Here is a 57,671-nt window from a genome sequence, read left to right as displayed (position 1 = left end):
GTAACCCCGCGATTGAACGCATTTGTGGATCAAACGAGAGCTGACGATGGATACCACGGACCAGACGGCGGTTCTCTTCCGGAGAAATCCCACCCCGACCATCACTCTCGATGAGAGCCACGATCCATTCGCGCAGAAAATCGTGTGAGGCTGCTGTGTTTTCTAGGCCACGCAACGGCGCCAACCCGCTGGGTGTGCCTCTGCGAAGTGCCAAATATGTTCCTCCTGTGGCGCGAACCAGCAATTCGCCACCCCGGTCCTTGTCAAAGAACACGACCGTACCTGCACGGTCGACCATGCTCTGTTCGAGCATGGCTAGAACAAACATCATGAGCGTCGTCTTACCCCTCCCGATAGGCCCGAATATTGCCGTCATGCCAACATCGTGCTCATGCGGGATATAGTCGAAAGGCGTTCCGCCATTGGTACGAAATCGGGCAATCGCGTTGCCCCAGTGGCCTGAGCTGGCGCCCTCTGGAAAGTTTTCGAAAGAGACAAACCCTGCGAAATTGCGTGAAGTGATTGCGCCAGGGCGTGTGCGCCACTTAAAATTCCCCGGCAATTGGGACCAATAGGCCGCTTCCATACCAATACCTTCTTGGACAACCACGGCACCTGCATCCGCCATTCGTGTCCGAGCCCGCGCGCCCCTGTCCCCAAGACTATTGAGATCGTCTGCATAGACGCAAAGGCTCAAATGATGTGAGCCCATAACGAATTCGTTGCTCGCAAGTGCGTCCTCAGCCTCGGATAATTTGCCGATTTGAGTCACGGCTTTATCGCCGGAACTCAGCATCTGGCTCGATTTGAGGCTAAGTTTCGCGTGCGCTTGCGGGCGAGTCAGGAACGAAAAACTCTGCGTGAGAACAAGTGGAAAATCGAGGGATAGCAGCGCGTTGAGCATGCCCGGCCGTGTTTTTGCAGGGTATTCGCGAAACGAATAGATGGATCCAACGTAACTGTCTTTTGGCGTTCTGATCTCGAGTCCTCGCTTGCCGCAAATGACTCTGTCGGTATAAATCGAAGCGCCGAGTGAGCCGCTGACGACCGGAACCGGTGTGAACCGACCAGTCATGATCAACCGTAGCGCTTCGCCAATTTCGGTGAAGAGCACACCCTGCTTCTCGCGGATGCCAAGACGATGCAGGCCATACGCTTTAAGAGAGCCAGCGACAACATGCCAAAGATCTTCCATGTTCCTGATCTGGCCCGTGAGATCGTTTTCCCTTTTTCCGCTTAGCTTGGTGAACCTCCTCTTTACCTTCCCTAAAGCCGCCTGTGGGTAGACAATCAACGTAAGGAAGTGTTCATTGCGGAGGAGTTGGCCGGAGAGCACGCGCTGTTCAAAAGCTTCGTTCAGGCTAGCGGCGAAAACACTACGGAAGTGTCGCGGCGCCGATGATGGCACGTCGGCATGACGTACGAGGTGAGCATATATTGACACATGATCATCAGCGATATTGCGCAACAGCGTGTTGAACGCACGACAACGCGCATTGCGCATTTCAGTTTCCTCAAGCTCGAATGCAACGCCATCAATTCTCGCAATGGTCATGATCGATCCGTCTTCAAGAAGGACGATATGGTCGCTGAGGTGGCCAATATAAGGGAGATAGATCTCACCGGATCTTTCGGTCGTTCCACTCGCGCCGAGCATCACACCATTCCTCTCCCTCGTGGGGGAACCCTGATTGGATTTGGGCTAACAGTAGCGCCCCCCCAAACTGCACTATCAATGCTTCTTCCCGCGGTCCGCAAAAATAGCAGGACGACGCTCGCCGCATTGTAGTCTCGCTCCACGATGAGCCGGGCTGCAAACCATAACGGCACGAGAACGACTTCGTAGAGCGGGTTCTGAACGATAACGATGACAAAGCCGGCGAACATCATGAATAACCCTGCCAATGTCAGTGGCACCCCAAGAAACAATGCGGGCCGTGTGGCTGCGAGGTAAAGGGTCGCTTCTTCCAAACGATCAGCCATCAACTACCGCCAGTGAGCGTTTGGCCGAGGAAGCTCGCCCCAAACATGATAACAATGCCGCCAACGACGCCGGCAACCAGCCCAAGCGAAGCCCGCCCGAACATCCAGGAGATCCCGATAGCGACAATGCCGAGAACAGCGAGTGACTGGCCGAACGGACCAAGGATAAACGTGCATATATTGTTAACCATTGTGGCGGGGTCAGTGCCGCCACCCGCAGATTGCGCTGCGGCGGGTCCGGATGAGGAAATGCTCCATGCAATTGCACCGCACAAGCTTGGGGCGCAGCTCGATATCACGCGCATCATCGCATTCGAGAGCGAGAGGCGATTTAGATGTAAACGGTATCTCTCAAAGCATCGCATCAATGCGCACCTCCTTAGTATAAGTCGAATAAGACTTGATTGTCGTCTGCGGATTTGCCGTTGTCCTGGTGTGGCGGTGGCGGAGCGATTAAACCGCCAGCGCCATCCTCCTGTGAGCGGCGCTGATATGACCCCCAAACATCCCACGTCTCTTCGGATTTTAGCGCCTCGTGATCGTCTTTTGGAGGCTCGATTAACGCGGGCACCAGCGATTGAGCAGCTGTTTCAACTTTTCGCACGTAGCCGTTTGCAAAACCGCCGATGAAATTACCGGTGTTGTAAGCGGAGATCGCCCGACGAAGCGCAAATTGCTTCTCGTCAATCGTTTCGCCGCCTGCATAACGACTTTTCAGCATGTTTGCAGCGGCAGATAATGATGTGCACGCCTGGAGCGCACCGTCAGGTGTCAGACCGAGCATAGAAAAATTTCGAGAGTTTATTTGCATGAGGCCAACATCCAGCGAATGCCGTGCATCGAGACGGTGCCTGACGACTTGGGTTGCTTGGCTGTGATCTTGCCAGTGAAGCGTTTCGCCGGTCGTGTTGTCATGAATCGCTAAAGGATCAAAGCGACTCTCCACCTTAGCTATCGCCGCAAGCGTAGATGTCGCAACTGATGGGGCACACTTGCGAGCAACATGGTCAAACTCAGCAGATGAGAGTGGCGTGGCAAGGCTCGACGAACAGAAGGAGACCATCAAGGCAAGAGAAAGCGACCCCGATCTCTTAAGCATACCTTATCTCCTTAGCTCGCAACTAACACCGGCTCTCCCGTTGGAAGAAGTGCGTTGTTTTATGTTGAAGATTATCGGGAGGGTCTGTTACTCGAAAATTTTCAATTGCTTCTTTATGATTTCAATTGAAGCAAGAAACCTCGCCCGGCGTCTTGGAACGCAACATGGACCGAGAACCGCGCATCCATGACTAAGCAACCGGATCGACCTATTCAGGCCGCAGTTGGTCTGGTCAGGCTCAGAACGAAAATGCTCGGCGAGGTTACGCTGTCTGTAAACCCATTCGATGAACGGGAAGCTTCCTTCTGATTGCTCTTGGCAGGAATATTGGCTCATGCCTGCTTGCGCTTTGCAAATGCTCTTATCGCGTTGGTATCATATGCCTTGTCCGCCAGCAGAAACGCACTCTTAGCGATTATTTGTAAAAATGTTTCGGTCATGCGGCGGTCATGGGCTTGACCCGCTGTCAGCGCAAGACGGATCGGTCAACCGTCGGCATCGACAACAGCGTGAATCTTGGTGGTCAAACCGCCACGGGAACGTCCCATACAGCCATCGTCTTGATCCCGCTGTTTCCCGTCGCCGCATGTTGGTGGACGCGGACACAGGAACTGTCAATCATGACGACATTCTATCGAAAGCCTTGGAAATCACACTCAGAATATGATCCCAGACGTCTGCCTCACGCCATCGTACAAAGCGATTGAAGCAGGTTGTACAGGAACCATATCGATCAGGAACGTCTGCCCAGGGCGGGCCCGTCCGGAAGCGCCACAAGATGACATTGACCACCCGCGTCAACGCGCGGCACGCCACGCGGCTTATTTGGGAACAAAGGATGAACAACAGTCCATTCGAAGTCGGTGACATCAAAGCGGAGACGGGTTATCAGTGGCCTCCAAGTCAAGCCTCAATGAATCAAAATCAGACCGATTTGCAAACCTGATTTATGAGTGTGCGGCCTAAATGATGAAATCGTCCTTCTAGATCGCCTCCGTGGTGTAGCAACACCTCGCAGTATCGCCGTGCTGACCTTGGCCGGGGAATTGACTGGCAAGGGTGCTTTCACATGACCGCTCTCTTGGCCGCGATAGATGATTTCGTTGCTGCTTTGGGCACGTAGAAGGAGAGAAGTCATATCGGAGAAATTCCGCCTGGCGCGAGAGCCTGCTCTATCGCGACGGCATCCCACCGTCGGGAACAGACCGGATCATTCACGAGGCGAAAGTCGTCAACACATGCGTTATAGGCATATTCCCTTGAAGGATGATCTTGTTGCTAACAATCTGGATGTGCGGCAGCCGCAGGCAGATGCGATCTCAGCGCAACTTGCGGCAAAACATCTCACTCACCTGAAAACCACTAGCGAATCTCGCGATCAGACGAAGGCCTTTTACTTAACGACACAATTTCCGATGTCTGCATCACAGGCGTCGCTATCCCAGTCAATATTAAAGCGGTGCAGGAACTAAAGATTACTGATGACTTAGGCGTGCCACGAGGCCTGAGACGACGCGCGTAGACAGTTTTTTGAAATCATTATCAAAGTGATGGCCTCCGCTGAAGCCTATTACCTCTGCGCCGGTCTGTCGGAGAGATGGGCAAGCATTATTACGGTCTTCGCGCCCGTACATGCATTGGACGATTGCAGGGTCAATGGATCTAAGATCATCCAGAGGATTGCCGCCCTTACCTTCGGTTTCGAGTTGGAGCCAGCCCCTAAATGAGACGACATAGTCGACTTGATGTGACAATGCCAAGAGAGAGATTTGCTTAACCCGATTTTTTTGCTCAAGCGTAAGCCTATTGAAGCTTGCCGGCATGACGTCCGCGCCGAAAGAATATCCTACAAGTAGAACATTCTGCACACCGAAATGCTTGGTGTAGACATCGATTATGTGACCAAGATCCTTAGCAGTTTCGCTTGGAGACCGCTCCGACCAGAAGTACCGAAGTGAACTGACGCCAATGACAGGAATCCCTTCCTTCTGCAGATAGGTACCAATCGCCTCATCGATATTTTGCCATCCAGCGTCTCCGGAATAAATGACCGCCACCGTGTTCTTGGCTGGCTTGGCATTGAACACCCGAAGAGGAAGCCTCACTCCAGTTTCGCCCCCGTTTGACCACATGAAACCGTTGGCGCGGTCATTCGCATATGCAGCGTCTGCCGCGGGAAAGAGTGTGAATACGAGTATCAATACCAATTTTATCGCCATTTCGATACCTTATCAGCGGAGATCTCGATAATTTCGGACTTATGTTTCAAGTGGATATCAACTGCGTCGCAATTTGTTACAAAAGACACGTAAGCCCGCGGTGAAGGTTTGCGGAGAACTTTTGCTGAGATCTGGAATCGAAAGAAGCACTTAAAGTTCTGCAACAAGCGCGCCTAATGCACGTCACCACACTGATGACGGAATGGGCAATATTCCTGATGGCGTGGCTCTGTTTACCACTGCGCTGTCGTTGGTTGGATTATCAGGAGAGTTCCCATCCTGGCAGTTGCCGACCACAATGGAAGTAGCCTTCTGCATTGAGGGAGGCGCGAACGCCTGCCCTTTCTGGCGAACTCATCTTATAGGCTGACCAACGCTCGAAGTTTACTTCTTGGGACTTCATGCTCGTGCTGAAGAAGACGAGGAAATCTCTGTCCACGCTTACGACACCGTGCCCAATTCCCGCGTCGGCATTTGGCAGCAATCTGACCTGTACAATAGCCGACGTCCACACCGATTTTTGACCGCACCTGTTCAGGCCTACTTCAATCTGCTGGCACCAATGATGGTGGTGTCATAGTTGGTGCGCAAATCCTTTCAACTAAACGACCGGACCTGATCGGACAAATCAAGCCGCCTCGCCCGGCTTGATCCATTGAACCTATGCCGTTCGATCTTTCATGTAGTTCCCCCGTCGCGCTCCACCGAACCGAAATCTGATTGCCCAGTCCTGATACGTCGCAACTCTACGTCTTGATTTTGGTTAGGATTGCATGCGCCATAGTTCTGGACGATATCGGCTTCGGCAGATAAAGGTCCCTGGTCGCATTCTCCCTTGAAAGGGGCATTTTGAGATCATTCCCGCCAATGATGATGGAGGCGGTCTTGAGCACTAAATCCACGGAATTAGGACTTTGATCTTCAGGAAGAGACGCTTGGTCGACCATGACCAGATCGGCTTCATTGCCTTTTGAAATCCAATCGCGAACTTCATTAAAGGTACGAAAACCGACCGGCTCATATCCCAGAGCGGCGATCTTGTCTTCATACGCCTCCCGCAGGAGGTCATCGGGCTCAACAAGTGCCACAATCTCCCCGTTTCCACGCGGTGCCTTATTGCGGCCGAAAAAGCTGTCGGGATTGACGGGCTCCTTAGAAGACGGAGGGAGATAAATGTCAAAGCGCGTCCCATGCCCAACAGTTGAACTAACGTCGATGTAACCTGCAAACGCGCTGATATGACCATGCACAGAAGCAAGGCCGAGACCCGTTCCACCGTTGCGAGCACGTGTCGTAAAGAAGGGTTCAAAAATGTGGGGTAGCACAGCCTCTGAAATGCCTCCACCATTGTCGCTGACAGATAGTAGAACATAGTCGCCAGGTGGCATAACACCATGCGCCAGAATTTTCTTAGCTGGTAAATAAGCTTGGCCGACGAAGATGTCGATTTGACCATTTGCAGTCATGGCTTGGGAAGCATTCTTGCAGAGGTTAATTAGTACCTGTTGAAGTTCAAGCGGGCTTCCTTCGATCACGCTCTGCATTTGATCAAATCTGAAACTAAGCTCGATGGTTGGGGGAAGAGCCATACGTAGCAAGGGAGCGATTTCGGTCACAAGCTCTGAGACACTAAATGGCTTGATCACGCGCTCTTGTTTTCGGCTCAGCGTCAAGATCTGATCGATAATGAGCATGGCTCTGTCGCCTGACGAAATGATATAGTCAATGTATCTTCGGGTGACAGATGTTCGAGACACCGAGTTTTGCGCCAATTCTGCGTGCCCGAGGATTGACCCCAAAATGTTATTAAATTCATGTGCTATGCCGCCGGCAAGTGTACCAACTGCCTCAAGGCGTTGCGCATGCTCCAATCGTCTGGCCAAAACGTCGCATTCGGTCTGCTTACGCCGAACATCGATATAGTGACAGAGGCAGGCGGTGGCGAGTTCAAGAAGCTGAATTTCGCCTTGGCAAGGTCGAGGGCGATAGCTTTGGTAACCCAGTGAACAAACCGCAATTAGTTTATCTGTGGATTTGTGAGCCAGTAGTATCGAAAGACCTGGAATTTCGGGAGGCAAATGTACGATTTTTTGCGTCGATACGATGCGGAATACCGTCGCCCGTTCGTTCGCTTTGGTACGAGAGACTATTTCGCGTAGCACCCTGTCGTCCCACACGGGTTTTGGGTGCTTCGCACCGAATGTTTCGACAGCCCACCTACGGTCATGGTCCACTAGAGCTAACGCGCACGTATCGGCATCAAAGAAGCGCTGAATAATACCAAGTGCAGCTTGCGCGGACGACGTGGTGGCCGCCTCACCTTCAAAACATACTCCGATCTCTTTGATTAGCTCTTCGTAATCTAAACGCCGCGCTAACCAATCGGTTTTTTTGCGTAGCCTATAGACTAAGGTGATGATGTACAGGCAAAGACCCACTGAAGCGGACCCAAGAAAGATACGTGCGCTCCGCTCCTCCACATTTTTCAAGCTATAGACCTCCAAACACTCACGCTGCAACATTTCCGCAATTTCTGCGGTGTCAGACGTCTGAATCATGTTCACCAGATCGTTCACCTGTGGCAAAAGCGATAAGATAACGGGACCTTCACGCGAAAGTATGCGCACGGGAGCTTCATCAAGACCGCGTTGTTTTTGGAGCCTCTCTAGTTCAAGGCTGATCTCGAATGAAATAGCCGGGCTTGGTTGCCGAAGAAATTGGAGCATCATGCTAGCCAATTCTGTTGGTTTTTCTAAAGTCTGATCGCTTGAGGCCTTTCCTGGAAGATTGCTTAAAGCACGAGTGAAACTGGCCAGCGAATCTTGCAGGCGGACATTTTGCGCACCAAAGGCGGCGACCGCCGCGTCAGCCGAATTTAGAGACACTTCTAGCCGGCGCAGCAGTTGAGTAGCATTGCTCTCACTTACAATATGAGATTGTCTAAATAATTGCTTCAAATCTTCCAGATTCTTCCGCAGAGCTCCCAGCCTGGAGATAATGGGGCGGTAGTTCGCCACGGTGCCCGTGTGAGCGCGGAGTACATCGCGCTGCAGTGAGGCGCTGTCAGCGTTAATCGATCGTATTTGGCTAAGGATTGCCTGGGTAGTCCCATTGTCCTGCCAGGACGCAACCGCCATGAACGCGAAAATCATTGCAGCAACGATAAGGGCTAATATAGACCAAGGCTTCGCGCCTGTCTTAAAATCCTGCCGCGTCGGTGAATACCTTCCGTTCATCGCACTTGCTTCCTCGTGCCAACGCTTGTTCCACGCCAATGGCGTTAGGCTGCACGAGAGGATTTGTAAATGGCTTTGAAAGCGGGAATATCTATTCAGTTTGTTTCAAGTGAAACAGAGAAGAATTGAACACACAAGCGGCTGATGGGACGTCGATGAAACGCGACGTTGTTATCTGTGCCGTAAGGCGATGGAGTCGACTTTGCCAGGTCAGGCAAAGATCCGGCCGTAAATGGGGCGCTCAGAGGTGCGGCTAAAGAACTATCGCGCGTGCGCTTTTTCACGAACGCGATACTTGTCTGTGGCTGAAAAACCGGGCTCATAACGCATTTTGCAGAGGTTGCCGCCGCCAAATCGTCGGATGACTTCCAGGGTCTCGGAAACATCCTCGCCAAGCTATGACAGTTTGGCGGATTCGCAGCAGGCACAGTTCGTAGGGGTGGCGATAACGACACGCTCACGCGGCAGATGTACCGGGAAGAGTTTGCGTGATGGGCGCTTGCGCTCGAAAGCTTTGACGGCTGTAGGAGATCGTCGCGAAACGATATTTGTATGCAGTATGTCGGTCGTTGGCCGCCACGACCGTATAATACGAACAGTGCTCACACATCGGGTCAGCTTCAGTGCTTTCTGCAAGATCAACGACAGACCGGGGAAGCCTTTGCGCATGTCGGTGTAGCCCGTTGCCTGCCAGACCTTCACACCAGCAGGGACCATGATCATCGCAGCCCCAGCACGCAATCGAGAATACGGCCAAGTGCTTCCGTGTCGATGTTGCTATCCACGCGGACACGTCGGTCCCGACCCAGCTTGATTATTACATCGCTGTGCTTCCGACTGACTGACATTGATACCGTCCGCGCAGGCAATCTCAGAGATAACCGCGCCCGGCTCAAAGCAGGCAGCGACGAGGCGCTCTTTGTCTTCGCGTGGCCAGCGCCGGCGGCATTTAACAGACGTGATGACTTAAATCCTATGCTTCGTCGTAGGACTATCCCTGATGCTACCACCAGGACGAATCGACATTCATCGCAGCCAGATCACTGCAGGAACGAGATATACGAAGCCTTCGAAGTAAGTGGTTCTGCGGTCGTGCTTCGTTGCGAATCGCTAAACTTCTATCTCACCAAACTCGCTCGTTTGGGTGGCGACCTTGCTAGAACTTCAGATCCTCCTCCGGGACATACGGTCGTCTGGCGTGGACTCAGCCGGCTGACAGATATTCGCCTCAGAACCGAAATGGCAGCGACGCTCAAATGTGGGTAATTGCAAGCGTCACCTTGGGCTTACATCGGATCAGATTGGACGCAAAAATCACTGTGGAGTACGAAAACTCAACCCGTGGTCGATCGCGCACTTGTAGGCCAAGCTGGTACCTTTTCGCTCATACGTTGGCATGTTGAATGTAACCATCGTGAAATCGGCGTCACCGTTCGACCGAATCTGATAACGAATAAATTGAGTTATGGGTTTACCATCACGGTCAATGGTGAAGTGCTGATCTGCAAACGCAAGGGTGCCGTCGGTTGTTATTCGATACGCATCTATGCGCATGCCTCCTTGCGTTTTCGTCGCCGGAGTATCGGCCACCCCGGGAGCACACAAACTTAAATCAACCGTGACGTTCACCGGCTTTCCGGCAGTGAGCGCTAGTTCAATTTCAGACAACGTCCCCAATGTATGAATATTGTCGGCTGCATGAACCGGCGCAGCCAAAAATACGCCGACAAGGATTGTACTGATACGTTTCATAAGCGACTCCTTTTTTGAGTGAATCCGAAAGCACCACATTCCGCAACTATTGAACCGCAGCGGTATCGGTCGGCAGCAAAAGCAAAATACGGGAGATATACGCGCGACGTAGACAATGGGCTTCAACCGAGGTTCGACAATTGATTTGAGATATAGGAAGAGTGCGCATCAAGTAATTGGTGACGCATTTTTATGAGTTGCGCCTTAACGTGATAACTCCCAAGCGAATCGAAGCACTGGCATGCGGACACCTAAGCGAAAGTGGCTTCGATCATCTTAGTGTCACAGGTAGATTAATGGGCCCGCGGAAGCCGAAGCCGCGCCACTGCACTAATTCAGGGTGGGGCAATATCATATCCGGAAATCGATCGAACAGTATGGGCAGCATGATCGCGCCGACGGTTTGCCGCGAGATTTGCGCGCCTGGGCAGTGATGCGGGCCGGAGCCAAAGGACTGATGCGCATTCTTCGGGCGAAAGACATTGAAGCTTTCTCCATCCTCAAAGACATCTTCATCACGATTGGCGGAGGCCTGAATAGTCATCACAATGTCGCCCTTCGGAACGATAAAGCCCCGAATTTCGGTGTCCTCCCGCACGAGACGCGAACTCGCTTGAATCGGAGCAACCCAGCGCAGCCCTTCCTCGAAGGCCTGCCCCCAGCATTGCTGTCTCTTGACCTCCTCGAGTTGCTCCGGATTGGTCAGCAATCCATAGAGGATCGTGCCGAGAGCGTCACGAGGCTCGTTGACCCCTCCGCCGATGGCGATCTTGATGTTGGCATAGATCTGGCTCAAGGGTATAGGATCAGGTGCATTCAACATGGTCGCAAAAGCCGAGGGGTTCGGCGCGGATCGGTGTTTTTCGACCAAGTCGTTGAAGAGGCAGTTCATCTCCGTATTGGCCTCGTCCGATCGCTCAAAGAGCTCGGGTCGCCATCCGAAGTTGCCGGCTCCGTCAATAAGCCGTTGCGACCAGCGGATCATCTCGACATCTGATGCCTCACAAATTCCTAGAATATGTGCCAGTATGCGAGCAGCAACCGGACCACAGATCTCTGCAAAAAGATCCACGGTGTCTCCGCGCGGAAGGCGATCTAGATACTCGTTCACGATGTCACGATAGATCGGCACCCAATGCTCCGCGATCGCTTTGGGTGCGAATGCTCTGGTCATGGCCATTCGTTCCCGAGCGTGTTCAGCTCCATCCTTACGCATCAAAGTATGAGCCTGAAGCGCCGGCTTCATCGGCGTGTTGGGATCATCAGAACTAAAGCGTGAAGGATCATCCTTCACCATCTTAGTATCGCAGGCCTTCGTTAGAAACGTCCGTCTGACCGAGGCGACGTGTACCACCGGGCTTTGCACGCGCATTCTGCGATAAATCGGATAGGGATCGAGTGTTAGGTCATCGATGGTCGTCACGTCGTCCACTGGCGCACGTAGCATTGGAAATCTCCAAGTGATGCTTGATATTGATACGCGCCTCTCTTCCACCCGAGCGGCGCGGATTGACTTCACCGGTCGACGCTCAATTTGACCGTCATGTCGGTGACGCGCCGGATGCCTCCGTGACCCATCATCCGTGGCCAGTCACCCACCACTGCAAGATTCGGCGCGCGGCGCAAAAGTGTTCCAAGTCCTTCTTGCAATTCAATCCGCGCCAACGTCTCGCCGAGGCATCGATGAACACCCGCGCCAAACCCGAGGTGCCAACGCATTTGTTGACGCCCAACATCAAAAAGCTGAGGATGCTCGTAGTGTTTCTCGTCTCGCAGGCCAGACATGACACTGAGAGCGAGGAGGCTTCCCTTTGGCAACACGTATCCATCCAGATCGATATCCTCGAGGGCCAACCGCGGAAAAGAGCCAACTGGCGGCTCGAATCGGAGCCCTTCCTCCACGGCGGCTGCGACATAGGATTGATTGCCAGTTAAAGAAGACCAGAGCGCGGGATTTTGGAGCACAAGAGCCGTCACCATAACCATTGCAGTGCGCGTTGTATCGCTCCCAGCGAGTATGATAAGCATGAGTTGCATGATCTCCTCAATGGGCGAAAGCGTTCCGGCTTCCCGTACCGCCCTCAAGTAGCGCGAGAGAAAATCATCCCTCATCCGACGGCCACTATCCGCGATCACGCCCCGAACGTAATCCTGAAGCTCGATAGCGGAAGCTTCAATCTCCTCGAATTCCTCATCTCGCCACGACGGGCTCAAGCAGCGGGAAACCTTATAAACAAGTCGTGTGAAAAACGGCGTGTCCTCAGACGGCAAGCCAAGGACACTTGCGATCGTCAGCGCAGGCAATTGCGACGCGTACATTTCAGTAAAATTGAAATCGTCAACTTTTTGTAGTTCGTCCCACAAACGCTCCGTTATCTTCGCAATCTCCGGGCGTAACGCTTCAACCATGCGGAATGAGAACGCCTTTGAAAGGCCTGAGCGCCGCTTCCCATGCGTTTCACCGTTCGAAAACAACATGCTGTGACCTATAAAGTCAAAAACGGCACCAGCTTTGACGCCTCGATTCAGCATGAGCTCAGTTTCTATTTGCCGGGTGCGTGGATCGGTGCCCAGCAGAAAGATATGGTCTGCGCGGAGAACGAGAAAGACGCCATCTTCTCTCCGAAGAAACGGGCGCTTCGGTCGCCATTCTGCAAAAATACTGTGACCTTCAGAATCAAGTCTGCTTATAGGAACGGCGTCGGGATCGATTTCATTTGACTTCGCGACATTTAGAAACTTCTGGTCGGCCATAGAGACATCGGAAGAGCTGTTCGCAATCATTGCAATATACCTTCACCAAAGACGACGCGAGAGACGACGTAAATGGCAATAAGACTTAAAGGCTTAGCCTATGCGACTGCTCTCGCCCCATGGTAGCAACAAAAAATAGTCTTACACATTAGAATCGGGTTTCATCTGTAACGAACGAATCAAATCGTCATTGCCGAGCTATCGGTGACGCGTCACCATCGCGCACCTCATTGGCGGTATTTACTATGGCGATCAAAAATTTTCTGCGACGGGCATAGATCGGCGGAAGCACGATGTCGACTTGTCGGACGTATCGCACTGAACACTGATAGCTTTCATGATCGGCGTCCCGAATCCGGAGTTTCATCCGACAAAACCGGCCGGTGCACTTTTGATCAAACTCTTCCAGAGGAATGTTCGCGAGTTCGTTGCTCCAACTCCGATGCTTCTCTGGCACGAGCTCGATTGACAGCTTGTTGACGCTGCAGTCCCAGTTGAACTATCGCTTCTGGTGGAAGCAATAGTTCGGTGTTTCCAGCCAAACGCTGACAAAGCTCGCTGAAAGTCCCATTTTCATTTCTGACTAAAATTCTATCGGCAGAAATAGTCGTTGGTATCCGGCGTCCGTTGTCCAACAAAGGGAATTTCTCGCCGGCGATAAACGTTGCACCATTTCCCGCGTCAACCAAAACTATAGGCAGTTTACCAGTCTTCGTGGACGCGAGACTATGGGGTAGCTGACCCTCGTTCATTGTCTTGGTGAAGAGATTATGCTGCTCCGATCCCAGGCGCGTTTTTAACGAGCTAGGTGTTTCGTAGCCAGTGCCGTCTTCCGTGCGGATCAATACATTCAACTTACGCCGGTCACGAGTGATGTTTGGAAATCTGACTCGATCGAAGACCATCCGATTATACTGTTCGATTGGTCTATAGACGTGCTTTGAGACCTCAACGAGAAACTTAGGACGCCGATACTTGACAGACTGTGCCTGCTGTTCAGAGATATTGACGACGTCAGCACTCGGCACCACGCCTCGTGGGTTTGTGCTGATGTTCAATCGCTTGGTTGTAGAACTCTCCCCAGCAGTGCGAGCGTAAAATGTCGAAACATCGCGAGAACGTAGATCGCCTTCGTCATTCGATTTTCCGACGGCGGATTCAAACCGTGCCGTGATCGCCTCCTGAAGAGAATGATGGACAGACGTTATCCTTTCGCAAAACAGCTCTTCAAACGCATCTTCTCGGAATTCACCGTTCTTACTCTTGCGATTAACCACAAAAGAAATGTCGCGCTTTAAATTCCATGAAAACTTGTTCGAAAACTCTCGCATATATTCGGGACGTGTTTCGAACGAACTGAGATCACTGTGCTCTCTCAGCCTTGTTGCGATGTCACTTTGATATGAAGCGATTGGCAGGCGGGCGGAATCTGGATGTTGGGCGAATGCGACGCTTCGACAGAGCCTCTCCCAAACGCTGTTAACCCAGTGCTGCTGTCTCTCGTCCAGCGGGCGATTTCGATGATCCATCAATGCCCTTAACGCGCCTGGCTCCCGGCCCCAAATCGATTCTCCGTTATTTGCTAGAGCTTGTTCATTGTCGTAACACGTTTCACCGTCCCTGCGTACAATTGCAATTCTATCAAATGTTTTGTAATTTTCGACCTCGAGCGCTACACGTGGCCAAATTGAATAATAATGATCGTGAGTTTCGACATCTGGCAATACGGTTGAGGCAATAAACGAGTTCGCCAGTGCCCTTTCAAAGCGATCGTGAATAGCTGTAAAGCTCGTTATCCTGTCCGTCGCGATAATATTTAGTTCTGTTTTGTATCCATTGGAGCGCGCCTTATCTAAGAGCGACGCGTAATGATTTGGCGGATAGCAAGACTCCAGTATAATATTATATCTGTTAGTGATACTGCGATCAAATAATTGATGATACCATTCTGTCACTGCCGTCGAATTCGCTCGCTCTAACGCATGCGAGCCCTGCAGAAGGGCTGCATTGTTACCAGGAATGTATGCATTAAGATCATCAGCTATTATTCGCTGGGTGCTTTCACCGCCCGTTCTACTCTTGATTTGGCGAACTAAGGTGCTCTTTCCGGCACCCTGCTGGCCGCATACAACGGTGAAAGTTGGCTTTGCAACAGACGGCCCCCGCGCACCGATTGCCGGAATGATCTGGGTCTCGAAAATGTCGTGCTTATCTTGTAACGAGAGGGAAAGCGCTCGAGCAACTCCTGGATCATCTCTCATTGACGCGTAAATCCTCAAATTTGACGAGCCACGGATCAACGAACATTCTTACGAAGTGATTTAGCTCATCGATCAGGTTCACTGCCTTTATTGCGTTACCATCAAGTCGTTCCAATCGCTGTGAAAATTCGATGCGTTTAGTATCCGCTAAGGTGTATTGTGCCCCGAGCTCCTCAAAATGCTCATAGCCGCTATATCTGAAGGTGATCAGCCGTGAAGTGAGTGCCCCCACGAGATCATGAGCGTCGTTTATGATCTCAAACGCTGGCTTATCCCGGTAGTGTTTTGGAAGCCCCAGTTCTACGCCTAGTCGGCAGTCAAGATCCGGAAACATGATTTCTTCCTCGTTAAAAGTCGATCGGCGAAAGATACGGCCGCAATGAGAACCTTTGATTGCGACCAAGATTTTTACGTTACATTTGCAGTATACGCGGCTATATTCTGCACCATACTGCAGGCTATTCCCAGTACGACGGCGATCTCGCGGGTGCTCGCCCCGTTTCCGGCAAACCGAAGCATTTGTCTTAATTGTCTCATGGTCAGCCTTCTCATTGCACGCATCAAAATGTCCTCATTCGTCCGGAGGTAATTGATGCCAAGTTGCTGACCAAGGGGTATCATCGGTGCCGGAAATTGGTCGGCCTCAAATCGGAATGGTGGCCGGTCTTCGGTCGGATTGAGGGCCGGTTTCACGCCGGAATCCGCAGTCCAGCGGATTTGATGGCGAGGTTGTTCACTATCCTATGCCGTGACTGCTTTTCCATGGTCAGCGATAAAACGCTGGAGACCGGATTTTTCCCGCCGGCCGATAACCAGACCGTGTGATGGATAGGGCTGTCCGAAATCATCGCGCCATAGCCATTCAGGATGTGCGTTCATCAAATTACGGATGGTGGGATTGATCCGTCGAAGCGGCCATTCTGTTTTCTCGGCCAAACTGGGTGAATCATGCTCCGGATTTTATAACATCAGCTTTGCAAGCTTGACGGCATCTGCATCCGTACTCCACCCCATCACCTGAGCATCGAATGTCTCAAAGAGAAGCTGCGTCGCTCGAATATTTCTTGATCCAATAATATCACGTTCATTTATGAAGCCGTTGATCACTAGATCGGAAGTGGTGGCATCCATTTCCTCAACAGACATAACAGGTATGTATTCTGCAGGGTCTTCAATATCGAGGAATTTATCACCAAGCCCCTCTTGGTCGGCATACGCAATCGCCACGAGAACATGCATCTCTGCATCTGTCAGAGTTTTCGGTCGAGGAGCTAAGATCGCGTGATGCTCGTCCAAACGTACAAACACCTCAAGTCATCTGAGCGCGCCAACGAGCGATGTGAGGCCATCAATCGCATCGCCGAGCTGATTGAGGATTGCCGTACTTGCGATAACCTTTTTATACGCCTTATTCAGCGTCCCCGCCTGGGCGCGAAGTTGTGCGGTAATTGTGTAGCGTGAAGCCGTCTCCTCCATCGCTTTTTTCCTCGCCAGGAAGTAGTGAGACTGCAAGACGCGGATTGAATTGGCAAACTCTGCTTTCTCGCTGTCATTGGACAATGACTTAGTCGCAATCAGAACTTTGATTGAGTCGGCAATAAGGATCGCAAGCCTCGCGGCGTTGACGCCGGCATCAGCCTTCCAGAGCGACGGTTTTAGTTTATCGAACCACTCCTGAATCGCACTTGGCTGTTTAATATCGTCGAGCGGAAACTTCGAGAACATCTCCTGTGCCTCTTGCGCTGCGGCGTCAAACTCTTCACTGGGCGTCATTCTACAGCATCCTTTTTCGTGACTTCGATAAGTGCCGCACTGTCCTTTGCCAATGCGCTGAGGCGCTTTATCGTCAGTCCGATATCGCCCGAACCGGTCGTTAGCGCGTGGTGCGTGTCGTGGATTGACTGAAGGAGATCAGAAATCGGAGTGGCGGCATCGCCTAAAGCGTATCGCGCCTTAACATCTGAGCGTGCATTCATGTAGGCTTCGTAGAGGGCTGCTCTGTTGACACGCGGATCCCGTCGCAGGACCGCAAGTTGCTGGTCGCGAAGCCCGGCATAGGCTGTAGCTTGAACCCACAGATCCGTTTGAAGGGGGCCAAGGTCATTTTTGAGAAGATCGACTAGGTTTTTTACCACAGGATCCGTCTTACGAACGACATCCAGCACCTGCCTAACGTAAGTATCTGAGACCGCAGACGCGGCCGCGCGGCCCACAACTTTGATCGCTGGCGCGACCATCGGAGAGCCGCCCATCGCGGTGGCCAAAGCCGCCACCGAATTCGTCAGCTTTTCAGCCGACGCCTCAAGTTGATCGACAGTTCCCTGATCGGCGGCTTTGCCGACCGCGTTGGCATAGTTTTGCAGATCGCTAATCGCCGCAAGGCGTATTTGGAGCTGATCCGCATCCAGTCTGTTAGTCAGCTTTGACTGTGGCAACTCTACAAGAGCATATCTGCCGCCGCGAATATATTGTATCGCCTGCAGTTGCTCGTCCTGGTCTGTGGCCACCTGATTGCTTGCTGAGACGGCGGCAGCAACCGTTTTCGCACTGCTCGATGTGGCGGCGGCAAAACCATCCAGGTCGCTTTTGCTTGGTAGAACAGCGCAACCAGCGCAAATTGACGTCAGCGTAACAAGTAGTATTCGCATTTTTATTTCCCCCTGGCACCATAATGAAGTGTTAATCAAATAACTCTCGGTTGCAAGGAAGAATTTTACGTTTCTTATTCTTATACGCGTCGATAAAGGAATGCTTGTCCGCGTCAACCACCGAAGCGGTATGGTCAGTACAAGTCTTGATGGGAGCCCGAACCCGTAATATTTCGATCAAGCACTTTGGCTTCACCGGTGTCGATTATCGCACGAATTTGACCCACTTTTTCGTTTCAGACGGATCCGCCCACACTGCAAGAAGATGTTTTCGATCAACACCATAAATGCAACTAGGTGGTACAACGCAAAAAGAAAAAATGGCGCAAATCTAGCTGAAACTCAGCAGACAGACGGTTATGCGGATTCGCGACGAGGGTTCACGGTCCGTTCGATCTTAGCGTGTCGCCAGGAACAGATCTTGTTCCGACCCCTATTTGCCGGGACTCATTTTTTCAGTCGCTAAGGGCGATCGCCGCGGCGCGCAGTACCACCCGTACTCCGATTTCCGTCGTTCGCGGGATTTGGCGGACGTTCTTGCTTCTCTGAGCTCGTCGAGTGTCGGGTTCCACCATCCCCGAAGCCTTTCGTATTCCCCAGGCTCTGACCTTGCTGGCCAGGTATGGACGAGTTCATCAAGAATAGAGGGGCGCCATCCGGCCCACACATGCTCTTCAGTCGCGGCCGGATGATGTTCCGCGACCTGTTCCGGGTCGACGATCTCGCCCGACACATCGGTGATGAATAGGATCCCATACGCTGCTGTGGCCACCGGTCTCCCAAGTGGCGGGAGGTCGTCGCTTGACACCGGCAGTCTGCGTTTCCTTCGTTCGGTCGTTCGTCGTTTGGCTCTGGCTTCCTCCTCTGTCCCCCTGCGGGCCTCGGCACGCTTCCGGCGTTCCTCGGGCTCCGACCGTTTCGCAGCTTCCTCGACCGTCTCCCAACGGTGGTGAAGATCATCATATGAAGCGAACGGGATTTCCCAGACTTTGTAGTCACCGTTCCATCGCGCGAATGGCACCTGCCAGAACTTGATTTGCCAGTAGCGATTCAGGAGTAACGGGTATGGCGAGTAGACACAGGGCCCGAGTGGAAGGGCTTCATCAAGTTCGGGGAAGTCTCTTGCGGGGCAGCTCTTTACACAGCAGCGAGTACCTCCGACCGGTTCGAATTCAACACGATCAACAAGGCCACCGGCAACCGCGTCAACCGCGTCTTCATCGACGGTGAGACCGAAGAGCCGGTCCCGAAGAAGCTGCAGACCAAGGGCTTCGAAATCGAAAATGGTCAATACATCATCATCGATCCGGACGAGGTCGCCGCTACCATCCCGGAATCGAACAAAACTCTGGAGATCGAGGCCTTTATCCCCAGCTCCGATGTCGATGACGTCTACTTCGACAAGCCCTACTACCTGACGCCCGACAAGATGGGCGGCGACGCCTTCGTTGTCCTACGGGACGGGATGCGGAAGTCGAAGGTCGCCGCCATCTCCCGCACCGTTCTGTTCCGGCGCATGCGCACGGTCCTCATCCGGCCTCACGGCAAAGGCCTGATCGCAACGACCTTGAACTATGACTACGAAGTCCACTCGTCGAAGAAGGCGTTCGAGGAAATGCCGAAGCTGAATCTCGAGGGCGAGCAACACGCCGGCCCACGATCACCCCGCGAACCGGATATCGCTCAGATCGTTGATGCGCCTTTCGGCAGGCAAACGCGCCTCGTCATCCCCGGCGAGCGGATCCAGCGCGGCAAGCTTGCTGAAGCTGATATGGCTCTTCGCCTCGATGCTCGCGATACGGGTCTGCACGACCCCGTTGACGTGACTTGAGTTGAATGAGCCGAAGACAAATTCCTCTTCAGGACGCAAGGCCGCCTCCTGACCCATCTCATAACCCGTAGCGCAGAGCCTGCCGGTTTCGTCGTGGATGAAGGCGATGATTTTCCAGAACCGCAATGGGATCTTCACGCCATAAAGCGTCGGATCCTTGTCGGTAAAATATGGCCCCGTGAACACTGAAATCCGCATCCTGTCCTGGCGGGCGTGACCGAGAGCGTAGTCCTCCAGTTCAAGCCAGACAGGGGAATTGAACGATTGCATCTGCGGCGTGGCATTGGTGACATGCATGGAATCGGCATTGCCGCGTGCAGCCGTCACCGGGTCGCCCCAGGCCGGGTCTTCCCGCCTCGTCATGTGACCACGGCTAAACCTCGGCGGATCTCCATAACAATCGTTCATAATCTGCTGAATTCGGGGGATGCGCGGGTCCCATCGCCAGCTCGGCCGTTTCGTCTTCTTTGCAAGGGCGCCATCGATATTGACAGCGCTGAAAAAGCACATCCGCCGGCTCTCGCTCATCACCACCGAAAAATGCTGGTAGCGAAGCACGGTCTCGTCCTTTCCATTCCACTTGTGGGAAAGCACATCCCGGGCCGGGTCGCCGACAACGTGGGGAAGGGGGACAAACGCTTCTGCGCTCTGGCCGTCGCTATTGTCATCTGCCTGCGGGATCAGAAAACCGGCGCTATAACCCTGGCGATCGCGATAGTCTTCAATCGCCGCTTCTTCACCCGCAAGGTCTGTAGCCGGCGCGGCCGCGTCCGGCGCGGCATTTGCGGCGCGCGCCCGGTTTTCGACCGGCTGGCCGATGCTGATCGAGATCGTCAGCGGGATCGTTACGGACGTCGTCGCGAGCGTTGGCGCGGAACGGCTTGATCCTTGTGGAATATCCGGTACCGCAGTCGACACAGCTATATTGGTATCACGCCGTGTCGCCGGCGCCGCTGACGATCCGGTCGACAGCGCCTTGTCGAGAAGCGCACGCACGGTGTTGGCCGGGACAGCGTAATTGGTCGTCATGAACCGACCGCTGAAGTGAAGTCCGAACGCCTCGCCGCTTGCAAGGTCGAGGACGCAGGACCCGGAATTACCGCCAAGCGTGGTGCAGTTGTGGAGAAGTTTTCCGTCATCGATGGCCGTAATCGCGCCCGGGGCCAGCCGCTTCTTGTTGTAGACCTTGCCATAGAGATCTTCCATCAGGTCGATATCCGGGATCCTGCTGTCAAACGCCGGGTAGCCGATGACCGCCACCGCCTGGCTCGTCGAGGGCCTGGTTGCCAGCGGGATCGGGTGCGCCAGCCTGGCCTCGCCGCTTGCCAGTTCGATTTCGAAGAAGGCGACGTCAGGGCCTGGCTCGTCCTCAATGTAAAGCGGCCTGACGAGGCGAAAAACCAGTTCGTCAGGGTTGTCGATTTCCTCCAGGAAATCGACGCTTGCCGTGATCGGACCACCACTGCCCTGCTTGAACACCAATCCGTTTGCTTTTCGTTCCGCAAATTCCCGCGCCACGTGCCGGTTGGTGACTACCACGTCGGGGCGCACTAGCCAGCCCGTGCCAATCCAGTCAAACTCGCTTCCGGCAAGCTCGATGCGTCCAGCAGCGCGAATGGCGATGTCCAGCGCGCCAGCGGCGTCGGTCAGGCGCTGTTTCCAGATTGCACTGTCGGCCAGGTCCTTGAAGACCAGTTCGGGCTTGTTGTCGCGTATGGCCAGGACTGGCCTTTCGCGACGCAAGATGATGCTTTCCTTCTGGATCTCGGCCAAGAAGCCGCGGTCCTTCTTCGGTCTCGCTTCGGCACCTGCATCGCGCTCGACCGCAAGCTTGGCGGATGCGATCGCCTTGGGTGCGAGGTCCGCCGTTTCCTCGGCGAGCGCAGGATCCTGCGCGATGATCGTCCTGTTAAGAGAACGAAGCCGTTGCAATCTCATCTCCAGATCAGTCATCAAGATCCCCCATCGTCAGGCGAACCAGGATAATATACTTCTGCGACAGAAGTATAGCTGCTCCAACTATAAATTGAGGTTTCGGATGATCGCCCCTTCTCGGACCGTCGGGCGCACAAGGACACGGAAATGAACCATGGGTTCGTCTCCACGGCCATTCTATAAGGGGGCTGGACCTAAGCGAAGTCGGCTGAACTGATCAGCCGACCTTCTTTCGTGTACTGGGAACAGAATATTGCTTCATCGGGAACGTAATCCAGCCGCTCAGACCTTTTGTCACGTTGCGGATGGTCTCGACATCGCCTTCGATCAACAGCGACGACGCCTTTCGATCGACCACGACGGCCCCCGCCCGCCCGAGTTTCTCGGCAGCTTCGCTGGAAGACGACCCGTTCGGGTTCTGCTTCCTCAAGATCACCTGTTGCATAACCATGTCGCTCATGATCATCCTATCCCGGAAGTCCGAAGCCCTCGAAATCCCGACCAAAACCGAGAGGCGTGGCCGAGCCGAAGAGCCTGTCTCTAAGGGCGGTGCACTTCTCAGCACCGTTCAGGCCTAATATAGTCACTTCCTGCGCCAAAAGATAGGCCGCGTATCCAGCCAATGCCGGACTGGCCATGGAGGTTCCACTCATGGCCCCGAATTCGCCTCCCGGCAAGGTCGATACAACCCCGACCCCCGGGCCCGTCAGGTCGATTTGCGGGCCAAAATTCGAAAACGCCCCGACGAAGGAGCCGTTGGCGCCGCGTGGTTTGGCGACGTCGCCGCTCTCGGAAGAGCCTTCCGGGAAGCTGTTTTCCCATCCCATCGCGGTCGCCGCGATGCAAAACGGCAAGGCAGCGGGATGGCTGACGGGCTTGCGACCGTCATTGCCGGCGGCGGCGATCACGAGCACGCCATTGTCGAGCGCCGAGCCGATCGCGGCCCTGATTGCCTCGTCTTCATCGCCTCCGCCAAGGCTGAGGTTGATGATGTCGCAACCATCCTGGACCGCCCGGTCGATCGCATTCATGATGTCGTAATTCGTCGCATTCGCCCCATTGTGAGGGAACACACGATAGCTTCTGAGGGTCACACCCGGCGCAACGCCCGAAAGGTTGATGTCGTCGGTGGGGCGGGCCGCAACGATCCCGGCAACATGAGTTCCATGTTCCCCATCGATTGCCGCCGGGCCCCAGTCGGCGACCTCGCCCGGATCATCCTTGATTTCTTCAAGAACCATGTTTGCGCCGCCGGAAACGTTGGGCAAGAGCGGGTGGTTCGGATCAATGCCGGTGTCGACGATCCCGACCACCACACCCTGGCCTGCCGTGGCGGGCAAATGGCTGCGAAACCGCGCCAGAGCAAGGTTGGGCTGTGCGAGGTCGATCGGCTGCAGTTGCAGGCTTGCGCCCGCGTCGAGCACGAAATTGCGCTCGAACCGTCCCCAATAGCGGGCCGGTCCATAGACGTAGATCCGCTCAAGGGTCGCGCCTGGCGTGATGCGAAGATCGATATTGCCGTTGGCGTCTGTCAGACCGTCATCGCCCGCCCTGTTGCGGAAGTTGGTAAAAGCAACGACCTGGGCACCCGCCAGGGCATTCCCTTGGCTATCTTCCACACGAAGCCTCGCTCCTTGGCCCGCCGGCGCCAGAACGCCTGCCGCCGCCGCTCGCTTGACCGTGTAGATCGCCCGCAGTTTTTCATAAGTCACGAGCGGCACGATCTTGAGGTCCGGCTCCTCCAGCCGCAGCTCCAGCTCTCCCTCCGGGGTCATCTCCACCAGCTTCGGCCCATCGGCGCTGACAGCGTCGATCACCTGGACCCTGCTTGACGCGTCTCTGGTGTGCGGTTGCGCCGAGCCGGCCGTCGCCGCCAGCGGAACGGTTGCTTTGAGAGCCGCGGCCTCCGCGAGGACAGGCGAGCGAAACCCGTGCGCAGGAAGAACAACATATTGTCTGAGCATATGACCCCCAAAGGACTGATAGACTTGCGATCGAAATAAAGGTGTTCACGCCACCGGTAAAATGGAAATCCCGCCGGCAGACGCTGAACAACAACAACCGTGCCCGCGCAGTCCGATCTGCTCTCGATACCGACAGCGCGCTGCAATTCTTAAATGTTCTTTAGAGGAATACAACTTGCTGAGCGGCTAGTTTGCGGCTAGCCTCCCTTGAGGGTTGAGGCGTAGCGGGGGCGGCGTCATGGGCATGCCGGGTTGGATAAGGCTCGCAATGGCGGTGCCCGCATTGTTGGGGGTACGACTGTCGCTGGCGTCAGAGCTCCCGCCGCCATTGCCCGCCGATCTTGCCCTGAAAAGCGTGACCGGTGTCTGGCAATTCATCCCCGTCCCGCTTCCCGAGCAGAACATCACGCATCTGGCGCTGTCGCGCAAGAACGATCGGCTTTTCCTCGGCACGAGGGACGGTGTCGCCTCCTATGACGGGGTCGCGGTGCAGGTACCGGATTTTGTGCCGTCCGGATCCCGCCAGTCCATCATCGTCAAGTCGATGGTCGAGGTCGGCGACGGCGCCGTTATCGTCGGCTCTGCCAATGACAGCCTGTGGCGTTGGAAAGACAAACAACTCTCGCCGCTTTACGGAGCCTGCCCAAGGGGAAGCGGTGGCTGCCCGACCGGAGACTGGGCGCTGGCCAGGTCACAAGCCGGCACGCTTTATGTTGCCTCCAGTCGTTTTGCCTTGCAGCAAACAGAAGCACTTTCAGCCCTTCGGGCGGCGGTCTCGGACGTCGTCATCCCGGTCGCAACATCGGCGTCATTTCTCGGTTTTGCCGGCGAGGCGCTCGTCGCCGTCAGTCAAGGCGGCGAGGTCTCAATCATTGACAAGACCTCCGGCAAACCATCGTCCGCCAGACGTTTCGATGTCCGCCCCAACGCCTTTGTCCGCTCTGTCAGCTTCTCCGCCGATTATATTTTCGCGGGCACCGATAGCAAATGCGTGGCCGTGCCCCTCGATCCGGCAGAGGCACCAACCGACCTTGCGGCGGGAAATTGTCGCGCGGCCTATCGCCAGACCGACGGTACTACTTGGCTTTCGACCAATGCCCTTTACAGAAACGAGGCCCACGGCTGGAATGAGTGGTCTCCCGGCAGTGTCGGATCGATCAGTGCCAATTCGCTTCTCGATGATGGCATGTCGAACATATGGGTCGCAAGCACCAGCGGACTGTGGCGATATCTCGATCTGTCGCGCGAGTACCGGTTTGCCCCCGATGACAAGATCGCCTCCGTTCTTGCCGATAGCGGGGGTGGCGCGATCGTCGGCATGATGTCCGGCAGGGTCTGGCACGTCGATCAAAAGCTCCGCGCCTTGCCGCTTTTTTCGCCGAAGCAGGCAATTTTGCCCGCGTCCGCCTATTATCAGGGTGCGTTGCTCGCCAAGGGTAATGACGGGGTGACCTGGTCGCTGAGTGCCGACGGGCTTTTTAAAATCGCTGCGGATGCGCCAGAACGGGTGGCCGATTATCCGCTGCCGATCAGCGAAGGTTCCCGCGCTGTTGCGTCTTTTGCGGTCTCCTCGTCTGGCGAGATCTGCGCCGGCCTGAGTTGGTCGACGGACGTTCTTTGTCTCCGGGGCGGGCGGTGGGAGAACGTACTTGAGGCACCCTCCTATATCGGTGGGTCCGCAATCGGCGCGCTCGTCTTCGACGATCAGGGGACACTTCTGTCCGTCGGCCCGCTCACGGTTTCGCTCAAGGGTCGACACGAGCTGACGCTCGGGCCTTTCGAGCCATCGCCCTTTGGCAATGTCAACCTGTTTGGTGCAGTCGCCTTGCCCGCGAATGTGGCGGGCGCCGATGCGGTCGTCTCGGGCGGCTGGGGACGAACGATCTTCCTGAAGAGGGCCGATGACACATGGTCGATCGTCGAGCGCCCGGCGGGCGACGGCCAGGAGCAGCCCTATCTGATCCGCTCCTTTGCCGCCCATCCGCGATACGGTTTGCTGGCTGCGACCGACGCCGGCATCTATCGTTGGGAGGGAAGCGCCAGGGACGGCCAGTGGCGCTCCCTGCGGAATATCGACCCGCGGCTTGGATTGGGGGTCGATCACATCATCCCGGGCACAGATAACAGCCTCTGGATCGCCAGCGGACCCTCTCTTACGCGCATCACATTGCCCATTTCCGAACCAAAGATCGATATCAGCGGGCCTGCCGAAGGCGGTGTGATCGATAGGACCGCGATCGCCTACACGATTAATTTTCCGGGTCTCGTTGGACTGCCGAGCAGAAAAACCGCAACGGTCAGCTACGACCCGCCGATACCGAATGCAGCAAGAAGCGTGAGCGGGCCAACGGCTCGCATCGACCTGACCGACCTGGGTGACCAGGAAACCTACAAGGTCCAGCCCATCGTCACGGATGGTTTTCTGAATAGCGCCACACCTGTCGGTTCCAAATTTTCCGTGCGATTGCCGTTTTACCAAAATCCCTACAAACTTTCCCTGGCGATCCTGGCACTTGTCGCTCTCCCGCTCATCATCGTGACGCGTCGCGGTCCGACCGGCTTCCTGCTGCGCCGCGTCGGGGGACTGCGCTGGTCGACTGCAAAGGATGATCCGCAACTTGCCCTGGAAATCGACGAGGTCGGCGAGGACGCCGTTCGTTTCGAAGTGGAGGCGCCAGCCGCAATCAACCTGATCAGACTTGCGGTGGATGCCCCCAAGGCGCGGATCGAAGGTCTTCCCAAGGAAGCCCTGCCCTTTCTCGTGTCGATCGCAGAGGGTCAGGCGTTCGGGGACCGCGAGGAGTTCGACACCGCACTCCAGCGCGTGTCGGAGGTGCTGTATGACGAGGCGCTGCCCGAAAGCGTCCGTTTTACCACCAGCCAGTTCGAAAGCGGCGCGATGAGCCTCGACCTGTCAAAGTCATTGCTCTGGTTTCCGCTTGAATTGGCAAGCGACGGACAAAGAGACCCGCTGCTTTTACGCTATGCGATTGGAAGGACCGTCTCGGGCGACACGCTTGCCGATGCGGATGGGTTGCGCACGAGCCGGTTGAAGGTCGCCATCGTCGCGCCACAACTCGAACCTGACCAAGAACAACTGCCCCATGTCAAGGCAGAGGCGCAGAACGTGGCGGATGCGGTACGTGCCTGGGGCGCCGAGATCATCGTTGTCAGTCCGGCCGCGACCAAGGCACAGGTTCTCGAAGCGCTTTGCGGCTCGCATCTCTTCCATTACGCCGGCCATGCCGAGTTCGATCCGCTTGACGCCGGCGAGAGCTTCTTGCCATTGTTGAACGACAGATTGACGGCGAAAGAGGTTGCCGAGGCGTTGTCTACGCGGCCCAATCAGTTGCTCCTTGCCTTCATCAACGGTTGCGGCACATCGCGTGAAGCCAGCTGGGAGCGGGCCGAGGACGTCTACGGTTTTGCATCGGCATTTCTCAACAATGCAAGCTTCTTCATCGGCAGTCAGTGGCCGATCCAGGACGAGTTTGCGGCCCCCTTCGCCACCGCCTTCTATCGCCAGATCTTCCCGACATCATATGGATTGTGGTGGCGCCTGATCCGACGTGACGAACTTTCCGGGTTGTCATTTGCTGAATCGCTTCGCCAGGCCCGCCATGCCGTGAGAGAGATGAGTTTTACGTCCGACCAGACCTGGTCTTCCTACGTCTTCTACGGCGATCCGACGCGAAGGCTTGTGCTTGGCTGACACCAGCATTCTTTACAAACGAGGGACACGAAAATGGTGCGCAGATATGCGATCCTGGAAATCAAGAAAGCCAACCGGAGCTACCGCTCGGGACCACGTGTTGCCGGCGCAAAGTCGCTCGACGGCGAAATAAAGGTCCACGATGCCGAACTTTCCGAAAAGGAACTGCGTGAGGCGCGACGCAATCCGGCTGTCAGGGACGTCAGCCTGATCATGCCGGTCCGCCTGATTGCTCCGGTGGAAAAAGCGCCGTTGGCGGCCGGCAACGCGCCCGCCTCCTCCTGGGGTATCAGGGCGATCGGCGCCGATCGCACCGATCTTGATGGATCAAATGTCGTCGTTGCGGTCCTCGATACGGGGATCGACAGGAAACAACCTGCTTTCGCCGGTGTCGATATCGTCGAGGAAGATTTCGGCGGTTCCGGCAATGGCGACGTAGACGGTCACGGAACCCATTGCGCCGGCACCATCTTCGGCAAGGACGTCGACGGCGTGCGCATCGGGATCGCGCGCAATATCAAGCAGGCCCTGATCGGAAAGGTCTTCAAGGATGGCGGCGGCGGCGATTCTCTTGCCGTCTACCGCGCCATGCAATGGGCCGCCGACAAGGGCGCGAACGTGATTTCGATGTCGCTGGGCTACGATTTTCCGGGCATGGTCCGGGAGCTTGAGGAGGACGGCTATCCCGTTGCGCTCGCCACGTCGATCGCACTGGAGCATTTCAAGGACAATCTGCGGATGTTCGATTCGGTCATGAACGTGCTTGAAGCCGGGCGCGCCTTCGGCCGAGGTCCGATCGTGGTGGCCGCCTCCGGCAATGAGAGCGAACGTGATCGCGATCCTCGCTTCCGCATCTCCGCCTCGCTCCCTTCCTCGGCGAAAGGTGTCATTTCCGTCGCTGCGGTGCGCGAGAACGGCGCCGGGTTCGAGATCGCCAATTTTTCGAACGGCCGCGCCAAGGTCTGTGCTCCCGGCCAGGATATCGTCTCGGCCGCCCTGAAAAACGGCCTCGCGTTGATGAGCGGGACCAGCATGGCCTGCCCCCATGTTGCGGGACTTGCGGCACTGTGGTGGCAGGGTCTCGTCAGGTCGGGCGCCCTCGCCAATGCCGAGAAAGTCACCCAGCGCATGCTTTCGGCGACGACGATCGAAAACATGGCAGGCCTCGATCCGGAAGACGTCGAAAACGGATTTACCGTAGCGCCATCATGAATAAGCACGCGCCGGCCATCGAGCCCTCGCAAGGTCGCGTTTAGCTCCGAAATCCTTGTGGCTTACGCGCAGCAGCGAGAGCGCGATGTTCGGCTGATTAACCCAAATGACAGGACGATAGGGAAAATTTGATGCCCAGAAAAGTCTTTGTATCCCATAAGAAAGAGGATAGCGGCACCGCCTCAAAGGTGGCGGACCGGATCAAGGCTAACGGAATTGCGGTCTATTTGGATGTCATTGACGATGCACTCGCATCGGATGGGCCGGATCTGGCGGATCATATCCGTAAGCGCATGAGCGAATGCGACCAACTCGTTGCCGTCCTTTCAACGGCAACGAAGGACTCATGGTGGGTCCCGTGGGAGATTGGCGTGGCATCCGAAAAGGACTTCCGCATCGCAAGCTACGCCGAGCAGTACATCTCGCTGCCGACCTATCTTCAGAAGTGGCCAGTGTTGCAGACCATGAGTGAGGTGGACCTGTATTGCGAGTATTCCAAGCGCAACGAGCAGGTTACGGTTCGAAAGATGGATGAAGCCTATTCTACGGATAGAAAGAGCACAATCTTCAAGTCCGGAATCGGGGAGTTCCATAAAGACCTTGCACGCGCTCTGGTGACAAAACGGCGCGGGTATTAGGCCGTGCAAGCTGGATGCTGTGCGGGTTGACCAGGTTCAACCGTCAGATCGTGTCCAATCGCATTCACGTCGACCCTACTCGCATCGCTGGTGGTGAGATGGCGCCAATGCAGCAGGGGAACGCGACTGCCAGCCGGCGTGCGAGTTCCCTGCTAACGTGGTGCAGCGTATGTAGAACGCCAACCTGAACTCATTTGCCCGAGGAGGTGGTGAGCGCCACATCGTGCATCATTGCTGCATCACCAAAAAGTATCGCCACAGGCTGTCCGGGGGCAGTGTGCAGAGGCCCTCGGTTTGAGGGTGGCATAAACTGTTCGCGGACAGTTTTCGGTCAACGTCGTCTCGGTCGACACACTCTCGACGCCCTATCGGGTTAAAATCCGGCCCGATTGTCCATTCGAGTCGCTGCCGTAGATTAGTAAAACTGCTGTATTTGCCCCGATCTCCGAAATTCTACCCGCCTATTGGAAATCCGACCGCTAGACATTGCTGCTCGTCTCGAGGGTCGTGTGGCCGGCTAGAGGTCAAACCCTAGATCGCGCGGGCTCAGAGTGAGTGATGAGGCCGTCGTGAAAGGCTTTCGCAACAGTCTGTGGTTGCGTCTCCCCAGCTGATACCCAAACCAGCTTTCTCTTCGTGCGTCGCCTGCCGGTCGGGCTGTCGGCTGAGCTTCAGCCCGGCTCCGCCAGTCTTCACCCTGACGGGCGTCCATCCCTGACGCGCTAGCGCTGGCGGCTCTCCGACCGAAAGGGAGGCTGCGCCGCGCCCATTCTCTTGTCCTTGTCAGATGCGCGATCGCGCCCTTGCGCTCGCAGGCCTTCGCGCCCGCCAGATTGGTGGAGCTTTCCGGCACTTATCCCCATTACTGGCCCATTTCGACTGGTGTTCTGATCGGCGCTTGCGATAGTGTCGCTTCAATTCGCCTTCGGCCTGACATCCTTGTGGTTGCCATCGCTGCTCGCCAACCGCCATATTCCGGTCAATGCGTTTGAGGCGTTGCAGCGCTCTGCCACGCCGGTGGTTCATAAGATCGAGCGCATTGTACTCCCGGATCGAATGCCACGACTAGCGGGGCGGCGTATGCCCTACCTCCTTGCACTGCCGGTCTTTTGCCTGGCTGTCGCGATCGCTCTACCGATCCCCTTTGGAAACCCGGCACCTGTCGTGGCGCTCTGTGTTATTGCGATCGGGCTGGTCGAGCGCGACGGATTGCTTGTTCTCATAGGGCCTGGGATGACCCTTATCGCGCTGGCCGTGACCGGCGCCCTCGTCTAAACGGCCACGGTCTCATTTCACAGATTTGAACCTTTCGCTTTTCGTGTGATGTGTTCCGATGCAATCGGCACTGGCGTCCATTGAACGGAGCGACACGAAGTAGCCTCACAAGATGGGATCAGTAGTAGCCTTGCCCAGAGGGCAAGTCGCGTTCTGGCCGCGGCCCTTTTTATATTGGCACGGCCGACCGGTAACGAGACGCCCTCATTCGCGCGTCGGGTGACGTCGTCCTCGCGGCGCTGTGGATCAATGGACCAGGATCGCGCATCAGACTTGCAGATAAGCGTTCAACGGCCACATTCGCAATACTCATAGATATGTGGATCGATCCTGGGTTGCGATGTTGTTCCAACCCAAAGCAGATAGAACAGTCGCCGCCCGCTCTTGCGCGATACCTCCTCGTCCAGGTGCCGCTTGTTAGCGACATAGGTGTCGTGGGCTTGCTTAGACACCTCCGCGTACACGTCAGATATGAGCCAATTGCGTGGTACGCCCATAGGCGTTTTGCAATCGACCCGGCAAGAGCGGTGTCGGCCTGCTGGTACGAAATGGAAATCTTCACGTCATGGACCCTTCCCTGTGAATCTCGGCTTTGAACGGGTCCAACCAAATAAGGCGCCGACCCCGGCTGCGCGAATAAGTGACGATGTCGGCCGTTCCACCAAATCCTTCGGCCGGTCTGCCATCCCATACCGCTATCAACAACTGGCATTCGTCGACGATGAATTTTCCCGCTTCGAAGAAAGCTCTCTCAGGTGAGAAGTGTAGATTAAGGTCTACCCGCCGCGCCTGGCCAAGCAGCCGTCGATAGTTCAACAAGACATGCGCGTCTTGGAAGAACGCCTCGTAGGAGTTGAATGGCACGACGGCCCGTAAAGGAATGCTGAGGTCCAGCGCGACCTCGGCGAAGACCTGGTCGCTTCCCTCTGCAAGTGAGCTCAACGCCTCCGTCGCGCCGCAACTCACGAGCGCGCTGCGGACGCTTCTGCGCACCCAGGACCAGTCCATGCCAACGCGATCTTGATGGCCTGTTACTCCGACGCGGGTCAAATCAGTCCCTCGTCGACAAGCCGCCAATAAAATTGCCCAAGCGCTGTCAAAACGACCGAACCGGACCGCTCTGCGGTCCAGTAGAGGTCAGAGCCGGAGCGAGGCATCAAAAGGCCCGCTAGTTGCAGGGTTTTGAACTTTTTGAAGGTTTCAACATTTGCGGCGATCGCTGCCCCATTTGTTTCTTCGTAGCTCATATCAAGGCGATAATCTGCATCCGCGGAACTGAAAAAATGAGGAAGCTGACGAAGGAGCATGTCCGTTGCTTTGGGCAGGCAAAGCCTGACGGGATCGAGCCTGGCAGCATGAGACTTATAAAGCGGCCGCTGCGCCCAAGAGCCGAATGCAGATTCAACATAGCCGTAGATACCGGCCGCAGAGACATGGCCTCTGACGTCGGCTGCCCCGCCACGCAGTGCGCCCAACACCAGGTCGGTAAAGACGCCATGCCCATCGATTTCGCCAGCAAGTTCGGTTGGGCGGGACGCTGCCAGGATGGTGACCCCCTCCCGCAACGTCGCCTGATAAAGACCTGGGGTTTGCAAACTTGCCGAATTGCCGGCAGCACCGCTGAAACAGCAGTCCAGGATAATGAGCACGGAGCGCGTTGGCGAGTCATTGGCCAATTGAACGATTTCGTTCATGGGAAGCCCGAGATCGTCGTCTTCGCCATCCTGAGTAACAAGGAAGCCGCCCGATCCGCTCGGACCGCCATGGCCTGCGAAATAAAAGACGGCGTCGCCCGTGAACGAGCCGAACAATTCTTTCCACCTTGCCCGTAAAAAGGGACGAGTAATGCGATCGACTCCGACACTCGTAAAGATACGACAATCGTAGTTCTTGGAGCCATCTTCATGACGCGCGAGCACTGGCAGCATCGCGTCCGCGTCTGCAACGCAGCCTGACAGCGGCGGGAAACTGTCGTACTGGTCGATCCCGACGATCAGCGCTCGCCGATCCATATTACAGTCTCACAATAAACGAAGTGATGTTGGCCCAAGTCCAGTCGACTACCCGCACCTGCCGGAAGTCGGCAGGTAGCGAATATGGTCGATTATCCTGGGTAGCGTAAACGCCCAAGACCGGCACGCCCTCTTGAAGTGCAGCCCGCACTTCCCAAAGCTGCCCTTCTGCTTTGGCGGTGTTGGTCGTAACCATCGCGATCATGCCGTCGCAACCTTTGATACGGATGCGGCACTGCGTTTTCCAAGCTTCATCCCAAGGACGCTTGACCGACATGTCGACAAATTCGAATGGCGTTCTCTCGTTCCTGGCTTGCCCTACCATTCGCGTACGAGCCCATTCGTCTTCAATCGCGAATGAAATAAAAATGCGGTGATTTTTGGCCATGTCAACTTTCCAACAGTCGCTTGATTGGGCGCTCGAATTGCTCGTCCATCGATATTACTGTGATTCTACATCAGAGTCTTCGGCGTTCAACGCAAACGCAACTATAAGAACTAACGCTGCCTTCGGTCGAAAAAGGTGGCGCGTCCTCCGGATTGCTCGCGAGCAGGGAGATCAATGACGTTGCGCACTGTTCTTGTAACAGTCGTCTGAACGCAAGGGCGTCGGTTGCCGAATGGTCTGCACCTGTTTGTGGGGGAACGGCATGCATTGTCTGACAAATCTCTGGTTCGTTTAAAGTCGAGGCAGAACAAATGCAGGGCTTGTGACACTCAGTTTGGGCAGCTACAATCTCGCAACCTCGAATTGCTGTACCAATGGATTCTTATCTCGAACTCGCCAGACAGGTTTTGAAAGCATCTCGCCGTCCGATGACAGCGAAGAAGATGCTTGACGCCGCTTATCGAGCAGGCATTGTTCCGTCGCACTTGTTTGGAAGAACACAAGAGAAAACACTGCAGGCGCGCTTGAGCGAGGACATCCTCGAGCACCGCGACACATCGCTGTTTTTTCGAACGGAACCTGGCGTATTTTTCCTTTCCGAGCTCATACCGGACCCAGAAGTTCCAGATAAATTCAAGGAAAGGTTCCCGGCGCGCAGAAGAACGCGCGATCTCCTAACTGAGCCGTTTCTTGCAATTGATGCCGATTTTGTGAGAGATCTCGGCAGAAATCTGCCGAAGGAATGGTCCTCCCTCGTCCGAACAGCCGAAGACAGGGGCGCCATCCATTATTTTGAAGCCAACGAGAAGCCGGCTGCAGCCTTGGCAGTGTGGACCTTCTCACTGGTACGGCGTGGCAATCTTGTCCTGAGCTATCGATCTGGTCGATACCGCGAAGATCGTGATTCATTTGCGAATCGCCGAACAATCGGGTTTCCTGGCGTTGTGCGATTTTCTGACTACACGCTGTTTTCCAATGGAGACTACGGAGCGTCGGAAAATTCGCTTGCTGCGATTTCTTCGGACCTGGATATCTCGCCCACCGTCTTCCACACCGAGAGTATCGAGCCGCCACGGCCGATATCGGCCTTCATTGTCGATCGCGAACCCGGCCAAAGTGTCCTGATGATCGTCATGGACTGGACATGCCCGCGTTGGTTTGAGCCCACGACACGACGACTTTCTTTAAATGATCCGCTCTGGATGGACGCCACCCTTCCATTAAACAATGTCGACGACTTCGAACCTTGGAGCGTAAGTGCCCTTGGCGCTGTTCGAGAAACGTTAGATGAGCAGACGTGAAATCGAGCATTATTTCGCACGAAAAATCGGCATTCTTGAAGTTCGAGCTCGAAAACGGAGACGCTCGCCGACGCAAACTTGCGCTCCAGGATTTATGCGGTCTCTATCGGGGCGGCTTTCAGCTAAACGCTGAGAACAGGAATTCTTTCGAAAAAACGATCAATGGGATGGTGTTGTCACATCCCGATTTGAAGGTTGTCAGGTGGTGCCTGAACGCACTTGCTCGACTGGCGCGGCGCGAAGAGTCAGGCAGGTATATTGAACTTTCAATCGCGCAGTACGAAACGTTTCCTGAGATTGTCGCGGCAGCCGTGGCCGCATTGTCCCGGATTTACGGAGGCGATTTGGCATCTGCGCCTTCATTGAAAAATGTCGATCCCGCGATTCGAACCCTTGCGGCCCTACAGAACACCGATCCTAAGCTACTGGACCTAAACGGTTTTTCGATAAATATTGACAAAGCAGATCTTGAAGTTCTCAAGCTTGCGTTGATCACGGTTGGCTTAAACAGGGATATTGAGAACCTTTTTGATCCTCGGCACAACAACGGCACCTTTGTCAAAGCGCTGGCGCAGCACGACGATCCGATCGTCCGCCAATACTCGGCGTGGTCAGTTCTGGAAAATGTGCGCCTGACTATGGCTGACCTCGGTTTCGATCTTCAGCGCATCGAGTCTCAACCGTTTAACGTCCAGGCAAAGCTGTTCCAGCTTGCTGCGCAGCGACTTGACGACGATAAGAGACGTCACGAGATCATCCTTCAAGGTTCCTACAGCAAGAGCCCGATTGCGCGCGAAGGTCTTGCGAAAGGTGTGCAGCGGATTTTTTACGACGGGTTGCCTGATATCACGGTCAACTGGTTTGATCTCGAGACTGACAGGCATGTCAGGTCGCTGATCGCCGAGCATCTTGCCCGATATGCCGATCAGATGCCTGTCTATGAGGCGAAAGTTTTCGCAGTTTTGGAAGTTGAACCAAACCTCAAGCGTAATATTCTTCTGGGGGCCGAGGGGCACGGCCTGTACGGGAAGATCAAGGCGACTGAGCTCGATCAGGGAAACCTCAGTCTCTTCCCGGCCGACATGGATTTCAAACAACGGATCCACGAAATAAATATCGGGCAAACCGCAATCCCCGAAATGAAGGTGCTTTTTCTGGCAGCCTCGCCTTATTCCTCAGAACGTCTTCGCCCTGACGAGGAAGCACGTGAAATCGAGGACGAGCTCAAGCGCGTCTATCATAAAAAAGTTGAGATTGTATCTGAGCGCCGCTGGGCGGTGCGGAATGATCAAATTCAGGGCGCCGTCCTCGACTTCAATCCCAAGGTCCTGCATTTTAGCGGCCACGGAACCGACAAAGCCCTGGTTTTTGAGAACCGCAACGGCGATCCCGTTCCCGTTTCTTCAAAAGCGATTGCGGAATTGGTAGCATTGAGCGGCGCAGTCGAGTGTCTGGTCTTAAACGCCTGCTTCTCCTCGGCCGTAGGGCAGCATTGTCTCGCTCACGTCAAATGGGTGATCGGTTGCGATGCAAGCGTGCTTGACGAAGCAGCCATTTCATTTAGCAAAGCCTTTTACCGCGCCTTGGCACACGGCAGGTCCTTCGACATCGCGTTCAGGCTTGCGAAAAATGAAGTTCGGATTGCGTTCGATGATGAGGCAGATCTTTATGTCTTGCTTGCTGCTGATTAGCGGGACCATGCGAAGCCATGGAGGCTTCTTGAGATGGCGATGGGGAAAGCAAATTGAACTCGGACTATTATCGCGGTCAGTTGGTAAAACTGCAAAAAGACCTCTCCAGCCTGCAAGCAAATCTCTCAAAGGAGGAAAGCGCGGCGGGAAAAGCCAGGCAGGATGCGGCGTCAAAGCGAAGTGCTGCCGCCGCGACGAAGAACATCTCAACTGCGAAATCACACGTTCGCGCGGCTGAAAGCGCGGAAAAAAAGATCACCACCGCTCAAAAGAGTATAGCAGCGATCAGCAAAAAGCTGGCAGACATTTCCAATAACATCAGGCAAACGCAGGCCTCGCTCGACGCCGCGATCAAGCGTGAGCGCGCCCAAGACGATCGGGAAAACGATCGAAGGGCAAGAAAGGCCAAATCTGAACGCGACGCATTCGCGAGAGACACCTTGAAAAGACGACGAGACGAGATCGATCATGCCCGCAAGCTGGCCGAACTTTCTACGATCACCATCCGGCACATCCTTGAGCGCCCACCTGAACCGGAAAAGCTCAGAGTTCTCTACCTTACATCCAGTCCCCGTCTGGATGATCCATTGCGCGTTGATGCAGAGGTCAACCAGGTTCTCAGGGTGTTGCGTGGGGTCAGACATCGAGAGCTGATCGACCTGCAGCACCGTCCGGCCGCCACACGTCAAGATCTGGTCGATGGGATCAATGACGTTCGTCCTAATGTGGTCCACTTCTCCGGGCATGGAAATGCAAGTTTCCTGCTGCTGGACGATGGCGACTTCGAGAACCCAACCGGATCAGCCTTGAGCTTCGAAGAACTTGCCAACATTCTTTTGTCGACGGACTACCCACCCACGTTGGTCATCATAAATGCATGCCAGTCGGCGGTAGGCGCCCACGCGCTTCTTGAGACCGTTCCCATAGTGATCGGCACGGCCGACGGTGTTCTGGACATAACGGCAGGTCTGTTTGCAAGCACATTTTATGGTGCCATCGGTGCGGGACAATCCGTTGGCAGCGCGGTGGATCAGGCACGCGCCGTGATTTCGTCCGCATTGCCCGACGAGCCTGACAGTGTAGTCGTTATGACGGCAGGTGCCGTCAATATCGCGGAGATTGTTTTGGTTGATGGATAATACGCGCTGATCATCCAACAGTGGCTAATGGATCGCCGTAGAAGCAGTAAGCTGCGTAGGTGTCGCGTCCTTTATCTGGATCGAAGGCTCTCTCTCGAATTCTTCGGAAGATGTCAGCCAGGGGAAGTTTGGGCTCGTTCTTGACGGCGCCGTAAAACTCCAACGCGATGTCATGAGCAATTTCGTCTTCGACGCTCCAGAGAGGAGCGATGACCGCGCTCGCGCCAAGCTCGATGAAACGTGCCGCGAAACCACCAGGGCCAACCAGCTTTGGATTTCCTCGTCCGACTTCGCAGGCATTCAAGAAGACAATGGGCCGTGTTTTCAGGAACACGTCCTCGACGTCGTCCAAGCCTGCGATAGCGGTCGCGCTGATAGTTTCGTCATTATCAAGCTGCAATCTTTGTCCGGAGGTACCGTCGTCTTCGCCGTGACAGACGAAGTGCAGCAGGCTGCGGCCCGACAGAAGTGTTTTCACCACATCGCGATAGGTTGCCGGCCGGATCTGATCGCCGGGAAAACGGCTGATGACAAAATCAAGCTCCTCCTGGGACTTTGCCAGAACGTTGTCGCCCTCATAGCGGGGTGCCACGACTGCGGCATCACGGAGAGTGACTTTTCGGTCGGCCGCTATTCTCTTTCCTGCCCACCGACCCACAGAAAAATCCACTCCCAACGCTTTGCGCGATTTCTCTCCGTCGCGTTTCGGCACCATGAGCTCCCATGGTATATAGGGCTCCTCGGAAACGATAGCGAAGCTGCGGAGTTGGACCCCGCTGTCGATGAGCTTCCAGAAAGCGTCTTTGAAGTTAGCCGGGGCGGCGTCGAAAAGCTCCCGACCGGCACCCCGAAGCTCTGCGACCAATTGGAAAGCATCGGTCTTTTCGGTGAACGCGTTCATATGCTCCCTGACAATCTCCTCTGTTTTGCGCGGGAGATTCCACGAGGCGGGCTCTCCAGCAGCAAATTCGGAGAGATGAGGGGACTGAACGGTGCAAAAGAACTGCTGGCCGTCGTTGATCGGGTTCGCAACGATGGTGACGGTAAGATCGGGGACCTCTCCCGTGACAGGGTGAAGCACCAGCCGATCGGCGTCGCCTACCTCCTTGTCCGCTGTCTCACCAATTTCAGTGACCAGCTTCGACACGACGCCGCACGAGCGACCTTCGATAGAAAACAACGCTACAATCGCAGGGTCTTTCGCGGCCGGCGTGACATCAGAGCGCTGTTTGAGCGTGTAAGGTGAGATGTCGATGCGCGTTACGTCCTTGACGACGAAGCTTCTAACCGGGGAACCAACAACCTCGAAATGGTCACTTGCCATGAGCAGGACCTGCACTTCAACACCTTCGGACGCAATGATTGCGGTTCCGGTTTCCCCGACGCCGAAAGCATCTTTGTCGAGATACACGGCGACCGTCAGATTGCCGCCCCCCTTGACGGGAGTGATGTCGAGATGAGGGGTAAATTCGAGGTCTTTATTCTTGCCGCCGGACGTAACCTTCGAAATCCGCTCTTCCATCCAGGCGAGATCGGGAGACGCACCTGCAGAGGGACGGTCCTCGGCCGATTCCACGATCATCTCGGCTGATGGCGCGGTCACGGGTGAGGTCGATCTGGGAGACGGACGGCCAAAATCTTCCGGAAGAGATCGACGGCGCCGACCATCGATCTGGGTTTTTACGGCCTGAGATTGTCTCAGTGCGGCCAGCAGGTCTCGGAAGTCCCTCGCTGCGGGACGTTCGTCACGGTTTATCTGGCTGAAAATCTTCAACAGATATCGAAGGACGTTAACCTCACCAGTTGCTGCACGCTTGCGGATCTTCTTGCCTAACAGCGGATAGTTGTGGTCAAGATACCGGATCGCTTGATCGATGAGCGTCTCTCGATTAAACGGCCGCAGGCTCACCGCAACGTCTCCCTTTTATCAATCTGGCCATTTTCGTCAACGTAAAGCACATTGACCTCTGCATCATCGAAATCAAAAACCGCGAAGCCCATCAGTGCCCAATGCTCCAGCGGGTTGGTGGATATGGTCCTCGAGGTCTGAAAGACCGCGGGTGGGGGAGGTTCTCCCTTGTCAGCGTATACCGGCACGCCCCCATGTCCAATAAGACGCGCATATTGAACGTTGTTGTGAGGTGCGAACACCATACAGCGGTGTTCGTGTCCCCAGATAGCTGCGTCTATGGCTCCAGCTTCCAGCGTTCTGGACAGCTTCTGGCGCATTACCTTGCCGACGTCGCCAGGTTCCCTTGCGCTAAACATCTGGTGATGGCTGAGGATCATTGTCCGACGCGCGCCATCCGAATTCATACTCTCAACCCACGCCGCCTGGGGATCCTTCAAGCCGTCGTCATCCCAGGCCGTGTCCAGGCCAAGGATCTGCCACTTTGGTGTTGCGATCCTGAAGAAGCTTGATTTTTCCTGCCTCGCAAACCGAGGATCCGCCAACAGGTAATCGAAATAGCCGTACCCGCCGGAATACATGTCGTGATTGCCATTGAGGCACCAGGATCCGAATCTGTCCTTTTCGGATGGAAGAACCGGCCAGTAAGGCAGAAATCTTTGTTTATATTCGTACTCCCAGCCGGAATAATAAACATCTCCCAGATGAACGACGTGGCAAGCAAGCCCGCTGTCTTTCGCGTCTTCGACGAATTTCCGCATCTCACGGGCCACTGATTGTGCGCGTGGAAGCCCGCTGCCCCAATCGCCCACCATGATGACGCGACACTTCGATGGCAGGGCAACTGTGGCCGCCGGCAGCGGATTGAAGTCGCGGGGCGATCTGAATTTTGTAACGCCCGTGGCGACGAGTGAACTTATCCAACCAATATCTGTGACGGAAAATTTATCGAAGACTCGTCGCGACCGGCGATCCCTGGCAGGCACCTCATTCGTATCCGTTGGTTCGCGGGCCCCTTCTGTCGCAGGTGGCTTGCCACCGGTCTCCGGATTGTCAAGGACCACTTCAAGAGCGCTTTGGACGTTGCTGAGAATGGCATCCCGACTCATAAAAGCTGATGGTGGATGCTCGCCGTCTCCAAGGGGCTGAAAACCGCGACGTTTCGGCGACTTATTTTCGCCATGCGATGCAAGCGAAGCGTCGATCTCATCGACGACAATTTCGATCTCCGCAGTCTCGTCATCGATTGCTCGCCGTCGCCCCTGCCGAGCGGGCAACGAAGCTGCCAGATGTTGCCGTATCTGTCGCGCCGTCTCGAGCACATTTTCCTTGTTAAGAACGTCTGCCCGCATCCGCCACCCTTTAAACAGAAGAAATCAAATTTAGCCGATCGCCCTTAAATTGCAAGGAACCCTGCCGGTCAGATAATATCAGCTCGCCACAAGACGTCGTGCGATTCCTCTATATCAAAAGGTGCTGTCGCTGAGATCTCCCAATGTGCTTGTCTTGCGTGGGAGATCGCGGCCCGAGCAACAATCGCTATGATCGGTTGGACGGACTTTGGTTTGAGCGAGAGCCACCAATCTTGTACCCAGGCGCCCTCGGACAATCGGCCACTGCCAGGCAAGCCAGGCGCGCAAAAGCTAAGCAGTCACAGGGTACGCGAGCCCTTGATAAGGATCAGCATCTCAAGCTTGAGAAAGTCGTGCAACCAGTCTCTCCCACAGATATTGGCCAGCCTCTTCGGGAGTCATCCTCTTAACATCAACGGACACTTGCTGGTAACCCATTGCCATAGTCGCCTTGAGATAGAATTCGCTATCCTCTTCGACAGTCAGCATTTCACTAAAGCTGTTGTCGGAGAAATTTCGCCCCTCCGAGAATGTTATCGAGGTGCTGCCGTGAAAGCCGCCTAACCATACCCGACAAGCATTGACAGACATTGCGTCAACGAAAATTTCGGCGCGAAGGTCCGTGTTAGTGTTCATCTCGATATCGACCTGAATGCGAGGTTCTTTCCGCCGAACGTCCTTACTGTTTCGTTCGAACACCCGCCGAATTGTGCTGAAACCGTCTCGCAAAAAGTTTTTGCGATCCAGATCTGTGTGGCGGACGCTTAAGCTTGGCATTTTCTGCCGGGTTGCACCTGTCTGCGCTGCAACAACGGCAAAATTCCCAGCTTCTTGTCTATTCGTCCCAGGGAATACTGGGTTTGCCGAAGGTTTTCCCCGTTTTCCAGCAATAGCGTTACGGACTACCTCTCGAGCCTCATCCTCACCCAGTTCACAAACATCGACGTAGACAATCGAGCTCAGTAACCCTTGCGGTTCGCATTGACGGACCATTATTGGGAGCAACTTTTGCTTCAATCCTTCCGGATCAGTCCGAAAGGCTGCGGCCCACTCCGACGCGGCGAACTGCGAGGTTAGGTAATCTGGGGATAGCACAAGGATCGTTTTATCAGTTGTCTTAGCGGCATCTTGCATCTGTAAAACAAAATTTGTGCCCGGTAAGAAGTCCCATGCTTGGAGGATGGCCAAGTGCCCCGCATCCTCGACCTCATGCCCGATCCACTCAGCCCATTTCCTATCCGCACCATTGTAGCTAAAAAAGAAACGCGTCCAGGGGCTCCTGTTTAAAAACCATATCCACATGTAGGCTCTGTCTAATTCAAAGCCAACGGGGCGCCGATAAGACTTGGGGACTATGCCGAAATGCGGGAAGGCCATTCACATCGGTGGATATCATGGCCGGCAATATTAGGGTTGCTGCCTGTTGCAAGACTACGAGTGGCAACCCGAACACCCAGTATATGCAGTCTCATCGGGCTCAAGCATCGTTTCTACTAGAAAACGTTAACGGGTTCGCGCTATGTTCTGGTAACGATCGCAGGACACAAAGCCTGACGTGTAAACCTTGTGGACATGTCGGATCTTTGAAGCCTGTAAGCGGTTATAGCACCCCCCACGCCCGAAACCTCCCCCTCCCTGTCATCTCCCTCAAGCCGAGCTCCAAAACAATCCGCCGCGCCGCCTGCGGCGTCACCTCCAGCGTCTTGGCCACCATGCCGGCCGACACCAATGGCTTTGCCATCACCAGCTCGACCAATTCCGGCAGTTTTGACGACGTCCGACGCCCCTCCAGCCTCCGCTCCATCAGCGTGCGCGCCAATAACAGCCGGTCATGCTCCTTCATGCCGATCTCGGCGGTCGCCAAAAACCCGTGGGCGACCGCGAGCAACCGGGTTTCTCGATCGCGATGACGGCGCCGATCGACGGGAATGGTTTTGAGGCCGAGATTGATGGCGGCAAGATGCGCGCCGGTGGTGATGCCGGCCTGGCGCAGGATGGAGGCGGCAAATAGCCGGCCGAGCCATGGCGCGTGCTGGAGGACGGCAAGCTCGTTCCAGGCATCGAGGGCGACGATCGCCTGCAGCACCGCCGGCAAGTTTCCGGTCTGGCGCAGCACGCCGCGCCATTCGGCGAGCCGGCCATCCTCGTCCCAGTCGAGATCATAGACCAGCGGATCGGCCGGAGCCCGACCGGGCTTTTTGGCTCGTTCGATCGCAGCGTCAGAGCGCGCGAGCAGCGCATCGATAGCGGCGTAGTCGACGCCGGGGAGATCTTGGGTCTCGTCAGCGCCATCCCCCTCCCCTTCCGCATCGATCGCGATCGCCGGCCGAACGACTCCGGTCGTCGTAGCCTCGTCCGCGCCGCCCGCCCCGATCTCCGAGGTTTTCCGCAGCGAACGGATACCGTCGGCGGACAGCGCCCAATCTGGCGACTGAGCAGCGATGCGCCGGCGGGTGCGCAGCACGTCGCGGGCAATTGTCAGTTCGTGGGTGGGCGTGCGAATATCGCGGGTGGCGTCATGGAGGACGAGGTCTTCGAGGTGGACGAGTTCGCCGTCGATCCACAGCGAGCCACAGGCGTCGGCGAAGTGGGACCGCTCGACCCAGCCGTGCCCGACCGGCGAACGGGCGACGCGCTCGTCGAGACGAGCCAGGGCAATACCGGCGTAGAAAGCCGGCCGCGTCAGGGCTGATATGCTGATTTTCGAAAGATCGTAAGCCATTGATATTATGGTAAACGATCTTTTAAAGGAACTCTATAGCGATATTAAGGTTCGCCACATCGCATGAATGCCAGTTGAGCTTATAACCATCTATAAGTACTCCTTATCGAAGGTAGATACTATATATAATACCTACAGGATATTTAATATATACATATATAGCTCTTGAATATGTTAAGTTCGAATGGATATCCATCACCATCAATACTAGATCAAACAGTGAGCGCTCGGTTAAGGTCGCCATGCTCGAAGGCGCTGGCCATTCGGGTGATTTCGCTGCCGCGCGCACCGACGGCCTTGGCTGTATCGCGCCAGGTCGCGGTGACGGTCGCTACCTCTCTGATGATGCCGCGGGCCTGAGCTAGGGTGAGTGCGAAATACTCCGATGCAGCCTCCAGAAGATCGAGTGAGCAGGTACTCTCATCAAGATCTATATTGGTGCTCAATACCCGCGCCTTGACGTCGGTCGGAACGGGATTGAGATCGTAGGCCGGTGACAACGACCACCCGGCCTTGCCCGACCATAAAAAACCGTGATTACGCAGGTGATCATCGACATTGGAGATTAGCACATTGAAGACCACGCGCCGATAGAGAGCGTGCGCGTCTTCCTTGCCCCGCGCGCCGTGCTCAGCAATAGCATCTACAATTTCCGGATAGCTGCCGCGCTCCCCGTCCCTGGCACCCATCATCGCCATCGCTGATAGAAACGGAATGCGGATGGCACCGTTGCGGTCGAAGCGTCGAGACAACATGACGGCTTTGCCCGCGACCTCGACGAGCTGATGTTGCGGCGTTGCAATACCGGCTTTCTCAGCCAGCCTGAGTGCGACCTCCTCCCAGGTCTCGATGCTGTATTCGTCGGTTTCCTTCGGGAACTTGGCTATGGACAGATGGCCATGTTGATCGACGACAGAGGCTTTCGGTCGGGCACCACCGAGCGAGGATCCGGGTGCAAAAATGAGCTGAAGGTCTTCGTCGGTCTCCTCATCGCGCAGGATGCGTTCGGTGATCTGCACAAGCCGGCCGAGTTCGATTATGGCCGGGACCCCGGTCTGGATGGGCGCCTGAAACACCTCATCTCCGACCCAGCGGAACCGGAGTGCGCCAAGCCGGGTCTCGTCTGCGACACCTAGCAGGTAGTCGCTCTCGGAAAGGGTGCGGACGGCCCGCCCCTCACGCTCTGCGCTACGACGTTCGGCACGTTGCATCAACCGCCGACCCCACGTATCCGGAGCCGAGTCGCCGATGGACCCGAAGGTCGCAAACCCTGCCGGTGGCGCGAAGGCACCGCGGGTCAGCGAAAGCGCAGGTTCGAGCGAAAAACGATCAGCGTCTTTCAGCCAAGCGTCATCATACTCGAACATAATTGTTTCTGAGCCTCGAATGCGATTGCTTCTTGCCAGCCCAACGTGCCGCGTACATGCGGCGAGATCGATAAGAACTTCAAAATCAGCCATCGGAAGAAGATCCTGATACGCGCTTTAAACGGACACGCTGTGGCAGATCAGCACTGGCAAGCGCTTGGCCGACACTGTCGTTACCAATATCAGCAACCTTGCTCAGCCCCTCGAGCAGTCCCAAAGCCTGAAGGACCCCGGCATAGATACCGATGCTGACATTCGAATCGCCCGCCTCGATCTTTTGTAACGTCGAGCGAGAGGTAAAGGCTCGCTCTGCCACAACAGCCATCGGCAACTTACGGCGTCGGCGCGCGTCGTGAATGTCCGCGCCGAGCTTTCGCAAAGAACGCCGTACGGCTGCAGACGGCTGATGAGGAGTGGGCATTTGTCACCTTTATAGAGCAATACATCGCTTTATGTAGCACGAAGATGACAAAGTAGCTAGCATAAGTCGATGAAGCATATTGTTTAGCAACGCCTCTTGTACGGCTGGAGCGATAACGGGGTTCATGGCTCTTCACTCATGCGTTGTTTTGCGCCTCCCGAATGCTGCGGCGCCATCCGCTGAGCTGTCGGTCCCTAATAGGTTCATTGCTTCTCAAGCATGATCAGCGCGTTCTCGATCGCAGCCCCGGAGGCCGTATTGTCGAAAATGCACCAACTGTTTGGGGCGAGCAAGTTCGAAAACGCTTCTATCTCGTCTTCCGTGTAACTTGAATAATAGATCTTTGGCTTACCGTGTAGACGGACATAACGCGGAGGCTTGGCGAAATCGTCCGCCGGCCAAACCGGGGCGGGGTCTGCAAGAACCCTGTCGATTGCGTATGTCTTTAGCAGATCTTTTGCTTCGACCGATGCCCAGCTTCTATGCCGCACCTCTATAACGATCTGCCCCGGATCGGCCTCCCGCATCACCTGCAATGTTCGATCCAGTTGCTCTGGGTCGAACGCTAACGACGGTAGCAACTGACAAAGCATCGGGCCGCCTTTGTGACCAAGAGGAGCGATGTCTTCAAGGAAGGTGGCGAGCGGTTCCTCAATTTCCTTCGTTGCTCGGGTATGCGTGATGTCGTCCTTGGGGATCTTGACCGAGAACTTAAAATTGTCGGGCACGGCCTCAGCCCACCGCGCAAAGGTGGAGGATTTATGCCGTCGGTAGAATTTCGAATTAATTTCTACGCCACTGAACACGGACGCATATCTGGTCAACCCACTTCCCTCTGCGGCAAAGCGAGAGCCCACCATTTTCGGGATAGACCAGGCTGCAGTTGCTATGACTGGCATATTCGATCTCTCCATCCCGCGGTCGCACTTTGTCGGCATTGGAGGATCAAAAATTGGCAACTGAGTTCCGCACTCGGCTTCAAAAGCACACCGAACCAAGACGCGGAAGGAACGTTTAGAGAACAAATTCAGGAGAACGTTATGACTGATAATCCTAAAACCGACACCACGTCCAACACCCAAAAGGATCCGGACGACTGGGTAAGCGGCGATGAGCCAGTGACCGGCGCGCAGGGGTCCTATCTCAAGACCCTGTCGGAACAGGCACCCAAGGCTGACACCTACGCCGAGGACCTGACAAAGGCGGAAGCATCAAAGCGTATCGATGAACTCAAGCAATCGCTCAATCTGGAATGAGGCACGGTCGCGCCACCTAACCAAGCTATTAAACGCCGTTGGCATCACTCCATAAGGCTCTCATCTGCTTCCGCGATTTGAGATGCCGCACTTCCGCTTTGTATGGCGTATCTGCTGAGCAATCCCGCGTCCTCCAGCGCTTCGATGTTTGGGAGATCACGCAACGTCTCCATATCGAAGGCTGACAGGAAGTACTTCGTCGTCACGTAGGTGTAGGGCGCACCGGGCGTCGGACTGCGTGGTCCGGAACCTATGAGGCCCGCGCCCCGAAGACTGCCGATGGTATCGCGGCTTACTTCCTTGCCAAAAATCTTACTGAGCTCTCCACGGGTGATTGGCTGGAAGTATCCCACAGCCATCAACACCATCGCATCGAACTCTGACAGCACCGCCGCTCCTCCCCGCGTCGGTGCATAAGACGCCCGGATCGTTTCGGCAAAGCGTGGCCGCGTGCGATGCTGCCATCCTCCAGCGACCGACACCAATTCATAGGGACGATCTAACAATTCCTCGACGAGATCGTCGATCAGCAGATCAATGTTGCAGTCCCTACCGACTACCCGCGCCAGCGTCTCGCGGGAAACCGGCTCGGCCGAGGCAAAGATCACCGCCTCGACCCGCATCATCCATTCCCGCCAGCGCAGTTCTGGCGGTAGATCTTCCAGCTCGCGATCGTGCAGAATATCCTGTCGATCTTGCGCTGGACGACGGCCTGATTTCGGTGAGCTCGCTTCCATGGTCACAGCCCATAAATCCGAAACGATGATCGGCCCGACAGCTCACGCACCGCCTCAAAACTCTCGAGGCGCTCGAACAGTCGGGTTGCCGCCCATCGCGACAGATTGCCTCCGAGTGCCGAGATCGACACGGAATCTTCCGTTAGCAATCTACGAATGACGGGCTCGGCCCCCTTCGTACGCAATTTCGGCGCGACAGTGAGCAACCGTGCGGCCCGTCGGTCGACCTCGGCGGCAGATCGCAGGGCTGCGTCAGCGCCACTCACCAGCGCCAGGCAAATTGCCTTCTGGTACGCCGGCTCGCCGGGATGGACGCGGCCTCTGCCACCAATCGAGCGGAATGCTGGACCGTAGCGTTCCGGCAACAGCAAAGGTACGGGTTTCAGCCAACTCAGCTTATGCGCGAGCACAGCCTCACCCAGCACTAGCCCCAGCACCTCTGCATCCGGGCGAACAGCAGAGATCGCCGATATAAGGTCCGCCACAGCAAAGGGTGCCGCTCGCCCGGACTGGATGGCGGTATCGGTCAAATCCGGGATCGCCGCAAGGCCATCGTCCCACCGAAGTGCTAACAGGTCAGCGATTTGCTTGACGAAAGAGGTGTTGATGGCCCCGGACCGGCGCGCCAGCTTTCGTGTGGCGAGAAACAGCCTTCCAGCGGGGCCTGGATCGTCTCCCGCAGAGGTCAACAAGACGGCGTCCCGAAGCGCGTCTTCCTCTTCGCTTCGGCCGAGCATTTTGGCAGCGACAGCGGCGGACTTGAGTGCATGGCGATCGCGCCAGCAGTCGAGCCATGGCGGGGATAAGCGGATGAGATCATCGAGTGATTTCAGAGCGATACCGGCAGAGAAGGCTACATCTGAGGCGGTCAGATCCTGTCCGCGTGCCACGACCCAACGCGGCAGGCGGGGCGACCATGTTGAGGCGGGTTCTGTGATGATAGGTAACAAGTCCATGCCGAGGAGAGTAAACCAAGAGAGCGGTTTAATCCAGCCATATCGGATAAAACCGCACAGCATGTCGGCGTATCATTACGTCCGATAATCTTGCATTATCGGACATATTGCTCATTATAGAGAAATGGCCCAAATCATCGAGCAAAACAACGAAATTCACGTCGAGGAGACCTCAGCGCCATCTCTCAGCATGGCGCCCGGGCTTGATGTTTCCGCACCGGAGGTGTCTGGCGATAGCCCCCTCCCCTCTCTCGCCGGCGAGGATCAGACGCCAGCTCATCTCGCAGGTCTTGCTGATCGCGCCCGGGGTTATGTCGAAGCCGCCAGCTCCGCCAATACCCGCAAGGCTTATGCATCGGACTGGAAGCATTTTGCGGCCTGGTGTCGGCGGTCCAATCTGGCTCCGCTCCCGCCACACCCGCAAACCGTTGGGCTCTATATTACCGCCTGCGCCTCCGGTACGGCTGAACGGGGTGCAAAAGCGAGCTCAGTCTCGACCATCGAACGCCGCCTCTCCTCGCTCTCTTGGAACTATGCCCAGCGTGGCCTCTCGCTCGATCGCAAAGACCGGCATATCGCCACCGTGATGGCCGGCATTCGCAATAGCCACGGCAAGCCACCGGTCCAGAAGGAAGCGGTCATGGCTGAAGATATCATCGCTATGGTCGAGACGCTCGATCGCGGTTCGCTGCGCGGCCTGCGCGACCGCGCCATGTTGCTGGTCGGCTTTGCCGGTGGTCTTCGTCGCTCCGAGATCGTTGGCCTTGATCTGAAGGCAGACCAGACCGAAGATGGGCGCGGCTGGATCGAAATCCTCGACAAGGGAATGCTCGTCACCTTGCGCGGCAAAACCGGATGGCGAGAGGTTGAGGTGGGTCGCGGCTCGTCTGATACGACCTGCCCGGTCGCCGCGATCGAGATGTGGATCAAGTTCGCCAAGCTTGCGCACGGTCCCCTCTTCCGTCGCGTGACGGGCAAAGGCAAAGCAGTTGGGCCAGAACGGCTGAATGACAAGGAAGTAGCTCGGCTAGTGAAGCGGGCCGCGATGGCGGCCGGCGTTCGCGGTGATCTCAGCGAGATCGAGCGTGCGTTTAAGTTCTCCGGTCACTCCCTTCGTGCTGGCCTCGCTTCTTCTGCCGAAGTCGATGAGCGGTACGTCCAGAAGCAACTGGGGCACGCGTCCGCAGAGATGACCCGCCGATACCAGAGACGACGTGATCGCTTCCGCGTGAATTTGACCAAGGCATCAGGGCTTTAGCCGGCCCCCTCCCTCCCCCGCATGAGGTCGTAAGCGGAAATTTTTGGTATGGGAATTTTAGCTTAGCGCTTCAAATGAAGTCGGGAGCTAAAAGCCACATCCCTCAAGAGCCTGATCGATCGCGCCCGACGTTCCGGGTTGATCACTGACGTCGACATCGCGGCGGCTGAATAGCGAGGGGATTACCATGATCTCGGCTTGCTCAGGTTTTTGTGCAGCGATTCCGAAACGTGGAGGCGGCTGTCATCCTCGACCTCCTCAACAGTTCGCGGCTTCCCAGCGCCGGCTGCATTCCTCTGATCGTCCAGCTTCGCCCGGAGCAACGCCATGACCATCGGCCAGGTCGAAAACTTCCCATCCTTGGCCCGTTCCGTCAGGCTGCGCAGATAGCCCCCGGCGTTATTGATCTGAGCGGCCCGCTGATAGATCGAAGCCAGCGTGATCGCCGCGTGTTGCTCGCCCATGGTTTCGCGGGCCTCCTGCCAGGCGCTCGGACTAATCCCCAGCATCGACCGGGCAAGCTCAGCCGTCGCCAGCAAATCGCGCCAATGTCGGATTGTCCCTCCCTGAGCCAGTTCCTGCATCTCGGGGCAGGCATCCAGCACGATTCCCAATGGCAGCTCGCGTTGCGGCGAACTCCGCCCGTTTTTGGTTTCCGCAACGCTGCCGCCCGCTTCTTTTTCCTTTCTAGTACCGTATTCAGATTCAAATTTAGAGTCTGGCTTTGAATTCTGTATGTGACGACCGAAATGGGACTCATTGGCGTTCAGAATCACTGATTTCGTAAACAATTCCAATACGTCACGGATCTCAGTGCAGAGTTCCTCGAGCTCCAAGGCAATACTCTCGGTAATCTGGCGAGACGCGGAACGTGGCAGCCGGCCGATGATCCCCTGATAGGTCTGTGAAAATCTTCCCCAATTTCCCGGTACGCTCTCGTCGATGCCCGCGTCGATCATTTTCACGATGTCTCGGCGAAGAAGGGTCAAACGCTCCTTCGCCACTCGGAAGGCCGTCTTTTCAACTTGTACCTCCTGAGCCAAATCTCGGAACTCTTCGGACCGCGCCACGATCGGCGACAGATCGAAGCCATAGGCCTGCTTGATCTCCCCTCCCCTTCCTTTGCGAGCGAACCGCTTGCCGTTGGGGCTGTCGCGACGAATGATGAGCCCGCAGTCGACCAGTACGGCAAGATGCCGGCGCAGTGTCGTGGCGGGCATGCCGTTGGCGCGAGCCATCAGTTGCTCGTTAGAAGGCCATACGACCAGTTCGGCGCCACCAGTCAAGGTGATCTCTGGGTGAAATGTCAACAGCGCGTTAAGGATCGAGAGTGAGCGGTCGGTGGCTCCGATCAGTTCCCGCGATTCACGGATGTGCTGGAAAACCTGCCATTTGTTGGCAATAACGTCTGATGCGACCGCTCTTGCTGCCATCTGACTTGCAAGATGGCCGAGCGTCATCGGCCGCCGCCCAAAGGGCGTCGTTGAGATATGCGTCTGCATTTCCTCTTACCTTTTGCTAGGCAATAGAAATCCGCCCGTCGAAATGACGCTTTCCCTTACGGGTCCCTTGACTACGATTCCTGGAAATGCGATTCTCTTAGCTGCGAGACTACAGAGAAGGTCTACTGGAACGCTGTTTCGGGGGCCTTTTTCTTTTGCTGTGAGAGCCAATCCATCTTAATCAAGCAAAGCTTTGAATTGGATGAAACCTTGGCTATTGGTTGAGCTTTCCTCCTCCGGTTGTTTCAAGGAATTGGACATACAGGCTATCCAACTTGTCAGCGACATATTCGCCAAAGGTTGGCACCAATTTCTCGTCGAAAATCAGCGCCGTTCGTCCGACTTCTTGCCGGATCGTCGCGACCTTTTTCCCCTTTGGCGTGCTCCAGGCCCTTACTTTTTTTAGAGCCTTAGCGGTAGCGGGCGGCCTTGAAACAGCGTTGAAAATGAGGGTAAAGCGGGCGTCGCTATCGGAGTGCTTAAAGTGCTCTAAACTAAGCACCGCTTCGATTGCTTCCCTTGCCTTGGGCTTCCCAAGCTCCTCGGCGAGTGCGACCCAACGCGATCGACCAGCTTTCGACGCTGGACCAATTTGTGTAGCGAGGTTCAGCGGTATTCCCCTCGCTACAGTTATGTAGCGGCTGAGGTCGGCTTTGTCAGTGGAAAGCGCGGCGATGATGGTGGCCCGATCAAATCCTGCATCTTCAAGGCGCAGGGCGAAGAGAGCCTTCTCAATGAATGATAGGTCAGCACGGTCAAGATTTTCGCGGCCTTGAGCCACGACCAGTTCACGGTCCGTGAGATTTCGGACAATTGCAGAAACCTCTCTCCGCAGATTTACCGCTGCGCGCAGTCGACGCCTTCCATATACGATTTGATATCGACCGGCAGCCTCAGGATGCGGCCTGACGAGAATCGGCACCTGCTGTCCATCTTGCGAAATGCTCGCCTCAAGCAGCTCGAACTTCGGATCCACGTCCGCGGGCAGCCGATCCGCGATCGGCGAGCCGTCGATCATGGATGGATCCAGGGACACGACCGCTTCGCCCACAGCCAGTTGCTCCTGCAGCCGAGCTGCAGCTTTTACTGCCTCGGACATTTCTTGCAAAGACGAACCCATGGCCGAAATCGCTCCCGTACGGACACGACCGGCTGACTTGTCGACTGATGTTCTATCGGTCGCAGGCTGCTTCTTTAGGAACAAAGTATCGATTGCGTCTTTGCGACTCATGACATCATCCTCTTGGGCTTGGCGTCGTGCCGTCGCATTTTTGATTGCAAAAGTTCTTGGTTGGGAGCTCCCAACAGATCTGTGAGGAACGCGAATGCTACCATCAGACCCGCCCCCACGCCATCTTGATCAAAGCCTCAATCTCCGAGTTCACCGCATCTAAAGATTCCATCGCCCGGTCGTAGGTCGATCGAGTAAGATTCTTTCGCCCTATCTCGTAGAGTGTCTGCTTGGTCAACCCGGCATCAGACACCGCTGCCGACTTGACCATGGGATTTGTAAGGACGTGATCTTCGAACATGTTGCGGAGCAGTGCCGTCACTTTCGTCTGCGGCGCGTTCTGAGGCTCATAGCGCGTCAAGAGGTAGCGTATGAAATCGTACTGGAGGTTTCCACCCGCCTCTTTCACCACGCCCAGAAGGTCGCGTGTCATAAGGAGAAACTGGCTCATAGACGCGATGTCCAGCATCTGAGGATGTACGGTGATTACCATTGATGTCGCAGCACACAACCCGCTGAGCGTCAGAAAACCAAGCTGAGGGGGGCAGTCAATAACGACCACATCGTAATCGTCGGCGACGTCGTCAAAGGCTTGGGCAACACGAGTGAAGAACAATCCGTCCCGCGTACCTTTATCAGACAAGGCTTTCGGCGTTGCATGCTCAAACTCCATGAGCTCGAGATTCCCGGGAACCAGATGAAGACCGTCAAAATACGTCGGCCGGATAACATCTCGCAACGGACGGCGTGTCTCGTCATACCGAATAGCAGCATAGAGCGTTTCGTTCGCACGGATATCAGATTCTGGTAGAACGCCGAGGAGTGCTGAAAGACTAGCCTGCGGATCGAGATCAACGGTGAGAACCCTATATCCTTGCAACGCCAGATACTGTGAAAGATGAGCGGACGTCGTCGTCTTCCCAGAACCACCTTTGAAGTTGGTTACAGCAATAACTTGCAAATGCTCAGAACCGCGGCGATGAGGCACAAAATCAATGCTTTCACGACCTCGCGTCGATCCGGCAAGCATTCCCCTGATTTCGTTTATCTGACTGAGGGTGTATAAGCGCCGCCCGTTACTGGCGAGCTCAGGTTGCGGCCCTTCGCCTGCCAGTGTCATCTTTCGAAGGGTTGAGTCAGATATTTTCATTAAGCGTGCGGCTTCACCCGACGTGAACTTACGCAAGCTCTTGTGCGAGGCCGGCGGAAAAAGAGCCTCGCTCATCGCGTGAAGCTGAGAGCTGAGCTGCTCAGCATGCCCACCAATGGTAACCTCTGCCGACGGGCGATCATTTCGGAGTATGGCAGCGGCTTTGCTCACGGTGTAATCTCTTGTCACGGTTAGGAGGCACGTATTGCCGTTTATCCGTGACGATTACCCAGTGCGGGTGAGGTTGCAAGGCGCTTTTGGTTACTCCTAGGTTAAACGCATTTCAATAGAAATCACATTAAGTGCCGATCCTTTAAACCCTATCTGTTAATTAGACCGATCCCCTTTGTCGGTGCTACGCGGCGCGAAGTGCAGATTTGCAAGCAGGGACACGCGTCGTGTCATGATTTCTATTCGCATGACCTGTTCATGCGGAGATCATGATGGGGATACTTACAGTCTCACCGAACAGTATCAAGCTCGTCGGATCTTCCTCAAACAGATGACCGCCTTCGCCCGCACCCCGAAGCCATGGAGCAGTGTCAGCGCAGGTCGGTGCAGCAGGCCTCCAGCTACTACGATAGCGCTACACAGCGAACTACTAGGCAGCCCCAGGCTTTAGATTAGCTCCTGGCGGAGCTGCCCTCTACTCGGCGGTGACCCTCACCCTTGGCTTGGTCAGGCCGACAAGTGGCAATAAGTCAGCGGCGCCATCGTCGATGTTTGTTTGCAGAACCCCACTAGGGCTTCTGCGCCCGAACAGTCCCTTCACCAATCCTCTAGTTAACCCCTTCAAGGTATACTGCTCGATTCGCTGGCGCGCTCTGATGTTGCCCAAATGGCAATGTTTACGAGACAGCTCTATTAGATTCTCTTCCTCGACGAAGACTGTTCCATGGCTTCTGCTCCTCTTCTGCCAGAAAGTTGCCAGCCGGAAACTTTTAACGGGAGAGGGGATATTATAGTAATATCAGTCGCTTCACGCTCTCATCGTTGAAAACCAGACACCTCGCCGCAGCTTTGAATGGAACGGGGGAGTCGTGAATTCGACAACACTCGTCTTTGCCGTTTCGAGTTCAGCCATTTTCGAGCGACCTTCTGTCAATGGTCATTCACGCCGACTGCTTTCCAGCTTCCCCGCTTAACCGGAGCAGTGCCATCACCATCGGCCCCAGGGAAAACTGCCCTCGCGCTGCCCGGTTGGTGAGATCACGCAGATAGCCACCGGCGGATTTGATATGCCCCGCCCTCTCCAGGATACAGGCGACTGCCACCGCTGCATTTTCAGGTCCCATTGTTTCGCAGGCCTCCTGATAAGCCGACGGGCTGACGCCAAGCATCGATCTCACCACAACCGCGGCCGACAGGAGATCCCGCCAGCCACCCACAGTGCCGGCCGGACCATAATCGATGATCTGTGGGCATGCCTTCAACACAACACCCAGAGGGAAGGCCTTCAACGTCTCAGTTTGAGATCCGCGTCTCTTGTTCGGCTTTTCTCCCGGCTCTTTTTCAGAGCTAGGTTCAAGTTCAGGGAAGGATTCGGATTTTGAATTCTGTAAGTGGTGCCCAATATGAGCATCATTGGTGCTATTAAATTCTGAATTTAACTGCGAATCCAACAGACTAAGGATCTCCTCGCGCAGGAGCTCGAGTTCATCAAGGATATCGGCGACGTCAGCGATGGTCGGGTGGCGTGGAATGCGGGAAACGAGGTCGATGTACATAGCCTCGATGGCCAACCAGTCGCCGTCAGCCCCCTCCTCTATCGCTGCAGTGATGAGCTTACGGACATCCCGGCGGCAGATTGTCAGGTTCTCTTTCGCCTTGCGGAACGCTGAGCGCGCTGCGACGACTTTCTGCGCGATGACAGCAAGCTCTTCAGACCGAGCAAGGATTGGCGAGAGGTCGAAACCAAACGCACTCTCAATCTCGCCGGCGCCATTCTTTCTCGCATAGCGCTTTCCGTTGGCACTATCCTTGCGGACAATCAGGCCAGCATCGACCAGAAGCGCGAGATGACGACGCAGCGTAGCGCCCGCCATGCCGTGAGCCCGAAGGATCAATTGAGCGTTTGACGGAAACACGACGAGCTGCGCGTCTTGGCGCAATTCGTTTTCCGGATAGAAGCTCAGAAGAGCGTCGAGCACAGCGAGGCTGTTCGACTGCAGGCCGAGCTCCTCTCTCGCTTCCGAGGCATCACGGAAGACTTTCCATTTCTCAACGGTTTTGCCAGCCTTGATCTCGTTTGTGGCCACTTGCCGTTTAACCAAGGCAAGCGTCATCGGCCGCCGCCCGAAGGGCGTCGTTACATGTCTAGTCTCCATCTCTCTCACCTTTCAAAAGGCAAAGAAAAGGCTACGCCGGGACGGCGTTGACTCTTGACTGGGATTCCGGAAAATGCGATTCTCTAAGCGACCAAACTGAGAGAGGCCTTCTGGAACACCGTTTCGGAGGGCTTTTTCTTTGCGCTATCGTTCCTTTCCTGGTTCCGTTTCGCCTTACTGCTTCGACCTTTTGAACGAAGCGTAGATTTCTGGGAGCGCTGACATCAGGTAGTCCGCAAATTCCGGAGCGGCCTTTTTGTCGATCATTAACGTCAGGGTACGCTTGTCCTGCTTGTAACGAGCGGCCTTCGTGCCGTCCTCAGCTTTCCAAACTTCTACCTCAGTCTTCACTGCCTTTGGCTTCTTAGGGGTGACAGCTTCGAATACTCGAGCGAAACGCTCGTCAGAATTCAATCTTCTCACCTCATCGTCATTGAGCAACGTACGGGCAGTTTCCGATGCGCCAGCTTGTCCCAGACGGGCTGACAATTCGTACCAACGGTCCCGACCTGTTTTAGGGGCAGCTCCAATCAAGCGAATAATATCTGCTGGAAGTTGCTTCGCAGCTTGGATCAAGCGGGAAAGATTGCTTTTATCAACGGCGAGGGCCGCCATGATGACTGGCCGCTGAAATCCACCAGCTTCTAGCTCTGCGGCGTATAGGGCGCGCTCGATAAACGAAAGATCTTGCCGGGCACTGTTTTCTTGGCCTTGGGCCAGAACCAACTCGTCATCCGACAGGGTGCGAACGGCGGCCTTAACTTGGATACCGGCAGCCTTCACTGCTCTCAGTCGGCGGCGTCCGTAGGCAATCTGGTAACGACCTTCAACAGACGGGTGAGGGCGCACGAGAATAGGGACCTGTTGACCGTGCTCCCTTATATTTCGAGCGAACTCTTCGAACTGCTCGGGAGATTCTTCCAACCGGTCGGCCACGAGCGGCGCGTCAATGAGATCCGGATCGAGTTCCATAAGGGACTGAGACTTTAAAAGCTCGATGGAGCGCGAAACAGCACCGATCGCACCACGCGGAGAATACTGCGGAGTGGCGGCGTCCTGGGTGGCAATATCCTCAGAGTTTCCGGCTGGCAACTTTGGTCCAGCGAGATCTGATAACAGGTGTTTTCTAGCCATTAGTAGCCCCCTCGGGCGTCGAGATTGCCGCCCCACAATAAGCGGTTTCCCGAAAGTTTCCGGCTGACAACTTCTGCGCTTCTACGCGAGATGCGAGCGTCCTCATTTGCGCCCCCATGCGCTTTGAATGAGCTGTGCGATTTCAGTGTTTACATTGTCCAGCGACTCCATCGCTCGGTCGTAGGTCGCGCGCGTAAACTGGTCACGGCTGACTTCATAGAGCGTCTGCTTTGTAATCCCCGCGTCGGAGATAGCTGTGCTTTTCAACATTGGATGATTTAGGACATGGTCGCCGAACATTGTCCTCATAAACGACACCATCTGGTTCTGAGGACCATCACCTGGCTCGTAGCGAGTGACAAGGTACCGCATCCAGTCATAATTCATGCTTCCGCCTGCATCGGCGACGACGCTTAGCAATTCCGATGTCATCAAAAGAAACTGGCACATGGACATGACGTCCAGCATCTGCGGATGAACCGTGACGAGGACGGCGGTCGCTGCACACAGAGCGGAAATGGTGAGAAAGCCAAGCTGCGGAGGGCAGTCGACGACGACGACATCATAGTCGTCCGCGACTGAAGCAATCGCATCGTCCATGCGCGTGAAGAAGATGTTCTTCCGATCGTTCGAGCCCAAGACCTTTGCTGTATCGTGTTCGAACTCCATCAGCTCAAGGTTGCCTGGCACCAGGTCGAGGTTGGCGAAGTAGGTCTTCTTGATCACGTCTTTCAACGGGCGACGCTCAGCGTCATAGCGCATCGCACCGTATAGCGTCTCATTGTCCTTGACGTCGAACTCCGGCTGGAACCCGTGTAGTGCCGACATACTGGCCTGTGGATCAAGATCGATGGCAAGAACACGATAGCCGTTCAGGGCGAGATATTGCGCCAAGTGCGCAGCTGTCGTCGTCTTCCCACTGCCACCTTTGAAATTGACAACGGTGATGACCTGCAGATGCTCTTTACCTGACCGTTTGGGTGAATAACGCCGATCGTTTTTTCCGGTTAGATCAAGATATTCTCGAAGGGCCTGAATCGTTTCGACGCTATAGGAGCGACGATTGTTGTTTCCAATTTCGGGCTGAGGGCCTTTCCCTTCGATCGAGAGGTGACGAAGGTATCCGTCATTGACACCGATAAGCTTCGCAGCCTCCGTCGAGGAGAAGGAACGCAAGGTTTTCCGTGCCTCTGGCGGATACAACTTTACACGATGTTCGTGCAGCGCACCGGAGAGGTCTCGCGCGTGGGCCGCGATCAGTTTATGAATAGCCTTTTGAAGCTGAGCCGGATTTTCCAC

Annotated in this window: 46 protein-coding genes and 2 pseudogenes (1 of these 48 running past the window's edge); 10 read left to right on the top strand and 38 right to left on the bottom strand. The window is 55.5% G+C overall.

Annotated features, from left to right (window positions below):
• The 17 genes and pseudogenes from CFBP5499_RS29050 to CFBP5499_RS30720 form a co-directional block, all read right to left on the bottom strand.
• Nucleotides 1-1,657, bottom strand: partial view of a VirB4 family type IV secretion/conjugal transfer ATPase gene (locus CFBP5499_RS29050; RefSeq protein ID WP_080830730.1) — the 5' portion only. 713 nt of this gene lie to the left of the window's left edge; the window shows 1,657 of its 2,370 coding nt (coding positions 1-1,657); the start codon lies at nucleotides 1,655-1,657; its stop codon lies off the left edge, out of view.
• A complete protein-coding gene (locus CFBP5499_RS29045) occupies nucleotides 1,657-1,983 on the bottom strand; it encodes a type IV secretion system protein VirB3 (protein ID WP_080830731.1) in 327 nt (108 codons plus the stop codon). Before CFBP5499_RS29045 ends, CFBP5499_RS29050 begins: the two co-directional genes overlap by 1 nt.
• Complete coding sequence (virB2, locus tag CFBP5499_RS29040) at nucleotides 1,983-2,348, bottom strand: pilin major subunit VirB2 (protein WP_012478072.1); 366 nt, start codon at nucleotides 2,346-2,348, stop codon at nucleotides 1,983-1,985. Before virB2 ends, CFBP5499_RS29045 begins: the two co-directional genes overlap by 1 nt.
• A gap of 14 nt (nucleotides 2,349-2,362) precedes the next feature.
• Nucleotides 2,363-3,082: a type IV secretion system lytic transglycosylase VirB1 gene (locus tag CFBP5499_RS29035; protein WP_012478071.1), complete on the bottom strand. Its 720-nt coding sequence runs from the start codon at nucleotides 3,080-3,082 to the stop codon at nucleotides 2,363-2,365.
• A gap of 246 nt (nucleotides 3,083-3,328) precedes the next feature.
• Nucleotides 3,329-3,971, bottom strand: a pseudogene (locus CFBP5499_RS29030) (IS5 family transposase); the annotation flags it as partial.
• A 586-nt stretch (nucleotides 3,972-4,557) separates the two neighbouring features.
• Nucleotides 4,558-5,301, bottom strand: coding sequence for an AcvB/VirJ family lysyl-phosphatidylglycerol hydrolase (locus tag CFBP5499_RS29025; RefSeq protein WP_080830733.1), 744 nt, complete (start codon nucleotides 5,299-5,301; stop codon nucleotides 4,558-4,560).
• 746 nt (nucleotides 5,302-6,047) lie between these two features.
• Complete coding sequence (locus tag CFBP5499_RS29020; RefSeq protein WP_080830734.1) at nucleotides 6,048-8,537, bottom strand: two-component system VirA-like sensor kinase; 2,490 nt, start codon at nucleotides 8,535-8,537, stop codon at nucleotides 6,048-6,050.
• A 777-nt stretch (nucleotides 8,538-9,314) separates the two neighbouring features.
• Entirely contained in the window at nucleotides 9,315-9,500 is a 186-nt protein-coding gene (locus CFBP5499_RS30955) for a transposase (protein ID WP_080830793.1), read from the bottom strand.
• A 351-nt stretch (nucleotides 9,501-9,851) separates the two neighbouring features.
• Nucleotides 9,852-10,289 carry a VirK family protein gene (locus tag CFBP5499_RS29000; protein WP_080830736.1) on the bottom strand — a complete coding sequence of 146 codons (438 nt, stop codon included), beginning with the start codon at nucleotides 10,287-10,289 and terminating at the stop codon, nucleotides 9,852-9,854.
• 271 nt (nucleotides 10,290-10,560) lie between these two features.
• On the bottom strand, nucleotides 10,561-11,736 hold the full coding sequence (locus CFBP5499_RS28995) for a cytochrome P450 (protein WP_080830737.1): 1,176 nt from the start codon (nucleotides 11,734-11,736) through the stop codon (nucleotides 10,561-10,563).
• Nucleotides 11,737-11,804: 68 nt separating this feature from the next.
• Nucleotides 11,805-13,073, bottom strand: coding sequence for a cytochrome P450 (locus CFBP5499_RS28990; protein WP_080830738.1), 1,269 nt, complete (start codon nucleotides 13,071-13,073; stop codon nucleotides 11,805-11,807).
• A 365-nt stretch (nucleotides 13,074-13,438) separates the two neighbouring features.
• A complete protein-coding gene (locus tag CFBP5499_RS28985; protein ID WP_080830739.1) occupies nucleotides 13,439-15,304 on the bottom strand; it encodes a zeta toxin family protein in 1,866 nt (621 codons plus the stop codon).
• The gene (locus tag CFBP5499_RS28980; protein ID WP_012478054.1) at nucleotides 15,294-15,638 is read right to left on the bottom strand and encodes a hypothetical protein; all 345 of its coding nucleotides are present in this window, start codon (nucleotides 15,636-15,638) and stop codon (nucleotides 15,294-15,296) included. The genes CFBP5499_RS28985 and CFBP5499_RS28980 overlap by 11 nt, the downstream gene beginning before the upstream one ends.
• Nucleotides 15,639-16,264: 626 nt before the next feature.
• A complete protein-coding gene (locus CFBP5499_RS28975) occupies nucleotides 16,265-16,600 on the bottom strand; it encodes a hypothetical protein (RefSeq protein WP_130932618.1) in 336 nt (111 codons plus the stop codon).
• Between the two features lie 18 nt (nucleotides 16,601-16,618).
• On the bottom strand, nucleotides 16,619-17,077 hold the full coding sequence (locus tag CFBP5499_RS28970; RefSeq protein ID WP_080830741.1) for a hypothetical protein: 459 nt from the start codon (nucleotides 17,075-17,077) through the stop codon (nucleotides 16,619-16,621).
• The gene (locus CFBP5499_RS28965; protein WP_012478051.1) at nucleotides 17,074-17,952 is read right to left on the bottom strand and encodes a hypothetical protein; all 879 of its coding nucleotides are present in this window, start codon (nucleotides 17,950-17,952) and stop codon (nucleotides 17,074-17,076) included. The genes CFBP5499_RS28970 and CFBP5499_RS28965 overlap by 4 nt, the downstream gene beginning before the upstream one ends.
• A 433-nt stretch (nucleotides 17,953-18,385) precedes the next feature.
• Nucleotides 18,386-19,237, bottom strand: coding sequence for a hypothetical protein (locus CFBP5499_RS30720; protein ID WP_233284304.1), 852 nt, complete (start codon nucleotides 19,235-19,237; stop codon nucleotides 18,386-18,388).
• Here CFBP5499_RS30720 and CFBP5499_RS28955 point away from each other — a divergent pair.
• Nucleotides 19,121-19,489 (top strand): annotated as a pseudogene (locus tag CFBP5499_RS28955) (Ku protein); the annotation flags it as partial. The gene CFBP5499_RS30720 and the pseudogene CFBP5499_RS28955 sit on opposite strands and share 117 nt — an antisense overlap.
• Before the next feature lie 123 nt (nucleotides 19,490-19,612).
• On the opposite strand, the gene CFBP5499_RS28950 reads toward CFBP5499_RS28955, so the two are convergent.
• The 3 genes from CFBP5499_RS28950 to CFBP5499_RS28940 all read right to left on the bottom strand — a co-directional run bounded on the left by CFBP5499_RS28950 (nucleotide 19,613) and on the right by CFBP5499_RS28940 (nucleotide 23,535).
• Complete coding sequence (locus tag CFBP5499_RS28950; protein ID WP_158523322.1) at nucleotides 19,613-21,715, bottom strand: DNA/RNA non-specific endonuclease; 2,103 nt, start codon at nucleotides 21,713-21,715, stop codon at nucleotides 19,613-19,615.
• 220 nt (nucleotides 21,716-21,935) lie between these two features.
• On the bottom strand, nucleotides 21,936-22,178 hold the full coding sequence (locus tag CFBP5499_RS28945) for a hypothetical protein (protein WP_130932619.1): 243 nt from the start codon (nucleotides 22,176-22,178) through the stop codon (nucleotides 21,936-21,938).
• 7 nt (nucleotides 22,179-22,185) lie between these two features.
• The gene (locus CFBP5499_RS28940; RefSeq protein WP_158523323.1) at nucleotides 22,186-23,535 is read right to left on the bottom strand and encodes a S8 family peptidase; all 1,350 of its coding nucleotides are present in this window, start codon (nucleotides 23,533-23,535) and stop codon (nucleotides 22,186-22,188) included.
• 385 nt (nucleotides 23,536-23,920) lie between these two features.
• Between CFBP5499_RS28940 and CFBP5499_RS28935 the strand changes: the two genes are divergently transcribed.
• The 4 genes from CFBP5499_RS28935 (at nucleotide 23,921) to CFBP5499_RS28920 (ending at nucleotide 30,519) form a co-directional block, all read left to right on the top strand.
• The gene (locus tag CFBP5499_RS28935; protein WP_080830745.1) at nucleotides 23,921-27,394 is read left to right on the top strand and encodes a CHAT domain-containing protein; all 3,474 of its coding nucleotides are present in this window, start codon (nucleotides 23,921-23,923) and stop codon (nucleotides 27,392-27,394) included.
• Nucleotides 27,395-27,427: 33 nt separating this feature from the next.
• Entirely contained in the window at nucleotides 27,428-28,606 is a 1,179-nt protein-coding gene (locus CFBP5499_RS28930; RefSeq protein ID WP_130932620.1) for a S8 family peptidase, read from the top strand.
• 131 nt (nucleotides 28,607-28,737) lie between these two features.
• Entirely contained in the window at nucleotides 28,738-29,244 is a 507-nt protein-coding gene (locus CFBP5499_RS28925) for a toll/interleukin-1 receptor domain-containing protein (RefSeq protein WP_080830746.1), read from the top strand.
• A 906-nt stretch (nucleotides 29,245-30,150) separates the two neighbouring features.
• A complete protein-coding gene (locus CFBP5499_RS28920; RefSeq protein WP_158523324.1) occupies nucleotides 30,151-30,519 on the top strand; it encodes an exopolysaccharide biosynthesis protein in 369 nt (122 codons plus the stop codon).
• A gap of 558 nt (nucleotides 30,520-31,077) precedes the next feature.
• Here CFBP5499_RS28920 and CFBP5499_RS28915 read toward each other — a convergent pair.
• Genes CFBP5499_RS28915 through CFBP5499_RS28905 form a run of 3 tightly spaced genes read right to left on the bottom strand, consistent with a single transcriptional unit; the run spans nucleotide 31,078 to nucleotide 32,919 of the window.
• Nucleotides 31,078-31,527 carry a hypothetical protein gene (locus CFBP5499_RS28915; protein WP_080830748.1) on the bottom strand — a complete coding sequence of 150 codons (450 nt, stop codon included), beginning with the start codon at nucleotides 31,525-31,527 and terminating at the stop codon, nucleotides 31,078-31,080.
• Between the two features lie 38 nt (nucleotides 31,528-31,565).
• The gene (locus CFBP5499_RS28910) at nucleotides 31,566-32,531 is read right to left on the bottom strand and encodes a caspase family protein (RefSeq protein ID WP_080830749.1); all 966 of its coding nucleotides are present in this window, start codon (nucleotides 32,529-32,531) and stop codon (nucleotides 31,566-31,568) included.
• Between the two features lies 1 nt (nucleotide 32,532).
• Complete coding sequence (locus CFBP5499_RS28905) at nucleotides 32,533-32,919, bottom strand: TIR domain-containing protein (RefSeq protein ID WP_080830750.1); 387 nt, start codon at nucleotides 32,917-32,919, stop codon at nucleotides 32,533-32,535.
• A 374-nt stretch (nucleotides 32,920-33,293) separates the two neighbouring features.
• Between CFBP5499_RS28905 and CFBP5499_RS28900 the strand changes: the two genes are divergently transcribed.
• Genes CFBP5499_RS28900 through CFBP5499_RS28890 form a run of 3 tightly spaced genes read left to right on the top strand, consistent with a single transcriptional unit; the run spans nucleotide 33,294 to nucleotide 37,050 of the window.
• Entirely contained in the window at nucleotides 33,294-34,220 is a 927-nt protein-coding gene (locus CFBP5499_RS28900) for a winged helix-turn-helix domain-containing protein (RefSeq protein WP_080830751.1), read from the top strand.
• The gene (locus CFBP5499_RS28895) at nucleotides 34,217-35,911 is read left to right on the top strand and encodes a CHAT domain-containing protein (RefSeq protein ID WP_080830752.1); all 1,695 of its coding nucleotides are present in this window, start codon (nucleotides 34,217-34,219) and stop codon (nucleotides 35,909-35,911) included. The genes CFBP5499_RS28900 and CFBP5499_RS28895 overlap by 4 nt, the downstream gene beginning before the upstream one ends.
• A gap of 53 nt (nucleotides 35,912-35,964) precedes the next feature.
• On the top strand, nucleotides 35,965-37,050 hold the full coding sequence (locus tag CFBP5499_RS28890; protein ID WP_080830753.1) for a CHAT domain-containing protein: 1,086 nt from the start codon (nucleotides 35,965-35,967) through the stop codon (nucleotides 37,048-37,050).
• Between the two features lie 10 nt (nucleotides 37,051-37,060).
• Here CFBP5499_RS28890 and CFBP5499_RS28885 read toward each other — a convergent pair whose 3' ends face one another.
• From CFBP5499_RS28885 to CFBP5499_RS28855, 7 genes are all read right to left on the bottom strand, one after another.
• Nucleotides 37,061-38,959: a CHAT domain-containing protein gene (locus CFBP5499_RS28885; protein WP_080830754.1), complete on the bottom strand. Its 1,899-nt coding sequence runs from the start codon at nucleotides 38,957-38,959 to the stop codon at nucleotides 37,061-37,063.
• On the bottom strand, nucleotides 38,956-40,311 hold the full coding sequence (locus CFBP5499_RS28880) for a metallophosphoesterase family protein (RefSeq protein ID WP_080830755.1): 1,356 nt from the start codon (nucleotides 40,309-40,311) through the stop codon (nucleotides 38,956-38,958). Before CFBP5499_RS28880 ends, CFBP5499_RS28885 begins: the two co-directional genes overlap by 4 nt.
• 336 nt (nucleotides 40,312-40,647) lie before the next feature.
• On the bottom strand, nucleotides 40,648-41,613 hold the full coding sequence (locus tag CFBP5499_RS28875; protein ID WP_175416949.1) for a toll/interleukin-1 receptor domain-containing protein: 966 nt from the start codon (nucleotides 41,611-41,613) through the stop codon (nucleotides 40,648-40,650).
• A gap of 298 nt (nucleotides 41,614-41,911) precedes the next feature.
• Nucleotides 41,912-43,042, bottom strand: a complete 1,131-nt coding sequence (locus CFBP5499_RS28870) for an RHE_PE00001 family protein (RefSeq protein ID WP_080830757.1) — start codon at nucleotides 43,040-43,042, stop codon at nucleotides 41,912-41,914.
• Nucleotides 43,043-43,245: 203 nt separating this feature from the next.
• A complete protein-coding gene (locus tag CFBP5499_RS28865; protein ID WP_080830758.1) occupies nucleotides 43,246-44,493 on the bottom strand; it encodes a type II toxin-antitoxin system HipA family toxin in 1,248 nt (415 codons plus the stop codon).
• Nucleotides 44,486-44,821 carry a helix-turn-helix domain-containing protein gene (locus CFBP5499_RS28860; protein WP_080830759.1) on the bottom strand — a complete coding sequence of 112 codons (336 nt, stop codon included), beginning with the start codon at nucleotides 44,819-44,821 and terminating at the stop codon, nucleotides 44,486-44,488. The genes CFBP5499_RS28865 and CFBP5499_RS28860 overlap by 8 nt, the downstream gene beginning before the upstream one ends.
• A gap of 203 nt (nucleotides 44,822-45,024) precedes the next feature.
• Nucleotides 45,025-45,720: a DUF72 domain-containing protein gene (locus CFBP5499_RS28855; protein WP_080830760.1), complete on the bottom strand. Its 696-nt coding sequence runs from the start codon at nucleotides 45,718-45,720 to the stop codon at nucleotides 45,025-45,027.
• A gap of 141 nt (nucleotides 45,721-45,861) precedes the next feature.
• Here CFBP5499_RS28855 and CFBP5499_RS28850 point away from each other — a divergent pair, with 141 nt between their 5' ends.
• Nucleotides 45,862-46,077 carry a DUF3072 domain-containing protein gene (locus CFBP5499_RS28850; RefSeq protein ID WP_080830761.1) on the top strand — a complete coding sequence of 72 codons (216 nt, stop codon included), beginning with the start codon at nucleotides 45,862-45,864 and terminating at the stop codon, nucleotides 46,075-46,077.
• 44 nt (nucleotides 46,078-46,121) lie between these two features.
• Here the strand turns inward: CFBP5499_RS28850 and scpB are convergent, their stop codons facing one another.
• Both scpB and CFBP5499_RS28840 read right to left on the bottom strand, forming a co-directional pair.
• Nucleotides 46,122-46,814 carry an SMC-Scp complex subunit ScpB gene (gene scpB, locus CFBP5499_RS28845; RefSeq protein ID WP_080830762.1) on the bottom strand — a complete coding sequence of 231 codons (693 nt, stop codon included), beginning with the start codon at nucleotides 46,812-46,814 and terminating at the stop codon, nucleotides 46,122-46,124.
• A 2-nt stretch (nucleotides 46,815-46,816) separates the two neighbouring features.
• Entirely contained in the window at nucleotides 46,817-47,770 is a 954-nt protein-coding gene (locus tag CFBP5499_RS28840) for a DUF1403 family protein (RefSeq protein ID WP_080830796.1), read from the bottom strand.
• A gap of 124 nt (nucleotides 47,771-47,894) precedes the next feature.
• Between CFBP5499_RS28840 and CFBP5499_RS28835 the strand changes: the two genes are divergently transcribed.
• The gene (locus tag CFBP5499_RS28835) at nucleotides 47,895-49,028 is read left to right on the top strand and encodes a site-specific integrase (RefSeq protein ID WP_137066572.1); all 1,134 of its coding nucleotides are present in this window, start codon (nucleotides 47,895-47,897) and stop codon (nucleotides 49,026-49,028) included.
• A 182-nt stretch (nucleotides 49,029-49,210) separates the two neighbouring features.
• Here CFBP5499_RS28835 and repC (CFBP5499_RS28830) read toward each other — a convergent pair whose 3' ends face one another.
• The 6 genes from repC (CFBP5499_RS28830) to repA (CFBP5499_RS28805) all read right to left on the bottom strand — a co-directional run bounded on the left by repC (CFBP5499_RS28830) (nucleotide 49,211) and on the right by repA (CFBP5499_RS28805) (nucleotide 57,671).
• Entirely contained in the window at nucleotides 49,211-50,530 is a 1,320-nt protein-coding gene (gene repC / locus CFBP5499_RS28830; protein ID WP_080830764.1) for a plasmid replication protein RepC, read from the bottom strand.
• A gap of 214 nt (nucleotides 50,531-50,744) precedes the next feature.
• Nucleotides 50,745-51,761, bottom strand: coding sequence for a plasmid partitioning protein RepB (repB, locus tag CFBP5499_RS28825; protein WP_172690358.1), 1,017 nt, complete (start codon nucleotides 51,759-51,761; stop codon nucleotides 50,745-50,747).
• Nucleotides 51,762-51,864: 103 nt separating this feature from the next.
• Nucleotides 51,865-53,082 (bottom strand): plasmid partitioning protein RepA, encoded by a 1,218-nt coding sequence (gene repA, locus CFBP5499_RS28820; protein WP_080830766.1) that lies wholly within the window; start codon nucleotides 53,080-53,082, stop codon nucleotides 51,865-51,867.
• 941 nt (nucleotides 53,083-54,023) lie between these two features.
• Complete coding sequence (repC, locus tag CFBP5499_RS28815) at nucleotides 54,024-55,238, bottom strand: plasmid replication protein RepC (RefSeq protein ID WP_080830768.1); 1,215 nt, start codon at nucleotides 55,236-55,238, stop codon at nucleotides 54,024-54,026.
• 174 nt (nucleotides 55,239-55,412) lie between these two features.
• On the bottom strand, nucleotides 55,413-56,372 hold the full coding sequence (gene repB, locus CFBP5499_RS28810) for a plasmid partitioning protein RepB (protein ID WP_012478028.1): 960 nt from the start codon (nucleotides 56,370-56,372) through the stop codon (nucleotides 55,413-55,415).
• A gap of 102 nt (nucleotides 56,373-56,474) precedes the next feature.
• A complete protein-coding gene (gene repA, locus CFBP5499_RS28805) occupies nucleotides 56,475-57,671 on the bottom strand; it encodes a plasmid partitioning protein RepA (RefSeq protein ID WP_012478027.1) in 1,197 nt (398 codons plus the stop codon).

It is taken from the genome of Agrobacterium tumefaciens (genome assembly GCF_005221325.1).
Lineage (GTDB): Bacteria > Pseudomonadota > Alphaproteobacteria > Rhizobiales > Rhizobiaceae > Agrobacterium.
The sequence above is the reverse complement of the archived record's forward strand: the minus strand, read 5'-3'. Positions and strand labels throughout refer to the sequence as shown.

What these genes read in the sequence shown, in the direction of transcription:
- CFBP5499_RS29045 (WP_080830731.1), bottom strand. Translation starts at nt 1,983, where the DNA reads ATGGCTGATCGTTTGGAAGAAGCGACCCTTTACCTCGCAGCCACACGG.
- virB2 (WP_012478072.1), bottom strand. Translation starts at nt 2,348, where the DNA reads ATGCGATGCTTTGAGAGATACCGTTTACATCTAAATCGCCTCTCGCTC.
- repB (WP_012478028.1), bottom strand. Translation starts at nt 56,372, where the DNA reads ATGGCTAGAAAACACCTGTTATCAGATCTCGCTGGACCAAAGTTGCCA.
- CFBP5499_RS29025 (WP_080830733.1), bottom strand. Translation starts at nt 5,301, where the DNA reads ATGGCGATAAAATTGGTATTGATACTCGTATTCACACTCTTTCCCGCG.
- CFBP5499_RS28965 (WP_012478051.1), bottom strand. Translation starts at nt 17,952, where the DNA reads ATGCGAATACTACTTGTTACGCTGACGTCAATTTGCGCTGGTTGCGCT.
- CFBP5499_RS28855 (WP_080830760.1), bottom strand. Translation starts at nt 45,720, where the DNA reads ATGCCAGTCATAGCAACTGCAGCCTGGTCTATCCCGAAAATGGTGGGC.
- CFBP5499_RS28995 (WP_080830737.1), bottom strand. Translation starts at nt 11,736, where the DNA reads ATGCTACGTGCGCCAGTGGACGACGTGACGACCATCGATGACCTAACA.
- CFBP5499_RS28910 (WP_080830749.1), bottom strand. Translation starts at nt 32,531, where the DNA reads ATGGATCGGCGAGCGCTGATCGTCGGGATCGACCAGTACGACAGTTTC.
- CFBP5499_RS28900 (WP_080830751.1), top strand. Translation starts at nt 33,294, where the DNA reads ATGGATTCTTATCTCGAACTCGCCAGACAGGTTTTGAAAGCATCTCGC.
- repC (WP_080830768.1), bottom strand. Translation starts at nt 55,238, where the DNA reads ATGGAGACTAGACATGTAACGACGCCCTTCGGGCGGCGGCCGATGACG.
- CFBP5499_RS28835 (WP_137066572.1), top strand. Translation starts at nt 47,895, where the DNA reads ATGGCCCAAATCATCGAGCAAAACAACGAAATTCACGTCGAGGAGACC.
- CFBP5499_RS28875 (WP_175416949.1), bottom strand. Translation starts at nt 41,613, where the DNA reads ATGTGGATATGGTTTTTAAACAGGAGCCCCTGGACGCGTTTCTTTTTT.
- CFBP5499_RS28970 (WP_080830741.1), bottom strand. Translation starts at nt 17,077, where the DNA reads ATGACGCCCAGTGAAGAGTTTGACGCCGCAGCGCAAGAGGCACAGGAG.
- CFBP5499_RS29000 (WP_080830736.1), bottom strand. Translation starts at nt 10,289, where the DNA reads ATGAAACGTATCAGTACAATCCTTGTCGGCGTATTTTTGGCTGCGCCG.
- CFBP5499_RS29035 (WP_012478071.1), bottom strand. Translation starts at nt 3,082, where the DNA reads ATGCTTAAGAGATCGGGGTCGCTTTCTCTTGCCTTGATGGTCTCCTTC.
- CFBP5499_RS28990 (WP_080830738.1), bottom strand. Translation starts at nt 13,073, where the DNA reads ATGATTGCGAACAGCTCTTCCGATGTCTCTATGGCCGACCAGAAGTTT.
- CFBP5499_RS28860 (WP_080830759.1), bottom strand. Translation starts at nt 44,821, where the DNA reads ATGCCCACTCCTCATCAGCCGTCTGCAGCCGTACGGCGTTCTTTGCGA.
- CFBP5499_RS28850 (WP_080830761.1), top strand. Translation starts at nt 45,862, where the DNA reads ATGACTGATAATCCTAAAACCGACACCACGTCCAACACCCAAAAGGAT.
- CFBP5499_RS29020 (WP_080830734.1), bottom strand. Translation starts at nt 8,537, where the DNA reads ATGAACGGAAGGTATTCACCGACGCGGCAGGATTTTAAGACAGGCGCG.
- CFBP5499_RS28915 (WP_080830748.1), bottom strand. Translation starts at nt 31,527, where the DNA reads ATGGACTGGTCCTGGGTGCGCAGAAGCGTCCGCAGCGCGCTCGTGAGT.
- CFBP5499_RS28930 (WP_130932620.1), top strand. Translation starts at nt 27,428, where the DNA reads ATGGTGCGCAGATATGCGATCCTGGAAATCAAGAAAGCCAACCGGAGC.
- CFBP5499_RS28985 (WP_080830739.1), bottom strand. Translation starts at nt 15,304, where the DNA reads ATGAGAGATGATCCAGGAGTTGCTCGAGCGCTTTCCCTCTCGTTACAA.
- CFBP5499_RS28865 (WP_080830758.1), bottom strand. Translation starts at nt 44,493, where the DNA reads ATGGCTGATTTTGAAGTTCTTATCGATCTCGCCGCATGTACGCGGCAC.
- CFBP5499_RS28935 (WP_080830745.1), top strand. Translation starts at nt 23,921, where the DNA reads ATGGGCATGCCGGGTTGGATAAGGCTCGCAATGGCGGTGCCCGCATTG.
- CFBP5499_RS28905 (WP_080830750.1), bottom strand. Translation starts at nt 32,919, where the DNA reads ATGGCCAAAAATCACCGCATTTTTATTTCATTCGCGATTGAAGACGAA.
- CFBP5499_RS28880 (WP_080830755.1), bottom strand. Translation starts at nt 40,311, where the DNA reads ATGCGGGCAGACGTTCTTAACAAGGAAAATGTGCTCGAGACGGCGCGA.
- CFBP5499_RS28840 (WP_080830796.1), bottom strand. Translation starts at nt 47,770, where the DNA reads ATGGACTTGTTACCTATCATCACAGAACCCGCCTCAACATGGTCGCCC.
- CFBP5499_RS28945 (WP_130932619.1), bottom strand. Translation starts at nt 22,178, where the DNA reads ATGAGCGACATGGTTATGCAACAGGTGATCTTGAGGAAGCAGAACCCG.
- CFBP5499_RS28980 (WP_012478054.1), bottom strand. Translation starts at nt 15,638, where the DNA reads ATGTTTCCGGATCTTGACTGCCGACTAGGCGTAGAACTGGGGCTTCCA.
- CFBP5499_RS28925 (WP_080830746.1), top strand. Translation starts at nt 28,738, where the DNA reads ATGCCCAGAAAAGTCTTTGTATCCCATAAGAAAGAGGATAGCGGCACC.
- scpB (WP_080830762.1), bottom strand. Translation starts at nt 46,814, where the DNA reads ATGGAAGCGAGCTCACCGAAATCAGGCCGTCGTCCAGCGCAAGATCGA.
- repC (WP_080830764.1), bottom strand. Translation starts at nt 50,530, where the DNA reads ATGCAGACGCATATCTCAACGACGCCCTTTGGGCGGCGGCCGATGACG.
- repB (WP_172690358.1), bottom strand. Translation starts at nt 51,761, where the DNA reads ATGAGTCGCAAAGACGCAATCGATACTTTGTTCCTAAAGAAGCAGCCT.